58 protein-coding genes and 1 pseudogene (1 of these 59 only partly in view) are annotated in these 54,771 nt (G+C 73.2%); 24 read left to right on the forward strand and 35 right to left on the reverse strand.

The features are described from left to right. Positions 1-293: 293 nt before the first annotated feature. Positions 294-956, reverse strand: a complete 663-nt coding sequence (locus tag AB0C99_RS20605; protein WP_362476836.1) for a DNA-3-methyladenine glycosylase — start codon at positions 954-956, stop codon at positions 294-296. Between the two features lie 87 nt (positions 957-1,043). On the opposite strand from AB0C99_RS20605, the gene AB0C99_RS20610 reads away from it, so the two are divergent. The 3 genes from AB0C99_RS20610 to AB0C99_RS20620 all read left to right on the forward strand — a co-directional run bounded on the left by AB0C99_RS20610 (position 1,044) and on the right by AB0C99_RS20620 (position 3,087). Beyond that, positions 1,044-1,826, forward strand: a complete 783-nt coding sequence (locus AB0C99_RS20610; RefSeq protein ID WP_362476838.1) for a sporulation protein — start codon at positions 1,044-1,046, stop codon at positions 1,824-1,826. 53 nt (positions 1,827-1,879) lie between these two features. Then, complete coding sequence (locus tag AB0C99_RS20615) at positions 1,880-2,416, forward strand: YbhB/YbcL family Raf kinase inhibitor-like protein (RefSeq protein ID WP_362476839.1); 537 nt, start codon at positions 1,880-1,882, stop codon at positions 2,414-2,416. 161 nt (positions 2,417-2,577) lie between these two features. Continuing rightward, positions 2,578-3,087 (forward strand): HNH endonuclease, encoded by a 510-nt coding sequence (locus AB0C99_RS20620; protein WP_362476841.1) that lies wholly within the window; start codon positions 2,578-2,580, stop codon positions 3,085-3,087. Positions 3,088-3,168: 81 nt separating this feature from the next. On the opposite strand, the gene AB0C99_RS20625 is transcribed toward AB0C99_RS20620, so the two are convergent. The 4 genes from AB0C99_RS20625 to AB0C99_RS20640 form a co-directional block, all read right to left on the reverse strand. Then, the gene (locus AB0C99_RS20625) at positions 3,169-3,942 is read right to left on the reverse strand and encodes a sulfite exporter TauE/SafE family protein (protein ID WP_362476843.1); all 774 of its coding nucleotides are present in this window, start codon (positions 3,940-3,942) and stop codon (positions 3,169-3,171) included. Between the two features lie 97 nt (positions 3,943-4,039). After that, positions 4,040-4,990, reverse strand: a complete 951-nt coding sequence (locus AB0C99_RS20630; protein ID WP_362476845.1) for an SPFH domain-containing protein — start codon at positions 4,988-4,990, stop codon at positions 4,040-4,042. A gap of 93 nt (positions 4,991-5,083) precedes the next feature. Next, positions 5,084-5,512 carry an NfeD family protein gene (locus tag AB0C99_RS20635; protein ID WP_362476847.1) on the reverse strand — a complete coding sequence of 143 codons (429 nt, stop codon included), beginning with the start codon at positions 5,510-5,512 and terminating at the stop codon, positions 5,084-5,086. Between the two features lie 98 nt (positions 5,513-5,610). Beyond that, a complete protein-coding gene (locus AB0C99_RS20640; protein WP_362476849.1) occupies positions 5,611-6,402 on the reverse strand; it encodes an ABC transporter ATP-binding protein in 792 nt (263 codons plus the stop codon). A 156-nt stretch (positions 6,403-6,558) separates the two neighbouring features. On the opposite strand from AB0C99_RS20640, the gene AB0C99_RS20645 reads away from it, so the two are divergent. After that, positions 6,559-7,350: a hypothetical protein gene (locus AB0C99_RS20645; protein WP_362476851.1), complete on the forward strand. Its 792-nt coding sequence runs from the start codon at positions 6,559-6,561 to the stop codon at positions 7,348-7,350. Positions 7,351-7,441: 91 nt separating this feature from the next. Here AB0C99_RS20645 and AB0C99_RS20650 read toward each other — a convergent pair whose 3' ends face one another. The 3 genes from AB0C99_RS20650 to AB0C99_RS20660 all read right to left on the reverse strand — a co-directional run bounded on the left by AB0C99_RS20650 (position 7,442) and on the right by AB0C99_RS20660 (position 9,613). After that, entirely contained in the window at positions 7,442-7,681 is a 240-nt protein-coding gene (locus AB0C99_RS20650) for a chaplin (protein WP_345530423.1), read from the reverse strand. A 140-nt stretch (positions 7,682-7,821) separates the two neighbouring features. After that, complete coding sequence (locus AB0C99_RS20655; protein ID WP_362476852.1) at positions 7,822-8,475, reverse strand: response regulator transcription factor; 654 nt, start codon at positions 8,473-8,475, stop codon at positions 7,822-7,824. Beyond that, complete coding sequence (locus AB0C99_RS20660; protein ID WP_362476854.1) at positions 8,468-9,613, reverse strand: GAF domain-containing sensor histidine kinase; 1,146 nt, start codon at positions 9,611-9,613, stop codon at positions 8,468-8,470. The genes AB0C99_RS20655 and AB0C99_RS20660 overlap by 8 nt, the downstream gene beginning before the upstream one ends. A gap of 226 nt (positions 9,614-9,839) precedes the next feature. Between AB0C99_RS20660 and AB0C99_RS20665 the strand changes: the two are divergent. From AB0C99_RS20665 to AB0C99_RS20675, 3 genes and pseudogenes are all read left to right on the forward strand, one after another. Then, a pseudogene (locus tag AB0C99_RS20665) lies at positions 9,840-10,514 on the forward strand (SDR family oxidoreductase); the annotation flags it as partial. 185 nt (positions 10,515-10,699) lie between these two features. Beyond that, positions 10,700-11,968, forward strand: a complete 1,269-nt coding sequence (locus AB0C99_RS20670) for an S-adenosylmethionine:tRNA ribosyltransferase-isomerase (protein ID WP_362476856.1) — start codon at positions 10,700-10,702, stop codon at positions 11,966-11,968. A 301-nt stretch (positions 11,969-12,269) separates the two neighbouring features. After that, complete coding sequence (locus tag AB0C99_RS20675; protein ID WP_362476858.1) at positions 12,270-13,016, forward strand: transglycosylase SLT domain-containing protein; 747 nt, start codon at positions 12,270-12,272, stop codon at positions 13,014-13,016. Between the two features lie 92 nt (positions 13,017-13,108). Here the strand turns inward: AB0C99_RS20675 and AB0C99_RS20680 are convergent, their stop codons facing one another. Then, positions 13,109-15,718 carry an FHA domain-containing protein gene (locus tag AB0C99_RS20680; protein WP_362476860.1) on the reverse strand — a complete coding sequence of 870 codons (2,610 nt, stop codon included), beginning with the start codon at positions 15,716-15,718 and terminating at the stop codon, positions 13,109-13,111. A 222-nt stretch (positions 15,719-15,940) separates the two neighbouring features. Between AB0C99_RS20680 and serB the strand changes: the two genes are divergently transcribed. Then, complete coding sequence (gene serB, locus AB0C99_RS20685; protein WP_362476862.1) at positions 15,941-17,203, forward strand: phosphoserine phosphatase SerB; 1,263 nt, start codon at positions 15,941-15,943, stop codon at positions 17,201-17,203. A gap of 78 nt (positions 17,204-17,281) precedes the next feature. Here the strand turns inward: serB and AB0C99_RS20690 are convergent, their stop codons facing one another. From AB0C99_RS20690 to AB0C99_RS20705, 4 genes are all read right to left on the reverse strand, one after another. Next, positions 17,282-17,800: a histidine phosphatase family protein gene (locus AB0C99_RS20690; protein ID WP_362476864.1), complete on the reverse strand. Its 519-nt coding sequence runs from the start codon at positions 17,798-17,800 to the stop codon at positions 17,282-17,284. 69 nt (positions 17,801-17,869) lie between these two features. Further along, on the reverse strand, positions 17,870-18,085 hold the full coding sequence (locus tag AB0C99_RS20695; protein WP_362476866.1) for a hypothetical protein: 216 nt from the start codon (positions 18,083-18,085) through the stop codon (positions 17,870-17,872). A gap of 168 nt (positions 18,086-18,253) precedes the next feature. After that, a complete protein-coding gene (locus tag AB0C99_RS20700) occupies positions 18,254-18,370 on the reverse strand; it encodes an SGM_5486 family transporter-associated protein (protein WP_362476867.1) in 117 nt (38 codons plus the stop codon). A 17-nt stretch (positions 18,371-18,387) separates the two neighbouring features. Then, positions 18,388-19,707, reverse strand: a complete 1,320-nt coding sequence (locus tag AB0C99_RS20705) for an MFS transporter (protein ID WP_362476868.1) — start codon at positions 19,705-19,707, stop codon at positions 18,388-18,390. A 155-nt stretch (positions 19,708-19,862) separates the two neighbouring features. On the opposite strand from AB0C99_RS20705, the gene AB0C99_RS20710 reads away from it, so the two are divergent. Further along, positions 19,863-20,552 carry a FadR/GntR family transcriptional regulator gene (locus AB0C99_RS20710; protein WP_362476869.1) on the forward strand — a complete coding sequence of 230 codons (690 nt, stop codon included), beginning with the start codon at positions 19,863-19,865 and terminating at the stop codon, positions 20,550-20,552. Here AB0C99_RS20710 and AB0C99_RS20715 read toward each other — a convergent pair. The 3 genes from AB0C99_RS20715 to fabG form a co-directional block, all read right to left on the reverse strand. Then, the gene (locus AB0C99_RS20715) at positions 20,521-20,916 is read right to left on the reverse strand and encodes a hypothetical protein (RefSeq protein ID WP_362476870.1); all 396 of its coding nucleotides are present in this window, start codon (positions 20,914-20,916) and stop codon (positions 20,521-20,523) included. The two genes, AB0C99_RS20710 and AB0C99_RS20715, sit on opposite strands and share 32 nt — an antisense overlap. A 233-nt stretch (positions 20,917-21,149) precedes the next feature. Next, a complete protein-coding gene (gene fabI / locus AB0C99_RS20720; protein ID WP_362476872.1) occupies positions 21,150-21,926 on the reverse strand; it encodes an enoyl-ACP reductase FabI in 777 nt (258 codons plus the stop codon). A 4-nt stretch (positions 21,927-21,930) separates the two neighbouring features. Then, a complete protein-coding gene (gene fabG / locus AB0C99_RS20725; protein ID WP_362476874.1) occupies positions 21,931-22,647 on the reverse strand; it encodes a 3-oxoacyl-[acyl-carrier-protein] reductase in 717 nt (238 codons plus the stop codon). A gap of 186 nt (positions 22,648-22,833) precedes the next feature. Between fabG and AB0C99_RS20730 the strand changes: the two genes are divergently transcribed. The 3 genes from AB0C99_RS20730 to tyrS all read left to right on the forward strand — a co-directional run bounded on the left by AB0C99_RS20730 (position 22,834) and on the right by tyrS (position 27,081). Continuing rightward, positions 22,834-24,366 (forward strand): TldD/PmbA family protein, encoded by a 1,533-nt coding sequence (locus AB0C99_RS20730; RefSeq protein WP_362476876.1) that lies wholly within the window; start codon positions 22,834-22,836, stop codon positions 24,364-24,366. Further along, positions 24,363-25,754, forward strand: a complete 1,392-nt coding sequence (locus tag AB0C99_RS20735) for a TldD/PmbA family protein (protein WP_362476878.1) — start codon at positions 24,363-24,365, stop codon at positions 25,752-25,754. The genes AB0C99_RS20730 and AB0C99_RS20735 overlap by 4 nt, the downstream gene beginning before the upstream one ends. A gap of 61 nt (positions 25,755-25,815) precedes the next feature. Then, entirely contained in the window at positions 25,816-27,081 is a 1,266-nt protein-coding gene (tyrS, locus tag AB0C99_RS20740) for a tyrosine--tRNA ligase (RefSeq protein WP_362476880.1), read from the forward strand. A gap of 80 nt (positions 27,082-27,161) precedes the next feature. Here the strand turns inward: tyrS and AB0C99_RS20745 are convergent, their stop codons facing one another. Further along, positions 27,162-27,437 carry a GlsB/YeaQ/YmgE family stress response membrane protein gene (locus AB0C99_RS20745; protein WP_362476881.1) on the reverse strand — a complete coding sequence of 92 codons (276 nt, stop codon included), beginning with the start codon at positions 27,435-27,437 and terminating at the stop codon, positions 27,162-27,164. 169 nt (positions 27,438-27,606) lie between these two features. Between AB0C99_RS20745 and AB0C99_RS20750 the strand changes: the two genes are divergently transcribed. Next, positions 27,607-27,942 (forward strand): DUF3099 domain-containing protein, encoded by a 336-nt coding sequence (locus AB0C99_RS20750; RefSeq protein WP_362476883.1) that lies wholly within the window; start codon positions 27,607-27,609, stop codon positions 27,940-27,942. Between the two features lie 184 nt (positions 27,943-28,126). Beyond that, positions 28,127-28,366: a hypothetical protein gene (locus AB0C99_RS20755; RefSeq protein ID WP_362476885.1), complete on the forward strand. Its 240-nt coding sequence runs from the start codon at positions 28,127-28,129 to the stop codon at positions 28,364-28,366. Here the strand turns inward: AB0C99_RS20755 and moaA are convergent. The 3 genes from moaA to AB0C99_RS20770 all read right to left on the reverse strand — a co-directional run bounded on the left by moaA (position 28,349) and on the right by AB0C99_RS20770 (position 31,519). Then, positions 28,349-29,338, reverse strand: coding sequence for a GTP 3',8-cyclase MoaA (moaA, locus tag AB0C99_RS20760; RefSeq protein WP_362476886.1), 990 nt, complete (start codon positions 29,336-29,338; stop codon positions 28,349-28,351). The genes AB0C99_RS20755 and moaA overlap by 18 nt on opposite strands. A gap of 163 nt (positions 29,339-29,501) precedes the next feature. After that, the gene (locus AB0C99_RS20765) at positions 29,502-31,151 is read right to left on the reverse strand and encodes a cation acetate symporter (protein ID WP_362476888.1); all 1,650 of its coding nucleotides are present in this window, start codon (positions 31,149-31,151) and stop codon (positions 29,502-29,504) included. Continuing rightward, positions 31,148-31,519, reverse strand: coding sequence for a DUF485 domain-containing protein (locus AB0C99_RS20770; RefSeq protein WP_362476890.1), 372 nt, complete (start codon positions 31,517-31,519; stop codon positions 31,148-31,150). The genes AB0C99_RS20765 and AB0C99_RS20770 overlap by 4 nt, the downstream gene beginning before the upstream one ends. Positions 31,520-31,791: 272 nt before the next feature. Between AB0C99_RS20770 and AB0C99_RS20775 the strand changes: the two genes are divergently transcribed. Next, entirely contained in the window at positions 31,792-33,327 is a 1,536-nt protein-coding gene (locus tag AB0C99_RS20775; RefSeq protein ID WP_362476892.1) for a S8 family serine peptidase, read from the forward strand. Between the two features lie 97 nt (positions 33,328-33,424). After that, positions 33,425-34,762 carry a CoA transferase gene (locus AB0C99_RS20780; protein WP_362476893.1) on the forward strand — a complete coding sequence of 446 codons (1,338 nt, stop codon included), beginning with the start codon at positions 33,425-33,427 and terminating at the stop codon, positions 34,760-34,762. Here the strand turns inward: AB0C99_RS20780 and AB0C99_RS20785 are convergent. The 7 genes from AB0C99_RS20785 to AB0C99_RS20815 form a co-directional block, all read right to left on the reverse strand. Continuing rightward, positions 34,752-35,795, reverse strand: coding sequence for a zinc-dependent alcohol dehydrogenase family protein (locus tag AB0C99_RS20785; protein WP_362476895.1), 1,044 nt, complete (start codon positions 35,793-35,795; stop codon positions 34,752-34,754). The genes AB0C99_RS20780 and AB0C99_RS20785 overlap by 11 nt on opposite strands. A 55-nt stretch (positions 35,796-35,850) precedes the next feature. Then, positions 35,851-36,582 carry a lysoplasmalogenase gene (locus AB0C99_RS20790; RefSeq protein WP_362476897.1) on the reverse strand — a complete coding sequence of 244 codons (732 nt, stop codon included), beginning with the start codon at positions 36,580-36,582 and terminating at the stop codon, positions 35,851-35,853. 62 nt (positions 36,583-36,644) lie between these two features. After that, the gene (locus AB0C99_RS20795) at positions 36,645-37,358 is read right to left on the reverse strand and encodes a VIT family protein (protein ID WP_362476899.1); all 714 of its coding nucleotides are present in this window, start codon (positions 37,356-37,358) and stop codon (positions 36,645-36,647) included. A 24-nt stretch (positions 37,359-37,382) separates the two neighbouring features. Then, positions 37,383-38,609 carry an amidohydrolase family protein gene (locus tag AB0C99_RS20800; protein WP_362476901.1) on the reverse strand — a complete coding sequence of 409 codons (1,227 nt, stop codon included), beginning with the start codon at positions 38,607-38,609 and terminating at the stop codon, positions 37,383-37,385. Further along, the gene (locus AB0C99_RS20805) at positions 38,606-39,898 is read right to left on the reverse strand and encodes an amidohydrolase family protein (RefSeq protein WP_362476903.1); all 1,293 of its coding nucleotides are present in this window, start codon (positions 39,896-39,898) and stop codon (positions 38,606-38,608) included. The genes AB0C99_RS20800 and AB0C99_RS20805 overlap by 4 nt, the downstream gene beginning before the upstream one ends. A 12-nt stretch (positions 39,899-39,910) precedes the next feature. Continuing rightward, on the reverse strand, positions 39,911-40,795 hold the full coding sequence (locus AB0C99_RS20810) for an SDR family NAD(P)-dependent oxidoreductase (RefSeq protein ID WP_362476905.1): 885 nt from the start codon (positions 40,793-40,795) through the stop codon (positions 39,911-39,913). Beyond that, entirely contained in the window at positions 40,795-41,610 is an 816-nt protein-coding gene (locus tag AB0C99_RS20815; RefSeq protein WP_362476907.1) for an acetoacetate decarboxylase family protein, read from the reverse strand. Before AB0C99_RS20815 ends, AB0C99_RS20810 begins: the two co-directional genes overlap by 1 nt. A 100-nt stretch (positions 41,611-41,710) precedes the next feature. Between AB0C99_RS20815 and AB0C99_RS20820 the strand changes: the two genes are divergently transcribed. The 7 genes from AB0C99_RS20820 to AB0C99_RS20850 all read left to right on the forward strand — a co-directional run bounded on the left by AB0C99_RS20820 (position 41,711) and on the right by AB0C99_RS20850 (position 50,073). Then, positions 41,711-42,358: a helix-turn-helix domain-containing protein gene (locus AB0C99_RS20820; protein ID WP_362476909.1), complete on the forward strand. Its 648-nt coding sequence runs from the start codon at positions 41,711-41,713 to the stop codon at positions 42,356-42,358. A gap of 205 nt (positions 42,359-42,563) precedes the next feature. Continuing rightward, positions 42,564-45,206, forward strand: a complete 2,643-nt coding sequence (locus AB0C99_RS20825; RefSeq protein WP_362477006.1) for an MXAN_6230/SCO0854 family RING domain-containing protein — start codon at positions 42,564-42,566, stop codon at positions 45,204-45,206. Positions 45,207-45,325: 119 nt separating this feature from the next. Further along, a complete protein-coding gene (locus tag AB0C99_RS20830; RefSeq protein WP_362476911.1) occupies positions 45,326-46,300 on the forward strand; it encodes a DEDDh family exonuclease in 975 nt (324 codons plus the stop codon). Positions 46,301-46,364: 64 nt separating this feature from the next. Then, complete coding sequence (locus AB0C99_RS20835; protein ID WP_362476913.1) at positions 46,365-46,598, forward strand: hypothetical protein; 234 nt, start codon at positions 46,365-46,367, stop codon at positions 46,596-46,598. 81 nt (positions 46,599-46,679) lie between these two features. Further along, entirely contained in the window at positions 46,680-47,483 is an 804-nt protein-coding gene (locus AB0C99_RS20840; protein ID WP_362476915.1) for an SURF1 family protein, read from the forward strand. A gap of 39 nt (positions 47,484-47,522) precedes the next feature. Next, complete coding sequence (locus AB0C99_RS20845; RefSeq protein ID WP_362476917.1) at positions 47,523-49,313, forward strand: glycoside hydrolase family 15 protein; 1,791 nt, start codon at positions 47,523-47,525, stop codon at positions 49,311-49,313. A 4-nt stretch (positions 49,314-49,317) separates the two neighbouring features. Continuing rightward, a complete protein-coding gene (locus AB0C99_RS20850; protein WP_362476918.1) occupies positions 49,318-50,073 on the forward strand; it encodes an SDR family oxidoreductase in 756 nt (251 codons plus the stop codon). 15 nt (positions 50,074-50,088) lie between these two features. On the opposite strand, the gene amaP is transcribed toward AB0C99_RS20850, so the two are convergent. From amaP to AB0C99_RS20875, 5 genes are read right to left on the reverse strand one after another with little or no spacing between them, the layout of a single operon-like run. Continuing rightward, positions 50,089-50,682 (reverse strand): alkaline shock response membrane anchor protein AmaP, encoded by a 594-nt coding sequence (amaP, locus tag AB0C99_RS20855; protein WP_362476920.1) that lies wholly within the window; start codon positions 50,680-50,682, stop codon positions 50,089-50,091. A 4-nt stretch (positions 50,683-50,686) separates the two neighbouring features. After that, on the reverse strand, positions 50,687-51,361 hold the full coding sequence (locus tag AB0C99_RS20860; protein WP_362476921.1) for a DUF6286 domain-containing protein: 675 nt from the start codon (positions 51,359-51,361) through the stop codon (positions 50,687-50,689). Further along, entirely contained in the window at positions 51,358-51,720 is a 363-nt protein-coding gene (locus tag AB0C99_RS20865) for an Asp23/Gls24 family envelope stress response protein (RefSeq protein ID WP_362476923.1), read from the reverse strand. The genes AB0C99_RS20860 and AB0C99_RS20865 overlap by 4 nt, the downstream gene beginning before the upstream one ends. Before the next feature lie 6 nt (positions 51,721-51,726). Then, positions 51,727-51,918, reverse strand: a complete 192-nt coding sequence (locus tag AB0C99_RS20870; RefSeq protein ID WP_362476925.1) for a hypothetical protein — start codon at positions 51,916-51,918, stop codon at positions 51,727-51,729. Between the two features lie 30 nt (positions 51,919-51,948). Beyond that, positions 51,949-52,404 carry an Asp23/Gls24 family envelope stress response protein gene (locus AB0C99_RS20875; RefSeq protein WP_362476927.1) on the reverse strand — a complete coding sequence of 152 codons (456 nt, stop codon included), beginning with the start codon at positions 52,402-52,404 and terminating at the stop codon, positions 51,949-51,951. Positions 52,405-52,524: 120 nt separating this feature from the next. On the opposite strand from AB0C99_RS20875, the gene AB0C99_RS20880 reads away from it, so the two are divergent. After that, entirely contained in the window at positions 52,525-53,175 is a 651-nt protein-coding gene (locus tag AB0C99_RS20880) for a hypothetical protein (protein ID WP_362476929.1), read from the forward strand. Between the two features lie 75 nt (positions 53,176-53,250). On the opposite strand, the gene AB0C99_RS20885 is transcribed toward AB0C99_RS20880, so the two are convergent. The 3 genes from AB0C99_RS20885 to AB0C99_RS20895 form a co-directional block, all read right to left on the reverse strand. After that, positions 53,251-54,051 (reverse strand): enoyl-CoA hydratase/isomerase family protein, encoded by an 801-nt coding sequence (locus AB0C99_RS20885; protein WP_362476931.1) that lies wholly within the window; start codon positions 54,049-54,051, stop codon positions 53,251-53,253. A 129-nt stretch (positions 54,052-54,180) separates the two neighbouring features. Beyond that, the gene (locus AB0C99_RS20890) at positions 54,181-54,402 is read right to left on the reverse strand and encodes a helix-turn-helix domain-containing protein (RefSeq protein WP_006123601.1); all 222 of its coding nucleotides are present in this window, start codon (positions 54,400-54,402) and stop codon (positions 54,181-54,183) included. 365 nt (positions 54,403-54,767) lie between these two features. Beyond that, positions 54,768-54,771, reverse strand: the final stretch of a protein-coding gene (locus AB0C99_RS20895; RefSeq protein ID WP_362476933.1) for an ABC-F family ATP-binding cassette domain-containing protein. 1,595 nt of this gene lie beyond the right edge of the window; only the last 4 of its 1,599 coding nucleotides appear in the window; its start codon lies off the right edge, out of view — the gene reads right to left on this strand; it ends in the stop codon at positions 54,768-54,770.

The following is a 54,771-nucleotide window of genomic DNA, read 5'->3' on the forward strand; positions in this document are numbered from 1 at the left end:
ACTTACCCTCTCGGGCTTTCCTCCGGGCGCTTCCTTCGTTCTTGCGTTTCCGACTCTATCAGATCTTTCCGATCCGATTTCCTCGGTGCTTTCCGATCCCGAATTTGTTTTCTTCGGGGCCTTCCGGCGTGTCCACTACGTTAGCCGATTTCCCTGGAGACTCATAATCGAGCTCTTATGAAACGAATTTCGGCATGCCGAAATAGGTCCCGTTGGGATTCGTCGTAAGGAGTGGGTGGCCGCTCTCGGGAGGCTTGAGTAAGCACTGCCCGTCTCAAGCGGCTCGGGCCACATTACGCGTCTGTTGCGGCCGAGTCAAGGCGGCGCTTCCGCGGCGTGTGGGCCCGGTAGGGGCTCACGGTCCGGTCGCCGTCGATCCAGAAGCGCCACGGGTGCGGGGCGCCGTCGCCGCCCACGCCGGTGCGCGGGCCCGTGCGGATCAGCGCGGCGGGGGCCGGGGTGCCCGTGAGCAGGGCGAGCGGGGCGTCGGGGCCGGCGCAGGTGTCGGTGCCGTTCAAAGCGAGGGTGATGTCGAGGGCGGTGGCCAGGCGGGCCGGGCCCTTGGCCAGCTCCGTGTCGGAGCGGGCCGAAAGCCGGCGCTTCCTGGCCTGTTCCGTACCGCTCAGGATCTCCCCCGCGCGGAGCAGGACCCCGCTCGCGTGTCCTTCCGGGCCGCACACCAGGTTCAGGCAGTGCCACATGCCGTACGTGAAGTAGACGTACGCGTGTCCGGGCGGGCCGAACATCACGGCGTTGCGGGCGGTGCGGCCGCGGAAGGCGTGGGAGCCCGGGTCGATCGCGCCGGCGTACGCCTCCACCTCCGTGAGGCGGAGCTCGACGGGGCCGTCCGGGGTGTTCCGTACCAGGGTGCGGCCCAGCAGGTCCGGGGCCACCTCCAGGACGGGGCGGTCGAAGAAGGCCCGGGGGATCGGCGTACGGTCGGGGCTCTCGTTCATGGCGTCCGAGCGTAGTGGGGAACCGGCTACGGTCGTCACGCGTATGTAGGGGTCAGGACAGCGCAGGACGGACAAGGAGTCGTAGGTATGGGGTTCAAGAAGCTGCTCGCGAGTCTGGGTGCGGGCGGGGCGTCGGTGGAGACGGTGCTGACCGAGGAGAACGTCGTCCCCGGTGGCGTCGTCCAGGGCGAGGTGCGGATCCAGGGCGGCTCCGTGGCCCAGCAGATCGAGGGGCTGTCCGTCGGGCTCCAGGCGCGGGTCGAGGTCGAGGGCGGCGACCAGGAGCACAAGCAGGACATCGAGTTCGTGAAGGTGCGGCTCGGCGGGGCCTTCGAGGTGCAGGCCGGGGCGGTGCACGTGGTGCCGTTCGGTCTTGAGATCCCGTGGGAGACGCCGGTGACGGCCATCGCGGGGCAGCAGCTGCGCGGCATGAACATCGGGGTGACGACCGAGCTGGAAATCGCCCGCGCGGTGGACTCGGGCGACCTGGACCCGATCAACGTGCACCCGCTGCCGGCGCAGCAGGCGATCCTGGACGCCTTCATCCAGCTGGGCTTCCGCTTCAAGAGCGCGGACATGGAGCGCGGGCACATCCGCGGGACGCGGCAGCGGCTGCCCTTCTACCAGGAGATCGAGTTCTTCGCTCCGCAGCAGTACCGGGGGCTGAACCAGGTCGAGGTCAGCTTCGTCGCGGACGACCGGGAGATGGACGTCGTCCTGGAGATGGACAAGAAGCCGGGCCTGTTCACCGAGGGCAGCGACTCGTTCCGCTCGTTCACGGTGGGGCTGCACGACTTCCACACCACCGACTGGGCGGCGTACCTGAACCAGTGGCTCGCCGAGGTCGGCGGGCGCCGCAACTGGTTCTAGGCTCGGCCGCGCAGGACGTGTTCACAGTGGCCAGCGATACGGAGGTTCCAGACGTGGCCGAGGGCAAGAGGGCGCCGCTCCCCCATGACTTCCACCCGGCGGTGCCGGAGTTCACCGTGGTGAGCGACGACGTCGCGCCGGGCGGGGTACTGAAGGACGCACAGGTGTACGCGGCGGGGAACACCTCCCCGCAGCTGAGCTGGGAGGGCTTCCCCACGGGGACCAAGAGCTTCGCGGTGACCTGCTTCGATCCGGACGCTCCGACGGGCAGCGGTTTCTGGCACTGGGTGCTCTTCGACATCCCGGTGTCGGTGACGGAGCTGCCGGCGGGTGCCGGTTCGGGGGCCTTCGCGGGGCTGCCGGCGGGTGCCGTGCAGGCGCGCAACGACTACGGGTCGCGGGACTTCGGCGGGGCGGCTCCGCCGGCCGGGGAGAACCACCGGTACGTGTTCACCGTGTACGCGGTGGACTCGGAGAGGCTGGGGCCCGACGCGGACGCGTCGCCCGCCGTGGTCGGTTTCCACCTGCGCTTCCACGCGCTGGGGCGGGCGCAGCTGATCGGTGAGTACACGGCTCCCGCGGAGAGCTGAGCGTTCGTTGGTTGTTTGCCCGCTTCTGGTCTTGGAGAGATCAGAAGCGGGCATCTTTTCGTTTGCGGATATTGCGTTGTCCTACCCGGCGTGCCCGGCCAGAGTTGATCCAAGCCCGGAGCCCCGAGCGGGGCTGGGCCGGCACACGGGAGGCGGGCACAATGCGGGACACGCTGGTACTGAACGCGAGCTTCGAGCCGCTTTCTACGGTGACACTCAACCGTGCGGTGGTGCTTGTCCTGCAGGACAAGGCCGTCGTGGAGCAGGAGCATCCCGGTCTGCGCGTGCGGGCCGCCGCGGTGGACATGCCCGTGCCCCGGGTGATCAGGCTCTGCCGTTACGTCCGGGTGCCCTTCCGAAGACAGGCTCCGTGGTCGAGGCGGGGGGTGCTGGTCCGGGACCAGCACCGGTGCGCGTACTGCGGGCGGCGGGCGACGACCGTGGACCACGTGGTGCCGCGGGCGCAGGGCGGCGGGGACCACTGGATGAACACGGTGGCCTCGTGCGCGGAGGACAACCACCGCAAGGCGGACCGGACGCCGGAGCAGGCGGGGATGCCGCTGCTGCGCCAGCCGTTCGTGCCGACGCCGGCGGACGCGATGCTGCTCGCGATGCGGGCGGGCGAGCGGTCGGAGCTGCCGGAGTGGCTGACCTCTGACCAGGCGGCGTGACCCTGCTCGTATCGGCTCGTATCCGCTTGTGGTCGTCGGTGTGTCGGTGGGCCCGCCCCTGGTCGGGGGCGGGCCTTCTCGTCATCTCAGGGTGAGCTGGAGGATGGCGACGGTGCCGACGGCGATGATCACTCCGCGCAGGACGGCGGGTGACAGGCGCTTGCCGACCTTGGCGCCGATCTGGCCGCCGATGGTGGAGCCGACGGCGATGAGGAGGACGGCGGTCCAGTCGAAGTCGGCGACGAAGAGGAAGAAGGCGGCGGCGACGCCGTTGACGACGGCGCCGAGGATGTTCTTGACGGCGTTGACGCGCTGCAGGGTGTCGTGGAGCAGCAGGCCCATGAGGGAGAGGTAGAGGACACCCTGGGCGGCGCCGAAGTAGCCCCCGTAGACGCTGGCGAGGAAGAGGCCGACGAGGAGGACGGGGCCGCCGTCGGGGTGGGCCTCGGTGCCGGTGGCCTCGCGGCGGCGCCGGATGGCGGCGGCGATGCGGGGCTGGAGGAGGACGAGCAGGAGCGCGATGCCGATGAGGACGGGGACGATCGCGTCGAAGGCGTCGGAGGGCAGGGCGAGCAGCAGGATCGCGCCGACGAGTCCGCCGGCGAGGGCGGTGCCGCCGAGGCGGAGGATGCGTCCGCGCTGTCCGGTGAGCTCGCTGCGGTAGCCGATGGCGCCGCTGATGGAGCCGGAGACGAGTCCGAGGGTGTTGGAGACGTTCGCGGTGATGGGCGGCAGGCCGGTGGCGAGGAGGACGGGGAACGTGATCAGCGTGCCCGATCCGACGACGGTGTTGATGGCGCCGGCGGCCGTGCCGGCGCCGAACACCGCGAGTGCTTCCCAGATGGACAAGGCCATCTCCCTTACATGGTCAGTGAGTCGCCTCCCCGCCCCGGTGTGATGGCCCGGGGTCGAGGGGCTCGCACTGATCATGCACGAGGATTACGTGTACGTGTCAGTCAACTCGGGGCTCTTCGCGGCGCTCTCCGCCGTCGGCGGGGGGCGCGCTCTTGGTGTTGAAGCCGGAGGCGCCGGGGGCGACGTTGCCGAGGGCGCCGGAGAGGCCCTTGAGGGCGTCACCGATCTCGCTGGGCACGATCCAGAGCTTGTTGGCGTCGCCCTCGGCGATCTTCGGGAGCATCTGGAGGTACTGGTAGGAGAGCAGCTTCTGGTCGGGGTCGCCGGCGTGGATGGCCTCGAAGACGGTGCGGACGGCCTGCGCCTCGCCCTCGGCGCGGAGCGCGGCGGCCTTGGACTCGCCCTCGGCGCGCAGGATCGCGGACTGCTTCTCGCCCTCGGCGGTGAGGATCTGGGACTGGCGGATGCCCTCGGCGGTGAGGATCGCGGCGCGCTTGTCGCGGTCGGCGCGCATCTGCTTCTCCATCGAGTCCTGGATGGAGGTGGGCGGCTCGATCGCCTTGAGCTCGACGCGGTTGACGCGGATGCCCCACTTGCCGGTGGCCTCGTCGAGGACGCCGCGGAGGGCCGCGTTGATCTCCTCGCGGGAGGTGAGGGTGCGCTCCAGGTCCATGCCGCCGATGATGTTGCGGAGGGTGGTGACGGTGAGCTGCTCGATGGCCTGGATGTAGCTGGCGACCTCGTAGGTCGCGGCGCGGGCGTCGGTCACCTGGTAGTAGATGACGGTGTCGATGTTGACGACGAGGTTGTCCTGGGTGATCACCGGCTGCGGCGGGAACGGCACGACCTGCTCGCGGAGGTCGATGCGGTTGCGGATGCGGTCGATGAAGGGGACGACGATGTTGAGTCCCGCGTTGAGCGTGCGGGTGTAGCGGCCGAAGCGCTCCACGATCGCGGCGCTCGCCTGGGGGATGACCTGGATGGTCTTGATCAGGGCGATGAAGACAAGCACCACCAGAATGATCAGGACGATGATGACTGCTGACATCGTGTTCCCTGTGCCCTTCGCTGCGGGTTGCCGGTTGACTACGAGATGATGATCGAGTTTCCCAGACCGCGGGGCGTCATGGGCGAGGTTCGGTCACATGACGACGGCGGTGGCGCCGTCGATGTCGACGACGTCGACCTGTTCGCCCGGTTCGAAGCTCTGGCCGGTGTCGAAGGTCCGGGCGGACCAGACCTCGCCGTTGAGCTTGATGCGGCCGCCCGAGGAGTCGACGCGCTCCAGGACCAGGGCCTGACGGCCCTTCAGGGCGTCGATGCCGGTGGCGAGCCGGGGGCGGTCGTCGCGGTGGCGGGCCGCTATGGGGCGGACCACCGCGATGAGGGCGACGGAGACCGCGGCGAACGCGATCACCTGGCTGACGACGCCGAAGCCGAGGGCGGCGGTCACCGCGCCCGCGATCGCTCCGACGGACAACATGCCGAACTCGGGCATCGCGGTGAGGACGAGGGGAATGCCGAGCCCCACCGCGCCGATCAGCCACCAGACCCATGCGTCGATGTCCACAAGGTCATGGTAGGGCGGGTGGGGCTCCGGGGACAGGGCGCGGCGGGGGCGTGGCACTGTGCGGGAACCGCGCCTCCTCGCGTCGGGGCTGTCGGGGCTCAGGAGAGCGGCAGGCCCTGCGCGGTGTAGCGGTCGCCGACGTGCTCGACGACGAGGGGCAGGCCGAAGCAGCGGGACAGGTTGCGGGAGGTGAGCTCGGTCTCCATGGGGCCGGCGGCGAGCACCTTGCCCTGACGGATCATCAGGACGTGGGTGAAGCCGGGGGCGATCTCCTCGACATGGTGGGTCACCATGATCATCGAGGGGGCGTACGGGTCGCGGGCGAGCCGGCCGAGGCGGCGGACGAGGTCCTCGCGGCCGCCGAGGTCGAGGCCGGCGGCGGGCTCGTCGAGGAGGAGGAGCTCGGGGTCGGTCATCATCGCGCGGGCGATCAGGGTGCGCTTGCGCTCGCCCTCGGAGAGGGTGCCGAACTTGCGGTCCAGGTAGTCGGTCATGCCGAGGCGGTCGAGGAACGCCTTGGCGCGCTCCTCGTCGACCGGGTCGTAGTCCTCGTGCCAGGTGGCCGTCATGCCGTACGCGGCGGTGAGGACGGTCTGCAGGACGGTCTGGCGCTTGGGGAGCTTCTCCGCCATGGCGATGCCGGCCATGCCGATGCGGGGGCGCAGGTCGAAGACGTCGACGGCGCCGAGGCGCTCGCCGAGGATCGTGGCGGTGCCCTTGGTGGGGTAGAGGTAGCTGGAGGCGAGGTTGAGCAGCGTGGTCTTGCCGGCGCCGTTGGGGCCGAGGATGACCCAGCGCTCACCTTCCTTGACCGACCAGGAGACCTCGTCCACCAGAGCGCGTCCGTCGCGGACCACGGATACGTCCACCAGCTCCAGTACATCGCTCATGAGCGCGGTCTCTCCCCTTGCGGTCGAATCGTCTTCGTCGCCGTGCGCCTGGTGGGCGCGGCGTCCAGGGAAAACCTACGCCACCGGCGGGCCGGGCCGGTCCTTAGGGCTTGCTTTGCGCCGTGGGGCGGCCCGGGAGTCCCTAGGGTGGGGGTCATGCTTTCGGAACCACGCTCAGGTCGTCTGGCCGCTTGGGGCAATGCCCTGCTGGCCGGGGCGGTGTCGCCGGACGACGCGGCGCTCGCCATTGTCGGGGAGGACGCGGTGCACCGCGTGGAGGGGCTGCCGGGCGAGGCGGGGCCGGTGGGCCTGACGCTGGCGCTGGGGCGGCTGCGGCGGCTCGGGGTGACCGGGTGGCGGGTGGCGCTGCCCGCGCCGGGGCATCCGCTGGGGCTCAGCGGGCCGCCGGAGTTCAACGCGCGGGCGCTGGAGGCGGAGGAGGCGGTGGTCGGTTTCGGCGCGCCGTACGGTCTGGTGCCGGAGGTCTCGGAGGCGGGGCCCGCGGGTGATCTGCACGTGGAGGTCGTCTGGCGGTGCCTGGCGGTACGGGAGGCTCCGCCCGCGGACGTGCCGTCCCTGGGCGAGGCGGAGCGGGAGCTGGCGGAGGCCCTGCGGGAGGCGACGTCGGTGCTGACGCGCCTGGACGTGGCGGCCTCGGGCCCGACGGCGGAGGCGGCCCGCGACGCGTACCGCGCCCGCGCGGAGGCCGGCCGCGAGGTGCTGGCCCCGGGCTACCCGCCCCGCGCGGTCCGCGTCCTGGAGCTGGCCCAGCGGATCGGCCTGCTGGTGGACCTGGCGTACGACCACGGGCACGGGGGCGCGGTGAGCGCGGCGGAGATGGCGGCTCGGGGCGCCGCGCTGCGGCCGGTGGAGCGGGTGGCGCGGCGGGCGCAGGTCGCGGCGTACAACGCTTATGTGGAGGAGCGGGAGCGGGAGCGGGGGTTCTAGGGCCGCGGGGCTCTCGCCGCTGTCGGGGGTGCTCCGGGAAAGGGGTCGGCCCCCGGGGGGATCGTCCGGGGGCCGACGGTGGTGCTGGGGGTCAGTGGTTGACGGCCCCGTTGCCGAAGGCCGGGTTGAGCAGGCCGATCACGTTGATCGTGTTGCCGGAGACGTTCACGGGAACGTGGACCGGGACCTGCACCAGGTTGCCGGAGGCGACGCCCGGGGAGTGGAGGGCCTGGCCCTGGGCGTCCGCGTTGGCGGAGGCGACACCCGCACCGGCGGCGACGATGCCACCGGCGACCATGGTGAGGGCGGCGGCCTTCTTGAGGTTCTTCACTTCAGGATCCTTTGGTCATCGCTGCGGCCGGTCCGCCGCAGCACGCCATGGAGAACGCCCCACCGTCCGCGCGGTTGCGCCGAACGGGGGACATACACACGACGGTATGACCGGTGGAACGGGCGTACGCCCCCGCGCACTCAGGTGGTGAGCCCGTGGCGTACCGCCCAGAGCGCGGCCTGGGTGCGATCGGCGAGGTCCAGTTTCATGAGGATGTTCGAGACGTGGGTCTTCACCGTCTTCTCGGACAGGACCAGCGCGCGGGCGATCTCCCGGTTGGAGCGTCCGTCGGCGATCAGGCCCAGCACCTCCCGCTCGCGCTCGGTCAGGGTGGAGCCCCGGCCGGTGCCGTGGCCGTGGTCCTCCTGGCTGAGCAGCGCGCCCGCCACCTCGGGCTGGAGCAGCACGTGTCCGGCGTGGACGGAGCGGATGGCGCCCGCGAGCGCGTCGGGGTCGATGTCCTTGTAGACGTATCCGCTCGCGCCGGCGCGCAGCGCGGGGACGACCGTGCGCTGCTCGGTGAAGCTGGTGACGATCAGGACGCGGGCGGGGTTGGCCAGCTCACGCAGCCGACGCAGGGCCTCGATGCCGTCGGTGCCGGGCATCTTGACGTCCATGAGGACGACGTCGGGCCGCAGCTCCTCGGCGGCGGCCACGCCCTCGGCGCCGTCGGACGCCTCCCCCACGACCTCTATGTCGTCCTGGACCTCCAGGAACGTGCGCAGACCGCGCCGGACGACCTGGTGGTCGTCGACCAGCAGCACGCGGATCGGCTTCCTCTTCTCCTCAGCCACCGGGGACCTCCATCTCGATCGTGGTGCCCCGCCCCGGGGCCGATGTCACGGTCAGGGTGCCGCCGACCCCGGCCGACCGGTCCCGCATGGAGACCAGGCCCAGGTGCCGTCCGGCGCTGCGGACCGTGCGCGGGTCGAAGCCCCGGCCGTCGTCGGCGACGGTGAGCCGGGCGCCCGTACCGCTGCGGGCGAGGGTGACGGTGACGAGCGCGGCGCCGGAGTGGCGCAGCGCGTTGTGCAGGGCCTCCTGGGCGACCCGCAGTACGGCCTCCTCCTGCGCGGCGGGCAGGGCGCGCACCCCGCCGCCGTCGAAGGTGACGCGGGCGGTGTGGGCCCGGTCGAGGACCTGGATCTGGGTGCGCAGGGTGTGCACGAGGCCGTCCTCGTCGAGGGCGGCGGGCCGCAGCTCGACGACGGCGGCGCGCAGCTCGTCGGCGGCCTCGGCGGCCAGCGCGGCGACCTGCTGGAGCTCCTCCTTGGCGCGGGCCGGGTCGCGGTCGACGAGGGCGGCGGCGGCCTGGGCGGTGAGGCGCAGGGAGAACAGCTTCTGGCTGACGGCGTCGTGCAGCTCGTGCGCGAGCCGGGAGCGCTCCTCCGCGATGGTGAGCTCGCGGCTGCGCTCGTACAGGCGCGCGTTGGTCAGGGCGATGGCCGCGTGCTGGGCGAGGAGGGTGAGGAGCTCCTCGTCCTCCGCGGTGAAGCCGCAGCCGCCGGCGGGCTTGGGGCAGCGCTTGTTGGCCAGGAAGAGGGCGCCCAGGATCTCCTCGCCGTCGCGGACCGGCAGCCCGAGGAAGTCGGACATGTCGGGGTGGGCCTCGGGCCAGCCCTCGAAGCGGGGGTCCTCGCGGACGTCGGCGAGGCGCTCGGGCTCGGCCTTGTGGAGCATCGCGGCGAGGATGCCGTGCTGGCGGGGCAGCGGGCCGATGGCCCGCCACTGCTCGTCGCTGACGCCGTCGACGACGAACTGGGCGAAGCCGCCGTGGTCGTCGGGGACGCCGAGCGCCGCGTACTCCGCGTCGAGCAGCTCGCGGGCGGAGGCGACGATCGTCTTGAGGACGTCGTGGACCTCCATCTGGCGGTTCATCGCCAGCAGGGCGCTGCTCACGGCGGCCAGGCCGGAGCTCGGGCGGTGACTCATGTCCTCACCGTACCGGCGGGGTGTGACGGTCCGTATCCGTCCGAGGGCTCCGGTGGCGGGGTCGCTGGGCCTAGGTCGAAGTGCCCTGGGTGGTCAGGGCCCCGGGACGAGGCGGCGGGCGGCGGGGTCGATGAGGCTGGATCTCGTCGGTCCGGGGCGGGTGTCCCGGCCGAGGGCCGGGCGCCGGGTCGGCGGCCGGGACGCGGTGGAGGAAGAGGTGGGACGCATGTCTGTCGCGATCGTCACGGGGGCGTCGAGGGGACTGGGCCGGGCACTGGCCCTCGCGCTGGCCGGCCGGGGCTGGGACCTGGTGCTGGACGCGCGGTCGCCGGCCGTGCTGGCGGGGACGGCGGAGGAGGCGCGGCGGCTGGGCGCGCGGGTGGCGGTGGTGCCGGGCGACGTCACGGACGCCGGGCACCGCGCGGAGCTGGTGGCCGCGGCGGCCGGGCTCGGCGGTCTCGACCTGCTGGTGAACAACGCGGGCGTGCTGGGCGTGGAGCCGCTGGTCCCGCTGGCGGAGCACCCGCTGGACCGGTTCCGGGCCGCCCTGGAGGTCAACCTGGTGGCGCCGCTGGGGCTGGTTCAGGAGGCGCTGCCGCTGCTGCGGGCGGCGCCCTCGGGGGCGGTGCTGGACATCAGCTCGGACGCGGCGGTGACGGCGTACCGCACCTGGGGCGGCTACGGGGCGACGAAGGCGGGCCTGGACCTGCTGTCGGGGGTGCTGGCGGTGGAGGAGCCGGGGCTGCGGGTGTGGTGGGTGGATCCGGGCGGGATGCGGACGCGGATGCTGGCGGCGGCGGAGCCGGACGAGGACCTGGCGGGGACCCCGGCTCCGGAGGAGGTCGCCCCGGTGCTGCTGCGGCTGCTGGACGGGCGGCTGCCGAGCGGGCGTTATACGGCGGAGGGGCTGGCGGGGTCGGCCGCTCGCGTGGGGCAGGAGGGAGTGGCGGGGGCTGCGGGAGCTGCGGGGTCTGCGGGGTCTGCGGGGCAGGCCGACCCGGTCGGGCAGGCGGGAGCGCCCGGGCAGGCTGGGTCGGCTGGGTCTGCCGGGCACGTCGAGCCGGTCGGGCAGGCGGGAGCGGTCCGGTGAGTGGGGCGCTGGGCGGGCCGCTGGGCGGGTGGGTGGTGCCCGCGGAGCTGTCCGCGCGGGTGCCCGCCGAGCAGCGGGGGGCGGGGCGCGGCCGGGACGGCGTACGGCTGATGGTGTCGCGCGGCACGGCGGTGGAGCACCGGGTGTTCCGGGAGCTGCCGGGGCTGCTGCGGGCCGGGGACGTGCTGGTGGTGAACACCTCGGCGACGCTGGCGGCGGCCGTGGACGGGCGGCTGGGGGCGGGGCCGGACGGGGAGCCGGTGGTCGTCCACTTCTCCGCCCCGGACGACGGGGGGCGGCGCTGGGCGGTGGAGCTGCGGACCCCGGACGGCTCGGGGACGACGCTGCCACGCGCGGGCGGGCCCCCGGAGGCGGTGGTGCGGCTGCCGGGCGGGGCGCGGCTGGTCCTGGAGGAGCCGCTGGCGCCGGGGGCGGCGCGGCTGTGGTGGGCGCGGCCCGACGTGCCGGTGCCGGGGCTGCTGGCGCGGTACGGGCGCCCGATCCGGTACGGGTACACGGCGCGGGACCAGGCGCTCTCGGCGTACCAGACGGTGTTCGCGCTGGCCGCGCCGGACGGGTCCGGTTCGGCGGAGATGCCGAGCGCGGGGCGGCCTTTCACGGCGCGGCTGGTGGCGGAGCTGGTGAGCTGGGGCGTGCAGTTCGCGCCGGTGGTGCTGCACACGGGCGTGGCGTCGGCGGAGGCGCACGAGCCGCCGTACCCGGAGCGCTTCGAGGTGCCGGCGGCGACGGCGTGGCTGGTGAACGCGGCGCGGGCCGGCGGGGGCCGGGTGATCGCCGTGGGGACGACGGCGGTACGGGCGCTGGAGTCGGCCGTGGCCGCGCCGGGCGCGGCGGGCGGGCCGGCCGCGCAGACGGCGCAGGCGGCGGCGGGGTGCGCGGGAGGGCGTCCAGGGGCGGTCGGCGGGCGCGGCGGAGGTACGGCGGTAGCGCCGGGCGGCGGAGGTACGGCCGTCGTCGCGCCCGCCGCCGGGCACCGCTCCGCCGGGAACGGTGTCGTGCGGGCCGTCGCCGGGTGGACCGGGCTCGTCGTGACGCCGGAGCGCGGGGTGCGGGTCGTGGACGGGCTGCTGACCGGGCTGCACGAGCCCGAGGCGTCGCATCTGCTGATGCTGGAGGCGGTGGCGGGGCGGGCCGCGCTGCGCCGCGCGTACCAGGAGGCGGTGCGGGAGCGGTACCTCTGGCACGAGTTCGGGGACGTCCACCTCATCCTCCCGGAGGAGAGTCCTCACCGTGCGAATTGCTGACGCAACTCATGGTGAGTTTGTTACACGCCCGATGTGAGCCCGCGCATAGGACCCACATCACTTACGAATCCCCCTAGTGGATGCGTAAAGAGCAGATGAAGGCCACCCGGGCCGGTGCCCGACCCGTTCCGGGCCGGTTTCGGGATGCCCCTTCCCAGCCCCTGATCCACTACCCGGGATCGTACGTCACACCTTTGCCACGGCATTTTGCTGCCGCTAAGAATTGCGTCCGTCGCCGCCGAGCAGGCGCAGCGCCGCCCCGGCCTGAGCGACCCCCTGCGATTCGAAGAGGTAGTGCCGTATGTCTGCGAAGACCCCTGGCCACAGTCGTGGTCTGAACAAGACCCACAAGGCCACGATCGCCGGCGTCGCCGCTCTCAGCGCAGCCGCCATCGGCTTCTCCCTCATCCCGGGCAACGGCGGCAGCACCGAGGTCGAGCCGCAGGCCCTCGCCGGTACCCAGCAGGTCGCCTGGGCCTACGACGCGAACAGCCCGCAGGCGAAGGCGCTGGCCGCCAGCCTCGACTCGCAGCAGTCGACGATCGCGCTGAAGGCCAAGCAGGACGCCGCCAAGGTGAAGGCCGCCGTCGACGCGAAGGCCAAGGCCGACGCCAAGGCGAAGGCGGACGCGAAGGCGAAGGCCGAGGCCAAGGCGAAGGCCGAGGCGAAGAAGCGCGCCGAGGCCAAGTCCGCCGCGAGCCGCGCCGCCGTCCGCAAGCCGGTGTACGCGAACAACCTCGACGGCTGGATCCGCGAGGCGCTGTCCATCATGGACAAGCACAACATCCCGGGCACCTACAACGGCATCCACAAGAACGTGATGCGCGAGTCCAGCGGCAACCCGCTGGCGATCAACAACTGGGACATCAACGCCATCAACGGCGTGCCGTCCAAGGGCCTGCTCCAGGTCATCTACCCGACCTTCAAGGCGTACCACGTCCCCGGTACCAAGTTCGACCAGTACGACCCGGTCGCCAACATCGTCGCCGCCTGCAACTACGCGGCCGACCGTTACGGCACGATCGACAACGTCAACAGCGCGTACTGAGCCTCCGCTCCGCGCCCCCGCACATGCCGAAGGGCGGCACCCCGCACGGGGTGCCGCCCTTCGGGCGTGGCGCAGAGCGCGCGGCCGCGCCGTTACTTGCGCATGACCTCGGGCTCGTGGCGGCGCAGCAGCCGCGCGACGAGCACGCAGCAGAGCGCGGCCATCAGCAGCTGGACGCCGAGGTCGATGCCCCACTGCGCGGCCGAGTGCTCCCAGAGGGCGTCGAGGTTGCCGGGGTTCTTGTGGTCCCACGGCGGCATCAGGTGCGCCAGGTCGAGCGTGGTGCCGGCGCCGGCGATGCCCCAGCGGGACGGCATCAGCCAGGCGAACTGCTCCAGGCCGGGCGAGCCGTACACCTGGAAGAGGATGCCGGTGAACACGACCTGGACGATCGCGAACATGACGAGCAGCGGCATGGTCTTCTCGGCGGTCTTCACCAGGGCGGAGATGACCAGGCCGACCATCATCGAGGTGATGCCGAGCGCGATGACCTGGACGCAGAGCTCCAGCGCCGGGGGCATGAACAGGCCCTCCTCCGGCAGCTCGCGAGTGGAGAAGCCGATGCCGCAGATGATCACGCCCTGGAAGGCGGTGATCACGCCGAGGACGATGACCTTGGACATCAGGTACGCGGAGCGGGACAGGCCGGTGGCGCGCTCCCGCTCGTAGATGACCCGTTCCTTGATCAGTTCTCGTACGGAGTTGGCGGCGCCCGAGAAGCACATGCCGACCGCGAGGATCAGCATGATCGTGCCGGCGTCGCCGTTGAAGCGGGACGGCGCGACGGGCTTGCCGAGGCCGAAGTCGGCCGGGATGACGACCGAGACCGCGCCGAGGACGGCGGGCAGGATCACCATCAGGGCCAGGAAGCCCCGGTCGGAGGCGATCACCGAGACGTAGCGGCGGATCAGGGTCCACAGCTGGGAGCCCCAGCCCTGCGGCTTGGGCGGGCGGGTCATCGCCTGCTGGGCCTGCTGCGGCATCTGGACCGGCTGGGCGGCGACGGCGTCGATCTCGGCCGCGTACATCTGGTAGTGCTGTGAGCCCTTCCAGCGGCCCGCCCAGTCGTAGTCGCGGTAGTTCTCGAAGGCGGAGAAGACGTCGGCCCAGGTGGAGTAGCCGAAGAAGTTCAGCGCCTCCTCCGGCGGGCCGAAGTACGCCACCGAGCCGCCGGGCGCCATCACCAGCAGCTTGTCGCACAGGCCGAGCTCGGCCACCGAGTGGGTGACGACGAGGACGGTGCGGCCGTCGTCGGCGAGGCCGCGCAGCAGCTGCATGACGTCGCGGTCCATGCCCGGGTCGAGGCCGGAGGTCGGCTCGTCCAGGAAGATCAGGGAGGGCTTGGTCAGCAGCTCCAGGGCGACCGAGACGCGCTTGCGCTGGCCGCCGGAGAGGGAGGTGACCTTCTTCTCCTTGTGGATGTCGAGCTTGAGCTCGCGCAGCACCTCGCCGATCCGGGCCTCGCGCTCGGCCTCGGCGGTGTCGCCGGGGAAGCGCAGCTTGGCCGCGTAGCGCAGCGCCTTCTGGACCGTCAGCTCCTTGTGCAGGATGTCGTCCTGCGGGACCAGGCCGATGCGCTGGCGCAGCTCGGCGAACTGCTTGTAGAGGCTGCGGTTGTCGTAGAGGACGTCGCCCTGGTCGGCGGGCCGGTAGCCGGTGAGCGCCTTGAGGAGCGTCGACTTGCCGGAGCCGGAGGGGCCGATGACGCCGATCAGCGACTTCTCCGGGACGCCGAAGGTGACGTCCTTGAGGATCTGCTTGCCGCCGTCGACCGTGACGGTGAGGTGGCGCGCGGAGAAGGAGACGTCGCCGGTGTCGACGAACTCTTCCAGCTGGTTGCCGACGATGCGGAAGGTGGAGTGGCCGACGCCGACGATGTCGTTGGGGCCGATGAGAACGGTGCCGTTCTTCGGGATCGGCTGACCGTTGACGTACGTGCCGTTGTGCGAGCCGAGGTCGGTGATCTCGAACCGGCCGTCGGGCGTCGCCTGGAACTTGGCGTGCTGGCGCGAGACCTGGAGGTCGGAGACGACCAGCTCGTTCTCCAGCCCACGGCCGATGCGCATGACATGGCCGAGATTGAGCTGGTGGAAGGTGGTGGGGCTGCGGTCGCCGTGCACCGGGTACGCGCCCTGGGGGCCGGCCTGCGGGCCGCCCTGCTGGTGCGGGACCTGCGGAGGCTGGCCCTGGGGCTGGCCCTGGTGCGGCTGGCCCTGCTGCGGCGGGACCCCCTGCGGCGCCTGCTGCTGCGGCGGCTGCGGCTGCTGCCAGCCCTGCTGCGGGGCCTGGTGCTGCTGCTGCGGCGGGCCCTGGTGCGTGGCCCAGTCGGCCTGCGCGGCGGCGGGCGCCTGGTGCGCGGGCTGCGCCGGGGCGGCGGCCTGCTGCTGCGCGGGCGCGCCGGCGGCGGCGAGGTTCAGCCGCGGGCCGTCGGTGGCGTTGCCGAGGTGGACGGCCGAGCCGGGGCCGATCTCCACCTGGTGGACCCGCTGCCCCTGTACGAACGTGCCGTTGGTGGAGCCGTGGTCCTCGATGACCCAACTCCGGCCGCCCCAGCTGATGGTGGCGTGCCGCCACGAGACCCTGGCGTCGTCGATGACCAGGTCGCCCTGGGGATCGCGGCCGAGGGTGTACGACCTGGCCGGATCGAGGGTCCAGGTCCTTCCGTTCAATTCCAGTACGAGTTCTGGCACTCCATGCCCCACTACTTGTCCCCCGCGGGTCCCCCGTCATCGGGAGCCCAGGGATGATGAACATCCGGGGGAACTATTTCAGGCCCCGGGGCGTATCCGGAAGTCGGGTTGGTGTGAAGAGGTCGCGCGACCCGCACGGCGCGCGCCTCCGTGACAAGCGGAGGGCCACACGGGTGTCCGGCAGGCGGGACGGGGGCTCGGCGGGCGGGGGGCGCCCGATACGGTGGTCGCACCATGAGCGCATCGCAGACCTCAGACGTTCCCACCTCGGACGATCCCGCCGCGCACCTCGTCGCCGCGGACGTTCCCACGCTTCTCGTCAAGATCTTCGGGAAGGACCGTCCCGGGATCACCGCCGGACTCTTCGACACCCTCGCCGCCTACTCCGTCGACGTCGTGGACATCGAGCAGGTCGTCTCCCGCGGCCGGCTCGTCCTGTGCGCGCTCGTCACCGAGCCGACCGTCGCCACCCAGGGCGAGCTCCGCGCGACCGTGCACAGCTGGGCCGAGTCCATGAAGCTCCAGGCCGAGATCATCTCGGGCACGGGCGACAACCGGCCACGGGGTGAGGGCCGCTCCCACGTCACGGTGCTGGGGCATCCGCTGACCGCCGAGCAGACGGCGGCCATAGCGGCCAGGATCGCGGGGGCCGGCGGCAACATCGACCGGATCTTCCGGCTGGCCAAGTACCCGGTGACGGCGGTCGAGTTCGCCGTCTCGGGCTGTGAGACGGAGCCGCTGCGGACCGCGCTGGCCACCGAGGCGCACTCGGTCGGCGTGGACGTGGCCGTGGTCGCGTCCGGGCTGCACCGGCGGGCCCAGCGGCTCGTCGTCATGGACGTCGACTCGACCCTGATCCAGGACGAGGTCATCGAGCTGTTCGCGGCGCACGCGGGCTGCGAGGACAAGGTCGCCGAGGTGACGGCGGCGGCGATGCGCGGCGAGCTGGACTTCGAGCAGTCGCTGCACGCGCGGGTCGAGCTGCTGGCGGGGCTGGACGCCTCGGTGGTGGACAAGGTGCGCTCCGAGGTGCGGCTGACCCCGGGGGCGCGCACCCTGATCCGTACCCTCAAGCGGCTCGGCTACCAGGTGGGCGTGGTCTCCGGCGGCTTCACGCAGGTCACCGACGACCTGAAGGAGAAGCTGGGGCTCGACTTCGCGCAGGCCAACACCCTGGAGATCGTGGACGGGCGGCTGACCGGCCGGGTCACCGGGGAGATCGTGGACCGGGCGGGCAAGGCGCGGCTGCTGCGCCGCTTCGCGGAGGAGGCCGGGGTGCCGCTGGCGCAGACGGTCGCGATCGGCGACGGCGCCAACGACCTGGACATGCTGAACGCGGCCGGGCTCGGGGTGGCGTTCAACGCCAAGCCGGTGGTGCGGCGGGCGGCGGACACGGCGGTCAACGTGCCGTTCCTGGACACGGTGCTCTATCTGCTGGGCATCACCCGCGAGGAGGTCGAGGCCGCGGACGGCGGCACGGGCGACCTGCTGCACTGAGCGGCGCGCGTACGGGACGGGGCCCGGTCGTCGGTGGACGGCCGGGCCCCTTCGCGTGCCCGTCGGCGGGCGGCACGCTCAGTCGTGCGGGGTCCAGAAGTCGGTGAGGGTGCCGACGCCGTGCTCGACGGACTTCCAGGAGCCGTCGAAGGTGACGACGGCGAAGGCGGAGGTGGGGAAGCCGCTGCGGGTCATCCGGGCGAGGGTGTCGCCCTGGGCGCTGCCGGACAGGGCGTCGGCCATGGCGTGCATCCCGGGGTTGTGGCCGACGAGCAGCAGGCTGCCGACGGAGTCGGGCGTCTCGTTGACCACGGCGATGAGCTCGCCGAGGGACGCCTCGTACAGCCGGTCCTCGTACACCGTCTTGGGGCGCTGGGGGAGCTCCTGGACGGCGAGCTTCCAGGTCTCCCGGGTCCTGGCCGCGGTGGAGCAGAGGGCCAGGTCGAGGGGGATGCCGGTCTCGGCGAGCTGCCGTCCGGCGACGGGGGCGTCCTGCCTGCCGCGGTCGGCGAGCGGCCGGTCGTGGTCGGAGACCTGGGGCCAGTCGGCCTTGGCGTGGCGGAGCAGCACGATCCTGCGGGGTGTGTCGACGCTCATGTCCACCAGCTTCGCACGGATGAGGCCGTGTTGACGTGGAGAGCGGAGCGGTCCACACCTCAGGGGGAATCAGAGGGAGAGGGTCTGCTGGAGCTGTTCGAGGAGGCGGGCGAAGGTGAGGTCGCCGCCGGCCGCCTGGGCCTGCTCCGGGCCGCTGATGAGGAGGAAGAGGGCGAGGAAGGCGAGCACCGGGAGGACCAGGGCCCACCAGGGCAGCCGGGTGTCGACTCCGGCCGGCACATGGACGAGGTCCCTGCGGTCGCTGGTCCGGGTCTGGGCCGACATGGCCGCCTCCGTGGGTCGGGGGGTGCGCCGCGGGGCCGTTCCCCGCGTCGTCTCCACCGTACGGAGCGCGCGGCGTCCGGCCCATCAGGTGATCCACCCACTCGACCCTGACACTGACCCCCTAGGGGACAGGGGGGATAGCACCACCCCTCCCCCGGTCCGGCCGGGTCAGGGCGAGGCGAGGGAGGCGATGACGGCGATGACGACCGTGATGCCCAGCATCGCGCCGAGCACGATGAGGAACTTCTTCTGGCCGTTCGGGGGGTTCGGTTCGAGTACGGGCATGGGACCAGTCTCGCATCTCAGCATTCGTCCTCGACGGTCCGGTCCCGTCCGGCGAGGCTGCCCACGATCATCTGCGGGATCATCAGGCCCGCCATGAGCGCGATGGGCAGGCCCCAGCCGCCGCTGTGCTGGTAGAGGATGCCGACGAGGAGCGGTCCGGGGATGGAGATCAGGTAGCCGACGCTCTGCGCGAAGGCGGACAGCCGGACGACTCCGGCGCCGGTCCGCGAGCGCATTCCGATCATGGTGAGGGCGAGCGGGAAGGCGCAGTTGGAGACGCCGAGGAGCAGCGCCCACAGCCAGGCGCCCGCGGCGGGGGCGAAGGCGAGGCCGCTGTAGCCGGCGAGGCCGCACAGGGCGAGGGTGACGACGATCGGGCCCTGGGTCTTCATCCGGGTCGCGAGCCGGGGTATGACGAAGGCGAGCGGGACGCCCATGACCATGGTGACGGCGAGCAGCACGCCCGCGGTGGAGGCGGGGACGCCGGCGTCGCGGAAGATCTGCGGCATCCAGCCCATGGTGATGTACGCGCCGGTGGCCTGGAGGCCGAAGAAGACGCCGAGGGCCCAGGCGGTGCGGCTGCGGGTGATCCGGGGCGCGGCGGCGGGCTCTGCGGCGGGGGCGGCCGGGGCCGCCTGGGCCGGGACGGCGCCGGTGGCGGCGGCGCGGGGGCGGCCGCGCAGGACCAGGAGGAGCCAGGGCAGCACGGCGACGGCGGCGAGGCCCGCCCAGACGCCGAGGCCGAGGCGCCAACTGCCGCCGAGGGCCTGCGTCATGGGCACGGTCAGCGCGGCGGCCAGGGAGGTGCCGAGGGCCAGGGCCATGGAGTAGAGCCCGGTCATGCTGCCGATGCGCTCGGGGAAGTACGTCTTGACGATGACCGGCATCAGGACGTTGCTGAGCGCGATGCCCATGAGGGCGAGGGCGCTGGCGGCGAGGAAGGCCGGGGTCCCGCCCGCGAGGGGGCGCAGCAGCAGTCCGGTGAAGATGGCGGCCATGCCGGCGCAGACGACGGCGGCGGGTCCGAAGCGGCGGGCGAGGCGGGGGGCGGCGATGCCGAAGACGGCGAAGCAGAGCGGGGGTACGGAGGTGAGGACGCCGGCGACGCTGCCGCTCATGTGGAGCCCGACGCGGACCTCTTCGAGGAGGGCGCCGAGGCTGGTGATGGCGGGGCGCAGGTTGAGCGCCGCGAGGACGAGTCCGACGGCGACGAGTCCGGTGACCCAGCGGGCGGGGCCGGCGGTGGGGGCGGGCGCGGGGGTGGCGCCCGCGCGGGGGCGGGTCCCGGTGGGGGCGGCCTCGGCGGTGGGGGCGAGGGTCTGTGGCTCGTCAGGCATGGGGACATCATAGAATCATGGGATGATTGGTTGTCCAATCTCGAACGAATCGCTTCGACTCCCGAACGAACCGCTCTGACCCTCGGACGAAACGCTCCGGCTCCCGGACGAATCGCTTCGACGACTCCGTGTCCCGATGACGGAAGGTGCACCCCATGGCGCTCGGCCATCCCCGGCGAGCCGGGCTCTCCGATCAGGTGATCGCCCAGCTGCGCAACCAGATCACCTCGGGCGAGTGGCCGGTGGGCAGCCGGATCCCGACCGAGCCCGAGCTCGTCGAGCAGCTCGGCGTCGCCCGTAACACCGTCCGCGAGGCGGTGCGCGCGCTCGCCCACAACGGGCTGCTCGACATCCGGCAGGGCTCCGGCACGTACGTGGTGGCGACGAGCGAGCTGGCCGGGGTGATGCACCGCCGGTTCGCGGACTCGGACCCGCGCCACATCGCGGAGCTGCGCTCGACGCTGGAGTCCTCGGCGGCCCGGCTGGCGGCCCAGCGGCGCACCGATCGGGACGTCAAGCAGCTCGACGCGCTGCTCGCGCGCCGCGAGGAGGTCTGGCGGTCGGGCGACGCGGAGGAGTTCGTGACGGTGGACGCGGCCTTCCACCACGCGGTGGTCGTCGCCTCGCACAACGAGGTGCTGACCGAGCTGTACGCCGACCTCGGGCACGTGCTGCGGGAGTGGCTGCGCGGCGACGTGGGCCGGGAGCTTCGGCCGGAGAACCACATGGACCACGCGCGCCTGGTGGAGGCCATCCGCGCGGGCGACGCCGAGCGGGCGGCGGCGGAGGCGGCGAGCTATCCGTTCCTGTGCCTCAGGAGCCCGGAGCCGCCGGTTCGTGGGTGATCCACGCCGTACGGACCTCCTTCCAGCAGCGGCCGGCGACCTGGGCGTAGTCGGCCGGGGCGACCGCGACCGGCGCGCTGTCGGTGTCCACGTCCCACCAGCGCGCGCACTCGACGTGCAGCCGGACCCGGTCGGTGCGCGGGAAGGGGTTCTGGCAGTACGCGGTGACCGTGGAGCCCCGGACGTCGGTGCGGCAGGAGGCGCCGGCGTCCTCGTCCGGCTCGGCCGCGGGGGCCGAGCGGGGCGCGTCCTCGGCGGCGCCGGGGGCGGGGCGGGTCTCGGCGGCGACGGCGAGGCCGGCCAGGCCCGCGAGGAGAGCGGCGGCCGAGAGCAGGGCCGGGACCTGGGAGTACAGCGCGCGCATGGGCGTACCTCCTCCCCGTCCGTGGGCCCGCCGCGGACCGGTCCGTGGCCGGTGGGCAGCCCGTGGGTAGCCGGAATGTCACGCTCTGAACGTCACGCTTCGACCAGTCTGCGGTGGTTCGCCCGACTTTTCGACTCGAACCCGGATCACCGGGCCCGGGTCGCGGGACGGCGAAGGGGCCGGACCCCCGCGCGGAAGCGGGGGTCCGGCCCCTTCGGGCACGGCGGGGAGCGTCAGGCGCCGATCGCGTGCAGGCCGCCGTCCACGTGGACGATCTCGCCGGTCGTCTTCGGGAACCAGTCGGAGAGCAGCGCGACGATCGCGCGGCCGGCCGGCTCCGGGTCGGTCAGGTCCCACTCCAGCGGGGAGCGCGAGTCCCAGACGCTCGCCAGCTCGCCGAAGCCCGGGATGGACTTGGCGGCCATCGAGCCGAGCGGACCGGCCGAGACCAGGTTGCAGCGGATGTTCTGCTTGCCCAGGTCACGGGCCATGTAGCGGCTGGTGGCCTCCAGGGCGGCCTTGGCCGGGCCCATCCAGTCGTACTGCGGCCAGGCGAACTTCGCGTCGAAGGTGAGGCCGACGACCGAGCCGCCCTCGCTCATCAGCGGCAGCACGGCCATGGTCAGCGACTTCAGCGAGAAGGCCGAGACGTGCATGGCGGTCGAGACCGACTCGAACGGCGTGTTGAGGAAGTTGCCGCCGAGCGCGTCCTGCGGCGCGAAGCCGATGGAGTGCACGACGCCGTCGATGCGGTCGCCCAGGTGCTCGCGGACCTGGCCCTCCAGGCGCGCGAGGTGCTCGTCGTTGGAGACGTCGAGCTCCAGGACCTTCACGTTCTCGGGCTTGGGGAGCTTCTTGGCGATGCGCTCGGTCAGCGTGGGCCGGGGCCAGGCGGTGAGGATGATCTCCGCGCCCTGCTCCTGGGCCAGCTTGGCGGCGTGGAAGGCGATGGAGGACTCCATCAGCACCCCGGTGATCAGGATGCGCTTGCCCTCGAGAATTCCGCTCATGTGATCAGTGACCCATGCCCAATCCGCCGTCAACCGGGATGACGGCTCCAGTGATGTACGAGGCGTCGTCCGAGGCGAGGAACTTCACCGCCGCGGCGATCTCCCCGGGCTGCGCGTAACGGCCCAGGGGAACCTGGGCCACGATGCCGGCGCGCTGCTCGTCGCTGAGGACGGCGGTCATGTCGGTGTCGACGAAACCGGGCGCGACGACGTTGAAGGTGATGTTGCGCGAACCGAGCTCGCGGGCCAGGGAGCGCGCGAACCCGACCAGGCCGGCCTTCGAGGCGGCGTAGTTCGCCTGGCCCGCCGAGCCGAGCAGGCCGACGACCGAGGAGATCAGGACGACGCGGCCCTTCTTGGCGCGCAGCATCGCGCGGTTGGCGCGCTTCACGACCCGGAAGGTGCCGGTGAGGTTGGTGTCGAGGACGGACGTGAAGTCCTCCTCGGACATGCGCATGAGGAGCTGGTCCTTCGTCACGCCGGCGTTGGCCACCAGGACCTCGACCGGACCGTGCTTCTCCTCGATCTCCTTGTACGCCTGGTCCACCTGCTCGGTGTCCGTGATGTCGCAGCGGACGGCCAGGAAACCGGCCTTCTCCAGCTCCGCCGGGTCGCCCGAGCGGTACGTGATCGCGACCTTGTCGCCGGCCTCGGCGAACGCGCGGGCGATGGCGAGGCCGATGCCCCGGTTTCCTCCGGTGACGAGAACCGAGCGGCTCAACGGATCACCCTTTCGATAGCGGTCTGGTATGCCGAAAACCTATCGGTCCGTTCCGCGATACGGAGAATCGGGCCCTGACAGTGGCGTACGGAAGTCACTGTCGGGTCTCTACAGAATGGTCTGGGCATCCCGGCGTAAAGCGCGACATGATCGGGGACGACCGGTCTCACACGACAGGAGACAGCTGTGCCATCTGGCCCCCATTCCCTCGACGCAGCCTTCACGGCGCTGCCCCTGCGGGCGCTCGCCGACGCGGCGCTCGCCCGCGCGCGGGCGCTCGGCGCCGACCACGCCGACTTCCGCCTGGAGCGGGTCCGCAGCGCCTCCTGGCGGCTGCGCGACGCCAAGCCGTCCGGCTCCTCGGACACCACCGACCTCGGCTACGCGGTGCGGGTCGTGCACGGCGGGGCCTGGGGCTTCGCCTCCGGCGTCGACCTCACCATGGACGGCGCCGCGAAGGTCGCCTCGCAGGCGGTCGCCATGGCCAAGCTCTCCGCCAAGGTGATCGCGGCGGCCGGCTCCAGCGAGCGCGTCGAGCTGGCCGACGAGCCCGTGCACGCGGACAAGGTGTGGATCTCCTCGTACGAGATCGACCCCTTCGCCGTCTCCGCCGAGGAGAAGAGCGGGCTGCTCGCCGACTGGAGCGCCCGGCTGCTGCGCGCCGACGGCGTGGCGCACGTGGACGCCTCGCTGCTCACCGTGCACGAGAACAAGTTCTACGCGGACACCGCGGGCACCGTCACCACCCAGCAGCGGGTCCGGCTGCACCCGCAGCTCACCGCCGTCGCCGTGGACGAGTCCACCGGCGAGTTCGACTCGATGCGGACCCTCGCGCCGCCGGCCGGGCGGGGCTGGGAGTACCTGACCGGCACCGGCTGGGACTGGGACAAGGAGCTCGACGAGATCCCCGGGCTGCTCGCCGAGAAGATGCGCGCCCCGAGCGTCGAGGCCGGCCGCTACGACCTGGTCGTGGACCCCTCGAACCTGTGGCTCACCATCCACGAGTCCATCGGACACGCCACCGAGCTCGACCGCGCCCTCGGCTACGAGGCGGCCTACGCGGGCACCTCCTTCGCCACCTTCGACCAGCTCGGCAAGCTGGCCTACGGCTCCTCGATCATGAACGTGACGGGTGACCGCACCGCCGAGCACGGGCTCGCCACCATCGGCTACGACGACGAGGGCGTCCAGGCCCAGTCCTGGGACCTGGTCAAGGACGGCACGCTCGTCGGCTACCAGCTGGACCGCCGGATCGCGAAGCTGACCGGCCTCGGCCGCTCCAACGGCTGCGCCTTCGCCGACTCCCCCGGCCACGTGCCGGTGCAGCGGATGGCCAACGTGTCGCTCCAGCCCGACCCCGGCGGCCTCTCCACCGAGGACCTGATCGGCGGCGTGGAGCGCGGCGTCTACGTGGTCGGCGACCGCTCCTGGTCCATCGACATGCAGCGCTACAACTTCCAGTTCACCGGCCAGCGCTTCTTCCGCATCGAGAACGGGCGGCTCGCCGGGCAGCTCCGGGACGTCGCGTACCAGGCGACGACCACCGACTTCTGGGGCTCCATGGAGCAGGTCGGCGGCCCCCAGACGTACGTGCTCGGCGGCGCCTTCAACTGCGGCAAGGCCCAGCCGGGCCAGGTCGCGGCCGTCTCGCACGGCTGCCCGTCCGCCCTCTTCCGGGGCGTCAACATTCTGAACACGACGCAGGAGGCCGGTCGATGAGCCGCGTCAGCAAGCCGTACGAGATCGTCGAGCAGGCCCTGGAGCTGTCCCGCGCGGACGGCTGCGTCGTCATCGCCGACGAGGAGTCCTCGGCCAACCTGCGCTGGGCCGGGAACGCCCTCACCACCAACGGCGTCACCCGCGGCCGCACCCTCACCGTGATCGCCACCGTGGACGGCGCCCAGGGCACCGCCTCCGGCGTGGTGTCCCGCTCGGCGGTCACCGCCGCCGACCTGGAGCCGCTGGTCCGCGAGGCGGAGGCCGCCGCACGGGCCGCCGGGCCCGCCGAGGACGCCCAGCCGCTGGTGTCCGGGGTGCCCGTCTCGCCCGACTTCACGGACGCGCCGGCCGAGACCACCTCCGCGGTCTTCGACGCCTTCGCGCCCGCCCTCGGCGAGGCGTTCGCGCGGGCCCGCGCAGGCGGCCGGGAACTGTACGGATTCGCCAACCACGAGCTCACCTCCAGCTACCTCGGCACCTCCACCGGGCTGCGGCTGCGGCACGACCAGCCGAACGGCACCCTGGAGCTCAACGCCAAGTCGCCGGACCGCTCGCGCTCCGCCTGGGCCGGGCGCTCGACCCGCGACTTCAAGGACGTCGACCCGGCCGCCCTCGACGCGGAGCTCGCCGTCCGGCTCGGCTGGGCCGAGCGCCGGATCGAGCTGCCCGCCGGGCGCTACGAGACGCTGCTGCCCCCGACCGCCGTCGCCGACCTGCTGATCTACCAGCTGTGGTCGTCCATCGCCCGGGACGCCGTGGAGGGCCGCACGGTCTTCTCCAAGCCCGGCGGCGGCACCCGCCTCGGCGAGACCCTCTCGCCGCTGCCGCTCACCCTGCGCAGCGACCCGCACCAGCCGGGCCTGGAGTCCTCCCCGTTCGTGCTGGCGCACTCCTCGGGCGACGACTCCTCCGTCTTCGACAACGGCCTGCCCATCGAGCCGGTGGACTGGGTACGGGACGGGAAGCTGGCCCATCTGATCACCACCCGGCACACCGCCGGGCTCACCGGCCTGCCGGTGGCCCCGGGCGCCGGGAACCTGATCCTGGACGGCGGCGGCGAGCGCTCTCTGGAGGAGATGGTCGCGGCCACCGAGCGCGGCCTGCTGCTGACCTGCCTCTGGTACATCCGCGAGGTGGACCCGGCGACGCTGCTGCTCACCGGCCTGACCCGGGACGGCGTCTACCTGGTCGAGAACGGCGAGGTGGTCGGCGAGGTCAACAACTTCCGGTTCAACGAGTCGCCGGTGGACCTGCTGTCGCGGGCCACCGAGGCGGGCCGGACGGAGCAGACCCTGCCGCGCGAGTGGAGCGACTGGTTCACCCGGGCCGCGATGCCCGCCCTGCGGGTGCCCGACTTCAACATGAGCTCGGTCAGCAAGGGCGTCTGACCCGCCTAGACTGGCCGGGACACCCCTGACCGCATTCCATCCCCTGAAGGAGACGGACGACGTGACCGACATCGTCGACGAGCTGAAGTGGCGCGGGCTCTTCGCCCAGTCCACCGACGAAGAGGCCCTGCGCAAGGCCCTCGCGGACGGTCCCGTCACGTTCTATTGCGGCTTCGACCCGACCGCGGCCAGCCTGCACGTCGGCCACCTGGTCCAGGTGCTCACCGTCCGCCGGCTCCAGCGGGCCGGGCACCGGCCGCTGGCGCTGGTCGGCGGGGCCACCGGCCAGATCGGCGACCCCCGGCCGACCGCCGAGCGCACCCTGAACGACCCGGAGACGGTCGCGAACTGGGTGAACCGGCTGCGCACGCAGATCGAGCCGTTCCTCTCCTTCGAGGGGGAGAACGCCGCGGTCATGGTGAACAACCTGGACTGGACCGCCGGCCTGTCGGCGATCGAGTTCCTGCGGGACATCGGCAAGCACTTCCGGGTCAACAAGATGCTGACCAAGGACTCCGTCGCCCGGCGCCTGGAGTCCGAGCAGGGCATCAGCTACACCGAGTTCAGCTACCAGCTCCTGCAGGGCATGGACTTCCTGGAGCTCTACCGGCGGCACGGCTGCACCCTCCAGCAGGGCGGCTCCGACCAGTGGGGCAACCTGGTGGCCGGCCTCGACCTGATCCACCGGCTGGAGCCGGAGGCCAAGGTCCACGCGCTGGCGACCCCGCTGATGGTCAAGGCCGACGGCACCAAGTTCGGCAAGACCGAGAGCGGCGCCGTCTGGCTGGACCCGGAGATGACCACGCCGTACGCGTTCTACCAGTTCTGGCTGAACGTCGACGACCGTGACATCTCCACGTACCTGCGGATCCTGTCCTTCAAGTCCCGCGAGGAGCTGGAGGAGCTGGAGAAGCTGACGGCGGAGCGGCCGCAGGCCCGTACCGCCCAGCGGGCGCTCGCCGAGGAGCTCACCACCCTCGTCCACGGCGCCGACCAGTGCCGGGCCGTCATCGACGCCTCCAAGGCGCTGTTCGGCCAGGGCGAGCTGGCGGAGCTGGACCCGGCGACCCTCGCCGCGGCCCTCTCCGAGCTGCCGCACGCGCGGGTGTCGGAGCTCGGGCAGGTCGTGGACCTGTTCACCGAGGTCGGCCTCGCGCCGAGCCGCTCGGGCGCCCGCCGCACGGTGAAGGAGGGCGGCGCCTACGTGAACAACGTCAAGGTGGCCGCCGAGGACGCCGAGGTGTCGGCGGACGAGCTGCTGCACGGGCGCTGGCTGGTGCTGCGGCGCGGCAAGAAGAACCTGGCCGCGATCGAGTTCACCGGCTAGCCCGGAGCGGAACCGAAGCCGGAGGCCCGGTGCGCGCGAGGTGCGCCCACCGGGCCTCCGGCGTGTTCCGGGGTCCCCGGCTAGGTCCGCTGTTTGTTGCCCTTGATCGAGGCCCACAGCATGTCGCCCACGCCCACCACGGCGACGGCGCCGATGAGCTGGAGGAGATGGCGGGTCCAGTCGATGCCCTTGGTGTCGTTGACCCCGATCCAGGTCGCGACCGCGTTGCCGAGCACGCTGCCGATGATGCCGAACACCGTCGTCAGCCACAGCGGGATCTGCTGCTTGCCCGGGAGGATCGCCTTCGCGATCAGGCCCAGGACGAAGCCCACAATGATCGCCCACAACCAACCCATCGTCGCCTCCTCGTGCGCGTGTGTGCCCAGTCTCCGGCCGTGGGCCATACGGCGCATGTCGGGCGCCGCCATCCGTGCCCCGGTCTCCTCCGCCGGGAACCGTCGGCGTACCGTGGGGTGCAGGACGGACCGGGGAGAGTCCGGCACGGCTGGTGGGTGGTGGAATGTGATGCGGAAGCATGGCGGAACCGAGGTCTTCCGGATCACCGGCGCCCGGCAGGGGCTCGCCGAGGACGTCCGGGGGCGGCAGCGGCGGTACGTGATCTCGATGTCGATCCGCACGCTCTCGGTGATCGCCGCCGCCTCGCTGTGGAACGTGGAGCGGTACGTGGCCGTCGTGGCGCTCGTCGTCGGGGCGCTGCTCCCCTATGTCGCCGTGGTGATCGCCAACGCCGGACGCGAGACTCCGAAGTCCCTTCCGTCCACGTTCATGGCCCCGCCCGTACGCCCCGCGCTGGAATCCGATGCGGAACGCCGGGGCGGCGCGGACGGTCACACAGCGTGAGATCGAGCTCAAGAAAAGCTCAGATCAATCATGAAGTTCCGGTGCACCGCACCCCATGCGCCGTGACATACTGCCTACGCGCTCCGCATCCCCCGTCGGAGCGACGGACCGATGCCGGGCAGCTCCCCCCGTGGCTGCCCGGCATCGCCCTTTCCTGGACAATGGATCCGTGATCATTGGTCCCGTGAGCGAAGAGAAGCCGATCTGTTCCGCCAAGGGCTGCCGGGCGGACGCCGTCTGGGTGCTGGCCTGGAACAACCCCAAGCTGCACACGCCGGAGCGGCGCAAGACCTGGCTGGCGTGCGAGGAGCACCGCGAGCACCTGTCCCAGTTCCTGGGTGTACGGGGTTTCCTGAAGGACGTGGTCCCGTTCGCCGAGTGGGACGGGGAGCCCGCCGCCGGGGAGTCAGCCGCCGATCGCTGACATCGGGCGGTCGGGCTGGAGGAAGCTCGGGTCGTCGAGGCCCGAGCCGGCCTTCTTGCCCCACATCGCCTTGCGCCAGATCTCGCCGACCACCTCGTCCGGCGCGTCCGAGCGGAGCGCGGCCCGCAGGTCGGTCTCCTCGGTGGCGAACAGGCAGGTCCGCACCTGCCCGTCGGCGGTGAGCCGGGTCCGGTCGCAGGCCCGGCAGAACGGGCGGGTGACGGAGGCGATGACGCCGACCGTGTGCGGGCCGCCGTCGACGGTCCAGCGCTCGGCGGGGGCCGAGCCGCGCTCGTCCGCGCCCTCGGCGGTCAGCGTGAAGCGGGTGCGCAGCGAGTCCAGGATGTCCCCGGCGGTGATCATGCCGTCGCGCTTCCAGCCGTGCTGGGCGTCGAGCGGCATCTGCTCGATGAAGCGGAGCTCGTAGCCCTCGGCGATGGCCCAGGCGAGCAGGTCGGGGGCCTCGTCGTCGTTGAGTCCGGGCATCAGGACCGCGTTCACCTTCACCGGGGTGAGGCCCGCGTCACGGGCGGCGGCCATGCCGTCGAGGACGTCGTGGTGCCGGTCGCGGCGGGTGAGGGTCTTGAAGACCTCGGGGCGCAGGGTGTCGAGCGAGACGTTGACCCGGTCGAGGCCGGCGGCCTTGAGGGCGGCGGCGGTGCGCTTGAGGCCGATGCCGTTGGTGGTGAGCGACATCCGGGGGCGGGGCTCCAGGGCGGCGCAGCGCTCGACGATGCCGACGAGGCCGGGGCGGAGCAGCGGCTCGCCGCCGGTGAAGCGGACCTCGGTGACGCCGAGGTCGGTGACGGCGATCCGGACCAGCCGGACGATCTCGTCGTCGGTGAGCAGGTCCGGCTTGGCCAGCCACTGCAGGCCCTCTTCGGGCATGCAGTACGTGCAGCGCAGGTTGCACCGGTCAGTCAGGGAGACGCGCAGGTCGGTGGCGACCCGCCCGTAGGTGTCGATGAGCACTGGGCCCCCTCCCCTTCTTCCGCCGGATGGTCCGGTCTCTTCTTCGTTCGAGCCTACGTGACGGCTCGGACACCGGGCACGGCCCGATTGTCACGAGGACGGCACCGGCCGCGTCGTAGAACTCTACGACGCGGCCGGTGGAGGGTGGCGGAGCGTATCCGGATCAGTGCGCTCCGACGCCGGTGAGGGACTTGACCTCCAGTTCCGCGTACTTGCCCTTGTCCGCCTTCTCCTTGGAGAGGACGGAGCCGAGCCAGCCGAGCAGGAAGCCGAGCGGGATGGAGACGAGGCCGGGGTTCTCCAGCGGGAACCAGTAGAAGTCGGCGTTCTTGAACATCGAGGTGGGCTTGCCGGAGACGACCGGGGAGAACAGCACGAGGACGACGGCGGAGACCAGGCCGCCGTAGATCGACCAGAGCGCTCCGGTGGTGGTGAAGCGCTTCCAGAAGAGGCTGTAGAGGATCGTCGGCAGGTTGGCGGAGGCGGCGACGGCGAAGGCGAGGGCGACCAGGCCGGCGACGTTGAGGTCGCGGGCGAGGGCGCCGAGGGCGATGGAGACGACGCCGATGAGGACGGTGGCCCAGCGGGCGGCCCGCATCTCCTCCTTCTCGGTGGCCTGGCCGCGGCGGATGACGTTGGCGTAGATGTCGTGCGCGAAGGAGGACGAGGAGGCCAGGGTGAGGCCGGCGACGACGGCGAGGATGGTGGCGAAGGCGACGGCGGAGATGACGGCGAGCAGGATGGCGCCGCCGGTCGAGCCGGCGCCGCCGCCGATCTCCAGGGCGGCGAGCGGGGCCGCGGTGTTGCCCGCCTTGTTGGAGGCGATGATGTCGCTGTTCTTGAGCAGGGCGGCGGCGCCGAAGCCGAGCACGATCGTCATCAGGTAGAAGGCGCCGATGATGCCGATGGCCCAGTTGACGGACTTCCGGGCGGCCTTGGCGGTGGGCACCGTGTAGAAGCGGATGAGGATGTGCGGCAGGCCGGCGGTGCCGAGCACGAGGGCGATGCCGAGCGAGAGGAAGTCCAGCTTGGAGACGGCGGTGGCGCCGTACTTGAGGCCGGGCTCCAGGAAGGCGTCGCCCTTGCCGCTGTTGGTGGCGGCGGCGCCGAGCAGCTCGGAGATGTTGAAGTGGAACTTGAGGAGGATGAGGAAGGTGATCAGGAGCGTGCCCGCGATGAGGAGCACGGCCTTGACCATCTGCACCCAGGTGGTGCCCTTCATGCCGCCGATGGTCACGTACACGATCATCAGGACGCCGACCAGGGCGACGATGGCGATCTTGCCGCCGTCGCTGGTGATGCCGAGCAGCAGCGAGACGAGGACGCCGGCGCCGGCCATCTGGGCGAGCAGGTAGAAGATCGAGACGACGATGGTGGAGGTGCCGGCGGCGGTGCGGACCGGGCGCTGGCGCATCCGGTAGGCGAGGACGTCGCCCATGGTGAAGCGGCCGGAGTTGCGCAGCGGTTCGGCGACCAGGAGGAGGGCGACCAGCCAGGCGACGAGGAAGCCGATGGAGTAGAGGAAGCCGTCGTAGCCGAAGAGGGCGATGGCGCCGGCGATGCCGAGGAAGGACGCGGCGGACATGTAGTCGCCGGAGATCGCGAGGCCGTTCTGGAAGCCGGTGAACTGGCCGCCGCCCGCGTAGAAGTCGGCGGCGCTGCGGGTCTGCCGGCCGGCCCAGACGGTGATGATCAGGGTGGCGACGACGAAGGCGGCGAAGAGCCCGATGATCAGCGGGCGGTGCTCGCTCGCGCCGCCGCCGGCAGCGAGCAGGGCGGTGGTGTCGGCGGCCAGGGGGGCGGGGGTTCTCATGCGTCGGCCTCCATACGGGCCTTGATGGCCTCGGCCTTGGGGTCGAGGCGGCCGGCCGCGTGGCGGGAGTAGAGCCAGGCGATGAGGAAGGTGGTGGCGAACTGGCCGAGGCCGAGGACGAGGGCCACGTTGATGTTGCCGAAGAGCTTGGTGCCCATGAAGCCGCCCGCGTAGTTGGAGAGCAGCACGTACAGCAGGTACCAGGCGATGAAGGCGATCGTCAGCGGGAAGGCGAAGGAGCGGTAGGTGCGGCGCAGTTCGCCGAACTCCTCGCCCGCCTGGACCTCGATGAACTGCTCCGTGGTGGGCTGCACGGGACCGGTGGTCTCCGTGCCGTTTCTCGGCGGCGGCGGTGCTTCGGTGGCCACGGACTCTCCTCGGGACGCGGGGGCGGACGGCTTGGACAAGGGGGCCTCACCAGAGTGCGGAGCGGGGGCTTCCGGGACGGAGCCCCTCCCCTGCTCAACGGCACGGAGGGCGTCGCGAAGCGGTTCACGGCGTGGATTTCTTTTGCCTGATCTTCATGAAGTCTTCTCAACTCATTGAATCGCGGGGAAGATCGGCGATAGCTTCACTCGTCATGCACCTGTTCACGCGCAATCGGCGCGCGGACAGTACAGACGGATGATGTGGAGAACCCATGGCTCATCTGGGATCGAGGCGCGGCCGAGTACTCGCTCTGCCGGTTGGTCTCGCGCTCACGGCCTCGCTCGGCTTCCTGCCCTCCGGCGCCGCCTCCGCCGCGGAGCTGAGCGGCGTCACGTCGGCCGTGTCGGCCGACGGCCCGCAGCTCTCGTACGTCGTCAACGTCGAGGGGGGCCGCTGGACGGCCGCTTCGGTGAAGAAGGCGATCGCCGCCGCCGGTGGTGAAGTGGTCGTCGCGTACGACCAGATAGGCGTCATCGTCGTCCACTCGAAGAACCCGGACTTCGGGACGACGATCCGCAAGGCCCGCGGTGTGGTCTCCGCCGGCGCCACCCGCACGGCCCCGCTGAGGGCCGCGCAGGACGACGCCGTCGACGAGGGTGCCCAGGCCCTCACCCCGGCCGAGGTCAAGGCCGCCGCGGCCGCCGCCACGGACGAGCAGGACCCGCTGGAGCCGCTGCAGTGGGACCTCCCGGCCATCAAGGCGGACAAGGCGCACCAGAAGACGCTCGGCAGCAAGCGCGTCACCGTCGGCATCATCGACACCGGTGTGGACGACACCCACCCGGACCTGGCGCCGAACTTCAACGCCAAGGCGTCCGCCAACTGCGTGAGCGGCAAGCCCGACACGACCCCCGGTTCGTGGCGTCCCAACGCGGGCGAGTCGGACCACGGCACGCACGTCGCGGGCACGATCGGCGCCGCCAAGAACGGCGTCGGCGTCACCGGTGTCGCGCCGGGTGTCAAGCTGGCCGGCATCAAGGTGTCGACCCCCGACGGCTTCTTCTACACCGAGGCCGTGGTCTGCGGCTTCGTGTGGGCCGCCGAGAACGGCGTCGACATCACGAACAACAGCTACTACACCGACCCGTGGATGTTCGCCTGCAAGAACGACGAGGACCAGAAGGCCCTCATCGAGGCGGTCACCCGCGCGACCCGCTACGCGGAGCGCAGGGGCACGGTCAACGTGGCGGCGGCCGGCAACTCGAAGTTCGACCTCGCGGCCGACTCGATCGTCGACAACAGCAGCCCGAACGACACCGTCCCCGGCGACCGGGTGATCAACCCGAAGGAGTGCTTCGACTACCCGGCCCAGCTGCCGGGCGTCGTGACGGTCTCCGCGACCGGCGCGAAGGGCCTGAAGGCGTCGTACTCCAACTACGGGCTCGGCGTCATCGACGTGGCGGCGCCCGGCGGCGACCGCACCGAGTACCAGACCCCGGACGCCCCGGCGGTCAACGGCCGCATCCTGTCGACCACGGTCAACGGCGGCTACAACTACAAGGCCGGCACCTCGATGGCCTCGCCGCACGTGGCGGGCGTCCTGGCGCTGCTGAAGTCGACCCACCCGTACGCCTCCCCGGCGGCCCTGAAGGCGCTGCTGTACGCGCAGGCCGACGAGCACGCGTGCACCAACCCGTACGACATCGAGGGCGACGGCAAGATCGACGCGGTGTGCGAGGGCGGCAAGAACAAGAACGGCTTCTACGGCGCGGGCATCGTCGACGCGCTGGCGGCGGTCCGCCGCTAGGCACGTGACCGCTGATCGGTGATCAGGCCCTGGTGCGGTGAGCCGCGCCAGGGCCTCTTCATGTGGCCCTGATGACACCGGGTGCCATCATGCGGGCATGGACGACGAGACGGTGCGCGCGGGTACGGAATCGCTGTGGGCGGCGCTGGGCGGTGATCCCGCGGCGCCCGGCCGGGTCGTGTACGGCGGGCCGCCGGGGCTGCTGGCCGCCCGCCTGCCCGTGATGGACCTGGCACGGGCGGCCGTCGCGGTCTGCGCGCTGGCCGCCGCCGAGCACGCCGGGGCCGCGGGGCCGGTCCGGGTGGACGACGGGGCGGTGGCCACCGCCTTCGTGAGCGAGCGGCACCTGCGGGTGGACGGCCGGGCTCCGGTCTCCTTCGCACCGCTGTCCCGGTTCTGGCGGGCCGCCGACGGCTGGGTGCGCACCCACGCCAACTACCCGCACCACAAGGCCGCGTTGCTCGGCGCGCTCGGTGCCGCCGACTCGGTGGAGGCGGTGGCGGCGGCGATCGGCGGGCGGCCCGCGCGGGAGGTCGAGTCGCTGGTGTACGGGGCCGGGGGCCTCGCCGTCGCGCTGCGCACGCCCGAGGAGTGGGCGGCGAGCGAGCAGGGGCGGGCGGTGGCGGCCCGGCCGCCGCTGACCCGGGAGCGGCTGGACGGGGCGGCGCCCCGGGCGCGCGCGGGGCGTCCGCCGCGGGTGCTGGACCTGACCCGGGTGATCGCGGGCCCGGTCGCGACCCGGACGCTCGCGCTGCTCGGCGCGGACGTGCTGCGGATCGACCCGCCGGGCAGCCCGGAGCTGCCGGACCAGCACGCCGACACGGACGTCGGGAAGCGGACGGCGGCGCTGGACCTGGACCGGCCCTCGGACCGGCGCACCTTCGACGAGCTGCTGGACGCGGCGGACGTGCTGGTGACCGGCTACCGGCCGGGCGCCCTGGACCGCTTCGGCCTGGACCGGCCCGGTCTGGTGACGGCGCGCCTGTCGGCGTGGGGCGACTACGGGCCGTGGGCCGGGCGGCGCGGCTTCGACAGCCTGGTGCAGGCGGCGACGGGCATCGCGGCGCTGGAGGGTTCGGCGGCGGAGCCGGGGGCGCTGCCGGCGCAGGCGCTGGACCACGGGACGGGCTATCTGCTGGCGGCGGCGGTGCTGCGCTCGCTGACGGAGCAGGAGCGCGAGGGCGGCACGCGCCTGGTCCGCGTGGCACTCGCCCAGACGGGCCACTGGCTGACGGGGACGCTCCCCCGCAGCCCCGCGGCCTCGGCGGACGGGAGCTACGACCCCGGGCGGTACCTGACGGAGACCGAGGGCCCGCTCGGACGGCTGCGGCACGCGCGGTCGCCGGTGGCCTACGCGTACGAGGGCGGCCCGGCGGGCTGGTCGCGCCCGCCGGGGGTGGCGGGCGCGGACGCGCCCGCCTGGGTCACGGCTTGACGAGGACCTTGAGCGCGGTGCGCTCGTCCATGGCGCGGTAGCCGTCGGGGACTCCGTCCAGGCCGACGGTCAGGTCGAAGACCGGGGAGGGGTCGACGGTGCCGTCGAGGATGTCGGGGAGCAGCTCGGGGATGTAGGCGCGGACGGGGGCGACGCCGCCACGCAGGGCGATGTTGCGGTCGAACATGTCGGAGAGGTCGAGCCCGGTGGCGCTGCCGTGCGGGACGCCGACGTAGCCGACGGAGCCGCCGTCGCGGGTGACGGCGACGGCGGTGCGCATGGACTGCTCGGTGCCGACGGCCTCGATGACGGCGTGGGCGCCCTGGCCGCCGGTGAGCTCGCGGACGGCGGCCACGGCGGCGTCGCCGCGCTCGGCGACGACGTCGGTGGCGCCGAAGAGACGGGCGATGTCGGTGCGGGCGGTGTGGCGGCCCAGCGCGATGATCCGCTCGGCGCCCAGGCGGCGGGCGGCGAGGACGCCGCAGAGGCCGACGGCGCCGTCGCCGACGACGGCGACCGTGGAGCCCTTGGCGACACCCGCGCCGAGGGCGGCGTGGTGGCCGGTGCCGAGGACGTCGGAGAGCGCGAGGAGGGCGGTGAGCAGGTGGTCGTCGGAGGCGGCGTCGGCGGGCAGCGCGACGAGGGTGCCGTCGGCGAAGGGCACGCGGACGGCCTCGCCCTGGCCGCCGTCGGAGCCGACGGTGCCCCAGAAGCCGCCGTTGGGGCAGGAGGTCTGGAGGCCCTCGGCGCAGTAGTCGCAGCTTCCGTCGGACCAGACGAAGGGGGCGACGACGAGGTCGCCCTTGCGGAAGCCGCGGACCTCGGCGCCGGTCTCCTCGACGACGCCGAGGAACTCGTGGCCGATGCGCTGGCCGGGCTGCCGGGCGGACTCGCCGCGGTAGGCCCACAGGTCGCTGCCGCAGATGCAGGCGCGGACCACGCGGACGACGACGTCCGTGGCGTCCTGGATCACCGGGTCGGGCACGTCCCGCACGCGCATGTCGAAGGGGGCGTGGATGGTGGTGGCGCGCATGACGGACGTTCCCTGCTGTGCTCGGAGCGGTGCCGCTCAGACTCTTGTACGACGTTCACCGTACATTGATCGCGACGGCTTTTGTACGACGGTCACCGTACGTCGCCCGGAGCGCCCCCTCGGTGAGCAGGCACTGGGCGGCGATGTAGGTCGCCATGACCCAGAAGCCGGGCGCCGGCAGCTGCGGCCAGCCGGCCACGCCGGTGGCGATGAGCAGGTCGGACAGCAGGAACAGCGCGCCCCCGGCCGCCGCGGGCGGCCCGAGCGAGCCGGCCCGGTACGCCATGGCGGTGAGCAGCAGCGAGTACCCGGCGACGGGCACCCGCAGCTCGGCGGGGAGCCCCGGCCACAGCGCCAGGACGGCCCCGAGCAGCACGACGCCGTAGACCGCCGCGCGCACCCCGCTCGTCCGCCGTCGCCCGAACAGCACCAGGTAGCAGACGTGCCCGACGGCGAAGCACCCCATGCCGACGAGGAACGCCCAGTCCGCACCGGACAGCAGGAACACGTCCCCGCCCCACCCGAACAGCAACGCGGCGACCAGCACCCCCGGCCCCCGCCGGCTCACCACGTACCCGGCGAGCACCACCATGAGCACCGGCTTCGCCCCCAGATGCCCGGCCTCCACCCCGAACAGCAGCGACCCGAGATCCACCACGACGGCCAGCAGGAACACCCCCAGCAGCACCCGGCTCAGGCGGGAGGCGGGCGCGGGGGCCGGAGGGGTGGCGGGGTGGTCGGCGGGCCGGTCGCCAGGGTCGGCGAGGGGGCGGTACGGGTGCGGCATGCGGACGACGGTACGGGCGGGGGCGGGGGGCGAACAGGGGGGTTACCGACAAGTAGGCGAGGTCACACCCCCGCCGCCCCCAGCACCGACCCCGCCCCGTACGTCACCGCCATCGCCAGCGCGCCCCCGCCCACGTTGCGCAGGATCGCGCGGCCCGGTGGGGCGGCGCCCAGGCGGGCGCTCCACCAGCCGGTGAGGGTGAGGGCGGCGAGGACCGAGAGGACGGTGATCCACAGGCGGGTCGGGGCGGGGGGCAGGACGATCGCCAGGAGCGGGAGGAGGGCGCCGACCGTGAAGGCGAGGAAGCTGGCGCCCGCCGCGTGCCAGGGGTTGGTGAGGGCGTCGGGGTCGATGCCGAGTTCGACGCGGGCGTGGGCCTTCAGGGCGTCGCGGGCGGTGAGCTGTTCGGCGGCCTCGCGGGCGACGGACGGGGAGAGGCCGTGGTCCGTCAGGAGGCCGGTGAGCTCCGCGAGTTCGGCCTCCGGCCGCTCCTGGAGTTCGCGGCGTTCCTGGGCGAGGGCGGCCACCTCGGAGTCGCGCTGGGTGGAGACCGAGACGTACTCCCCCGCCGCCATCGACATCGAGCCGGCCAGGAGGCCGGAGAGGCCCGCGGTGAGGAGGGCGGACTGGGAGCCGGTCGCGCCCGCCACGCCGACGACGAGGCCCGCGGTGGAGACGACTCCGTCGTTGGCTCCGAGCACGGCGGCCCGGAGCCAGTTGAGACGGGAGCCGAGGCCGCCGCCGTGGGCCTCGTCGTGCGCGGGGGTTTCGGTCACCTCAGGAGGGTCGCACCCGGCGGCTCACCAGACGCGGACCGACCCGCCCAGCGCGAACGCGGGGCTGGTGGCGCCCGCCGGGACCTCCTTCAGCGGCTCGGCGATCTCCTCGACGGTCGGGCCGTGGACGGCGGCCAGCGCGTCGAGGAGGCGCAGGTCGAAGCCGTAGACGCGGGCCGCGTTGCCGCCGACCATGGCGGCGACCTCCTCCCGGGGCAGGCCCGCGTACGCGATGCGGAGCCCTTCGCGGGAGTACGGGGTGGTGCCCTCGTCGTGCGGGTAGTCGCTGCCCCACATGATCTTGTCGAGGCCGATCCGCTCGCGCAGCGGCACCTCGTGCGGGCGCATGAAGCTGGCGCCGACGAAGCAGTTGTCCCGCCAGACCGCGCTCGGGCCCTTGCCCATGGACTCCGCGAGGCCCGCGCCGAACTTCGACTCGGCCGTGGACGCCTTCGTCGAGGCCGCGACCAGGCGGTCGTGGTAGTAGTCCAGCATCCGCAGCACACCCGGGATCCAGCCCGAGCCCTGCTCGGTGAGGACCAGCTTCAGGTCCGGGTGGCGGCGGAAGGCGCCGCCGAAGATCAGGTGCCACAGGGCCCGGTGGGAGAACCAGGTGGTCTCCACCATGAAGACCGCGCGGGCGGCCGGTTCGTCGCCCAGCGGCGGGGAGGCGGAGCCGCCGTGGTGGTTGACCGGCACGTCCAGCTCCGCGCAGACCGCCCAGATCGGGTCGTACGCCGCCGCGTACAGCTCCGGGACGGGCGAGCCGGGCGGGACGCCGGGGAGCAGGATGCCGCCGGTCAGGCCCGCCTCGCGGGTGCGGCGGATCTCGGCGACCGCCGCGTCCACGTCGTTGAGCAGGATCTGCGCCACCCCCGCCCGCCGCCCCGGCGCGTCCGCGCAGAAGTCGGCGAGCCAGCGGTTGTGCGCCTGGAGTCCGGCCCAGCGCCGCTCGTACTCGTCGCGGGTGGGCGGCTGCGCCATCAGGGACGCCTTGGGGAAGAACGGCGGGATGGTGTTGGGGAAGACGACCTCGGCGACGATGCCGTCCGCCTCCAGCTCGCGCAGCCGCCGCTGCGAGTTCCAGTTGCGGTCGGCGGTGTCGGCGAGCAGGTCCTCGTACGGGTTGACGTAGGCCGCCGCCCAGGAGTCGAAGTCGTCGTGGTGCTTCTTCTCCAGGTACGGCTTGTAGTCGAGGAGGTCCGCGCCGGCGTGGCAGTCGGCGGAGATCACCGTGTAGCGGTCGGTCACGGCGCGCCCCCCGTCGTGCCGAGGACCGGGAAGTCGTGGTCGGTCAGCCAGTGCCGGCCGACCTCGCGCGAGCGGGCCCAGGACGCCTCCACCGCCGCCTGGTCGGGGGACTGGCCGAGGTCGGCGGGGGTGGGGCCGACGCGCCGGGCGATCGGCGCCAGTTTCGCCACGTCGAAGCCGAAGACCTCCGCCGCCGCCAGGCCCAGCATCCGCCGGGTCTCCTCGACCGGGATGTCGTGGAAGGTCCGCCGCAGCCAGTTCCGGGTGTCGGGCCAGGTGCCCTCCGGGTGGGGGAAGTCGGAGCCCCAGAGGATGTTGTCGACGCCGATCTCGTACCGCTGGGCGAGTTCGCGGCGCTTGGTGTTGGTGGCGCAGACGAACATCTGGCGGTCCAGGTACTCGCTGGGCGGGCGCTTCATCTCCGCGAACGGCGAGAGCTTCTTGCCGCCGTGCGCGCCGAGGTAGAGGCGGTCCATGAACCACAGCAGGTTCGGCAGCCACCAGCAGCCGGACTCGGCGACGCCGAAGCGCAGCCCCGGGTGCCGCTCGAACGCCCCGGACCAGAGCAGGAACCACAGCGGGCGGGCGGGCCAGAACGTCACCTCGGAGACGTAGATGCCGAGGTGGTCGCCGTACTCCTCGCGCGGCGCGGCGCCCGAGTGGGTCACCACCGGCATCGCGGTCTCCGCTGCGGCGGCCCACACCGGGTCGTAACGCCGGTCGTGGTAGGGCGCCTTGTCGACCCACATGGAGGGGATCATCAGCGCGCCGAGCCCGGACTCCTTGGCGCGGTGGATCTCGGCGACGACCTCGGCGGGGTCGGCGGTGACGGGCAGCAGGGCGACGCCGCAGTGGCGTTCGGGGTTGCGGGAGACGAAGTCGGCGAGCCAGCGGTTGTGCGCCTTGGCGCCCGCCATGCCGAGCTCGGGGTCCTGGTCGCCGGAGAGCCCGAGGCCGACGCCGAAGGGCGCGGCGGTCTGGCTGTCGACGGCGTCCGCGTCGGGGAAGACGACCTCGGCGGCCACCCCGTCGCCGTCGAGCTCCTTGAGCCGCTGGGCGGTGTCCCAGCCGCCCCGCAGCCCCTCCTCGTTCTCGCGGAACCACTTGTCGGCGAACGCCTCGTTGCGCACCCCGAGCCGGGTCATGGCCTCGCGGCGGGCCTGGCGCCCGGCGAGGAACTCGTCGAAGGCGCGGTGGAAGCGGGATTCGAGATAGGGCCGGTACTCCTCGGTCGGGAGCCCGGCGTGACAGTCGGACGAGATGATCAGATACGGGTCCTCGTGACTCATGGCCAGGCCCTCTCAGTCGAGGATGAAGCTCTCCAGGTACGACGGGTTGGCGCGGTCGAGCATCGACTGCGAGCGCGCCCTGATCTGCCGGTCGCTGTGCTCGCTGGCCGGCAGCATCCAGAAGCGGTCGGCCCGGATGCCGTCCACGACGTGCTCGGCGACCTCCTCGACCGGGGTGAAGGCGATCTCGTGCCCGGCCTCCTTCATGGCCGACTCCCACTGGTCGAGGCTGCGGTACGGGGTCCGGCGCGGGCGCTCCTTGGCGAAGCGGTCGGGCCGGTTGCGGTGCGACTCCCACAGGCCGGTGCGGAGCATGTGCGGGCCGGGGAAGAGGACGGAGGCGCCGACGGCGGCGCCCTCCGCCTTGAGGTGGGCGTAGAGCGACTCGGTCATGGTGACGACGGCGGACTTCGTCACGGCGTAGACGGAGGCGGTGGGCAGCGGGGCGATGCCGCCGTCGCCGGAGGAGGTGTTGACGACGTGGCCGGGCGCGCCGCCCGCGATCATCCGGGGGACGAACGCCTGGACGCCGTGGAAGACGCCCCACACGTTGACCGCGAAGGCCCACTTCCAGTCGTTGGGTTCGTGCTCCCACATGCGGCCCTCGGCGCCGGAGCCGACACCCGCGTTGTTGCAGAGCACGTGGACGGCGCCGAAGGTGTCGAACGCGGCGTCGGCGAAGGCCCGTACGGAGTCGGCGTCGCCGACGTCGACGGTACGGGCGAGGATCTGCGCCCCGTCGGCCATCAGCTCCTCGGCGGCCTTGGCCAGCGCGGCCTCCTCGACGTCGCCGAGGACGACGGCGAGGCCCTCGGCGGCGAAGCGGCGGGCCATGGCGAGCCCGATGCCGCTGGCGGCGCCGGTGACGACGGCGACCTGTCCCTCTCGCAGCTCCATCAGGCCCGCCCTCCCTCGGCGCCCTCGGGCGGCGCGTCGAGGATCTGCCGGGGGTCGTCGTAGCGCTGGTGGACGTAGGGCAACAGGGCCTGGGCGCTGACCCGTTCGACGACGCGGCCCTTCTGGTCGGTGGTCTTCTCGCCGATGGTGATCTCGACGAGGCGGCGCACCGGGAGGTCGGCGACCGGGTCGTACATCGACTCGCGCAGCACGATGTCGCCGGTGATCCGCTCCAGGCGGCGGACCTTCTCGTTGCGGACGCAGTGGACGAGGACGGGGTCGGTGTCGAAGCCGGTGCCCGCGCCGTCCACGGAGGGCAGGAACTTGAAGTAGAAGTCGGTCTTCTCGGCCGGCTCGGGCAGCGGCAGGGCGCCGGAGACGGCGCCGCGCACCTCGACGAAGGCGATGCCGTGCCGGGCGAGCGAGGCGCGGACGGTGAGCCCGTCGCGCTCGACGAGGACCTCGCCCAGCTTCTTGGGCTCGCCGAAGACCTCGCGCCCGCCGGTCAGGGCGCGCTCGTGGGTCATCGGCATGACCAGCGGGTACCAGCCCTCGACATCGCCGTGGGCGGCGGAGACGGCGACGGAGCCGGCGCCGAGCGGATAGCCGGGCAGGTCGACCTTGCTGATGTTGACGCGCACCAGCGGGCGCGCGGTGGGCTTGAGCGGGGGCGGCAGGACGGCCGCCACGACGTCGGGGTCCGTCTCCCAGACGGCGACCACTCCGGTGGACCAGATGTCGGGGAGCCCCGCGCTCTTCTCGCGGGTCGCGGCGATCTCCGCCTCGGTGCGCGCCCCGTACCGTACTCGTGCCATGACGTACCGCCTTTCGGGAACGTATCGGCCTGTAACACAGTTACACCGACGGCCCGGAAGGGTAAAGAGCCGTGCACGCAAAGGAGTTGGGGGACCCGAGATGGCACGCACCGCACTGAGCCGCGACGAGGTACTGGCCGCCGCGGCGGCCCTGGTGAAGGAGCACGGCCCCGCCGCGCTCACCATGCGCCGCCTAGCCGCCGAGCTCGGCACCGCCGTGACCTCGATCTACTGGCACGTCGGCAACCGGGAGTCGCTGCTCGACGCGCTCGTCGAACGCACCGTCGCCGACCTCGGCACCCTGCGCCCGCGCGGCGCGGACCCGGCCGCGCGGATCGTCTCGGTCGCCCTGCTGCTGCGCCGCGCCCTGCGGGACCGGCCGCACCTGGTGGCGATGGTCCACGAACGGGGCCTGACGGAACGCATGTTCCTGCCCGCCCAGCGCGCCCTGATCCACGAGGCCCACGCGGCGGGCCTGCGCGGCGCCCGCGCGGCGGAGCTGGTGCGGGCGGTCCAGTTCCAGGTCGTCGGCCACGTCCTGGTGGAACGCAACCGCGAACGCTCACCGGCCCAGTCGCCGGGGGAGCCGGAGCTGTGGGCGGCGGGCGAGGGCGCCGCGACCGCGGAGTCGGACCCCGAGCTCGCGCGCGCACTCACGGCCCCGGTCGACGCGGAAGCCCTGTTCAGGAGCATGGTGCGGGCGCTGGTGGCGGGGCTGCTGGGCGGGGCGGACGGGCCCGCGCGTTGACGCCCGCGCGTGGCTGCCCGGGCGTCGGCACGGGCCCCGCGCGTTAATTCGGTGGCCCCCGGCCGCCGTTCCGTCCTACGGTGACGTCATGCGGGGGCGGCTCCGCAAGCGTGCTTCCTTCTCACTCTTTCTATGACACCCGTAGCGCGCTCACTCCCCGCCCCCGCTTCTCCTTTCCCCCTCCCCCAGGAGCCCCTTTTTGTCGGTGGTCCCGTCGCCGGTCCCGTCCGTCGTGTCGTCCGTCCTGCTGCGCCGTCTGCGCACGGTCTACGTCGACCAGCCCGGGCCCCGCCCCGGCGACCCGCCCACCACCGAGGGCCTCGCCGCCCTGGAGGCCGAACTCCTCGACCGCGGCTACGCCCCCGGCGCCGAACTGCGCGCCACGCTCGGCTGGCTGGGGCCCACCGGACTCGGCGACGCGGGCCGCCGCCTGCTCGGCGCCCTCGACGCCGAACTCGGCGTGGACCGGCCCCACATGCCGCTGTTCCGCTCGTTCCCGGCCTCCGTCCCCGACGACACCTTCGGGCTGTACGTCGACCGGGTCCTCGCCCTGCTGCTCCAGTGGCCCGAGCAGCCGTGCGTGCGCTGCGGCGAGACCGGCACGGTCCACCCGGTCGCCCCCTGCGCCCATCTGGTCTGCCGGACCTGCTGGGACGGCGCCGACTACAGCGCCTGCCCGCTCTGCCACCGCAGAATCGACCCCGCCGACCCCTTCCTGACACCCCGGACCGCCGCGCCCGCGCCCGCGGAGCCCGCCGGGGAACCCGAGACCGCCGCCGGTCCGCTCCGGCTGCTCGCCCTCGGCCGCGACCTGCCCGCCGACGTCGTACGGGTGCTCCTCACCCTGCTCGCCCGGCGCACCCCGCTGCCGCCCGACGACCGCGACGACGTCACCCTGCTCCTCGCCCACGCGCCCGCCGGCCTGGACTGGCTGCCCGCCGACATCCCCGTACGGGAGACCAAGGCCCTGGTGCTCGGCACCCTGCTGCGCGAGCCCGCCACCCGGGACGCGGCCACCGCCCTGCTCGGACAGCGGCTCACCACCGCCACCGACGTGCTCCGGCTGCTCGCCGTCCGGTCCGGCGGCGGGGCCGACCTCCTCGAACCGCGCCGCTTCCGCTCGATGCCCCGCTCCCTGCGCCGGCTGCTGCTCGGCGTCCTCGACGGCTTCGCCGTCACCTCGCTCGTCGAGGACCTGCGCCGCCACCCCGGCCTGTGGAAGAAGGCCGCCGAGGTGCTCCACCCCTTCGAGGCGCACGAACGGCACCCCCGGGCGGCGCTCGCCTTCGCCGTGCTGCGCGGCACCCCCCTGCGCGACCCGGACACCGGCGCGGACGGCCCGCTCGGCGCGGCGCTGCGCCGGACCGCCGCCGCGCACCCCGAGGCCGTGCGCGTCGACGGCGACCGGATCAAGCCCGACACCTGGACCGGCCGGGTGGAGGCCGCGCTCGCCGCCCGGGACGCCGACACCGCGCTCGGGCTGCTCGCCGGGCGCCCCGGCGAACTGCTGCGCCGCCTCGACCACCTGCTGCGGCTGCGGCCCGCCGAGGAGCCGTGGCCCCGGCTCGCCGAGGTCCTCGGCGGCGCCCTCGCGGGCGCGGGCCCGGGACCGCTGCTCGCCGCGCTGGGCCGGCTGCGGATCCGGGACCTTCCGGGCGACCGGCGGGTGTTCTTCCCGCGCGGCCGGGTCACGCACGCCTACTCCCTGGACGACACCCGCCCGCCCCTGCCGCCCGCGCTGGTCTCCGGGGTGTGCGCGCTCCTGGAGGCGGAGGTGCTGCGCCGGCTCGCCGGGGCGCCGCGCTTCGAGACGGCCGTGCTCGACGCGGACCTCTCGGGGCTCGCCGTGCCGTCCGCCGAGGGCGCCGCGGCGCAGGCGCTGGTGTCGGTGCCGCGCGGGTCGACGCAGCCGCTGCCGCGCGGCGAGGTGCTGCGGATGTTCCTGCACTGGACGGAGCCCCCGCGGATCCGGGTCGACCTGGACCTGTCGGTGGCGCTGTTCACGGCGGACTGGTCGTTCGCGGGACTGTGCGACTACACCAACCTGGTCTTCGGGAAGCGGGCGGTGGTCCACTCCGGCGACCTGACCTCGGCGCCCGCGCCGGACGGCGCGACCGAGTACGCCGACCTGGACCTCGCGGAACTGTCGGCCGCCGGGGTGCGGTTCGCCATGCCGATCGTCCTCAGCTACAACAACGTGGCGTTCGAGCAGCTCCTCGACGCCTTCGCCGGCTTCATGGCCCTGCCGTCCCGGGAGGGCCGGGACGCGACGTACGACCCGCGGACGGTGCGTCAGCGGTACGACCTGGCCGGTGACGCTCGCATCCATGTGCCCATGCTGGTCGACCTGGAGCACCGCACCTTCCTCTGGACGGACCTGCACCTGCCGCCCGCCGAGGGCTTCCAGAGCGTGCGCGCGCACAGCGAGGACCTCGGCCGGGTGGGCCGGGACCTGCACGATTACTTCGCGACCGGGCGCACGACCCTGTGGGACCTGGCGGTGTGGCACGCGGCCGCCCGCACGGACGCGGTGCACGTGCTCCGGCGCGGCCGGGGCCCGCTGGGCGACGAGGTCGCGGAGTACCGGCGGGGCGCGGACGAACCGGTGGTGTGCTTCGCGGACCGGATCCGGCGCGGCGGGCCGCCGGAGCTGCGGCACCCGACGGACGACGGCCCGGCCCTCGCCGCGCGGGCAGCGGCCGGCCGGCACGCCTTCCTGGCCCTCCTCGACGGCGACGTCGCCCCGGCCGGGGCGACCGGGACGGTGTACCGGCTGCTGCCCGGCCCGGTGGACGGCGGCGGCCTCGCCCCGGCGGCGGCCGGCGACCTCGTGGCCGAGCTGGGCTGAGGCGCGGGCGGGGCGGGCGGGCGCCGCGCGGGACGGGCGCCAACTCCCCCGGAAGCGGCGCCTTCCGGCCGGGAAACGGACACCGGGGCCCGCACTGTCGGCGGCGGCCCGTATTCTCAGTGACCATGCTCGACGACCGTACGACAGCAGCGACGTGGCCGGCCGCCTACCCACAGGGGTACGCGGTCGTCGACGTGGAGACCACCGGACTCGCCCGCGACGACCGGATAGTGTCGGCTGCCGTCTACCGGCTGGACGTCCAGGGCAACGTCGAGGACCACTGGTACACGCTCGTCAATCCCGAGCGGGACCCCGGTCCGGTGTGGATCCACGGGCTGACCAGCGACGTGCTCGCGGGGGCGCCGCTGTTCCCGGAGATCGCCGAGGAGTTCTCGGCGCGGCTCGACGGGCGGGTGCTCGTCGCGCACAACGCGATGTTCGACTGGCAGATGATCGCCCGCGAGTACGCGCGCGCCGACCGCGCCGCGCCGGTGCGGCAGCGGCTGTGCACCATCGCGCTCTCCAAGGAGCTGGCCCTGCCGCTGCCCAACCACAAGCTGGAGTCGCTCGCCGCGCACTTCGGCGTGGTGCAGCAGCGGGCGCACAACGCGCTGGACGACGCGCGGGTGCTCGCCGAGGCGTTCCGGCCGAGCCTGCACGCCGCCGCCGAGCGGAACGTACGCCTCCCGCTCCTGGAGTGCCGCCCGCTGACCGAGTGGGCCTCGGCCCCGGCGCAGCCGCGGATCGGCTATCAGGGCGGGTACCGGCAGACGAGCTGGCGGCCCTCCCGCAAGCGGCCGGCCTGCCCGTATCCGAACCCGGGGCGCTACGAGACGGACAAGCCGCTCAAGCAGGGGATGCGGGTGGCGTTCTCCGGCGACACCTCCGTCGACCGCGAGCTCCTGGAGGACCGCACGGTCGAGGCCGGGCTGCACGTCGCGACCAGCGTGTCCCGCGTCACCAGCCTGCTGGTGACCAACGACCCGGACTCGGCGACCTCCAAGACCGTGAAGGCGAAGTCCTTCGGCACCCCGGTCGTCGACGAGGCCGCGTACACCCAGTTGCTGCGGGACGTGGCCCCGGCAGACGAGTGACGGGCCGCGGCGGGCCGGGCGCGCCGCCCGCCCGCCGCCCGCCCCCGGCCGCACCCTGTGGCGCATGGCACGTTGCGAGGTCTGCGGAAACGATTACGGGATGTCCTTCGAGGTGCACGCGCAGGGCGCGGTGCACGTCTTCGACTGCTTCTCCTGCGCCATCCACCGCATGGCGCCCATCTGTGAGCACTGCCGGGTCCAGATCATCGGCCAGGGGGTCGAGGTCGAGGGCAACTGGTACTGCGGGGCGCACTGCGCCCGCGCGGAGGGGAGGGCGGGGATCGTCGACCGGGTGTGACGCGGCCGGACCCTCCCCCTGAGGAAACGATCTGGCAACCCCCCTGCGGGCACCCCATGGCACGAGTTGTACCGTCATGGGGTGTACCGCTTCCTGTTGTCCCGGCAGTGGGTGATCCTCACCCTCGTCGCCCTCGTCCTCATCCCCACGATGATCGAGCTGGGCTTCTGGCAGTTCCACCGGCACGAACGCCGGGTCGCCCAGAACGCGCTGATCGAGGACAACCTGAGGGCCCGGGCCGTCCCCGTCGAGGAGCTGACCTCCCCGGGCCACACCGTCCCGCGCGCCGACTACTGGCGCCAGGTGACCGCCACCGGCACCTTCGACACGGCCCACGAGGTCGTCGTCCGCCGCCGCACCTCCGCCGACGACCGGGTCGGCGTGCACGTGCTCACCCCGCTCGTCCTCCAGGACGGCAGGATCGTCCTGGTCAACCGGGGCTGGGTGCCCAACGCCGACGACCAGCGCTCCTTCCCCCAGGTGCCGCCCGCCCCGCGCGGGCAGGTCACCGTCAGCGGGCGGCTCAAGGCCGACGAGACGACCGGCGCCAGCGGCATCAAGGACCTCAAGGGGCTGCCCGACCGGCAGGTCATGCTGATCAGCAGCGAGCAGCAGGCGGCGCTCATCGGGAAGACCGTGCTCGGCGGCTACATCGAGCAGACCGCGCCCGAGCCCGCCGGGGACTCCCCCGAGCTGATCCCCGAGCCCGACCACGACTCGATCGGCGCGCACATGGCGTACGCCGTCCAGTGGTGGCTCTTCACCGCCGGGGTGCCGGTCGGCTGGGTGATCCTGGTGCGCCGCGAGGTGCGCGACCGCAGGGCCGCCGCGGCGCGGGCCGAGACGGCGGACGGGGCTCCCGAGCCCGCCGGGGCGCCCGCCTGAGCTGATTGACCTTCGCCGCTTCCGGGAACAGCCCAGAGCGTGACGCAAGGTATCGACGCCTACGCCCTCATCGGTGACCTCCAGACCGCCGCGCTCGTCGGCCGGGACGGCTCGGTCGACTGGCTGTGCCTGCCCCGCTTCGACTCGGCCGCCTGTTTCGCCGCGCTCCTCGGCGACGAGGACAACGGCCACTGGCGGATCGCGCCCAAGGGCGCCGGGACCTGCACCGGCCGCCGCTACGCGGAGGACAGCCTGGTCCTGGAGACCCGCTGGGAGACCCGTACCGGCACCGTCGAGGTCGTCGACTTCATGCCGCAGCGGGACAGGGCCCCCGACCTCATCCGGATCGTCCGGGGGGTCAGCGGCAGCGTCGAGATGAGCGGCGTGCTGCGGCTGCGCTTCGACTACGGCTCGATCGTGCCGTGGATGCGCCGCTCCCAGGGCCACCGGGTCGCCGTCGCCGGGCCCGACGCGGTGTGGCTGCGCAGCGAGCCGCCGGTGAAGACCTGGGGGCAGCAGTTCTCGACCTGCTCCTCCTTCACCGTGGCCGCGGGCGAGGAGGTCGCCTTCGTCCTCACCTGGCATCCCTCGCACGAGCGGCGCCCCCCGCTGGTGGACCCCTTCACGGCGCTGGAACAGACCCTCGCCGACTGGCGGGACTGGACATCGCGCTGCACCTACGAGGGGCCCTACCGGGACGCGGTGGTGCGCTCGCTGATCACCCTGAAGGCCCTCACCTACGCCCCGACCGGCGGCATCGTCGCCGCCCCGACCACCTCGCTGCCCGAGGAGCTGGGCGGGGTGCGGAACTGGGACTACCGGGCCTGCTGGCTGCGCGACTCCTCGCTCACCCTCGGCGCGCTGCTGTCCGCCGGGTACGTGGAGGAGGCGGCGGCCTGGCGGGACTGGCTGCTGCGCGCGGTGGCCGGCGACCCGGCCGACCTCCAGATCATGTACGGGCCGGCCGGCGAGCGGCGGCTGCCCGAGACGACGCTGCCCTGGCTGCGCGGCTACGCCGAGTCGGCGCCGGTGCGGGTGGGGAACGCGGCCGTCGAGCAGTTCCAGCTCGACGTGTACGGCGAGGTGATGGACTCGCTGAGCCGTGCCCGGGAGGCCGGGATCCCCGCCGAGCGGCACGCCTGGAACCTCCAGCTGAGCCTGCTCGGCTTCCTGGAGTCGCACTGGCGCGAGCCCGACGAGGGGCTGTGGGAGGTGCGCGGCCCGCGCCGCCACTTCGTCCACTCCAAGGTGATGGCCTGGGTGGCGGCCGACCGGGCGGTGCGCACCCTGGAGGCCGAGCCGGGGCTGCCGGGCGACGTGGCGCGCTGGCGGGCGCTGCGGGACGAGATCCACGCGGAGGTCTGCGAGAAGGGCTACGACCCGGTGCGCAACACCTTCACGCAGGCGTACGGCTCGCGCGAGCTGGACGCGGCGACGCTGCTGATCCCGCAGGTCGGCTTCCTGCCGCCGGACGATCCCCGGGTGGTCGGGACGGTGGACGCGGTACGGGCGGAGCTGACGCAGGACGGTTTCGTGCGCCGCTATTCGGCGGAGGGCGCCGCGGTGGACGGGCTGCCGGGCGACGAGGGCACGTTCCTGGTCTGCTCGTTCTGGCTGGCGGACGCGCTGCGGCTGACCGGGCGGACCGAGGAGGCGCGGGCGCTGTTCGAGCGGCTGCTCGGGCTGTGCAGCGACGTGGGGCTGCTGGCGGAGGAGTACGACCCGGGGGCCGGGCGGCAGCTCGGGAACTTCCCGCAGGCGTTCAGCCACATCGGTCTGGTGGGCACGGCGCTCGCGCTGGCCGCGGCGGAGCCGGAGGCGGCAGGATAGGCCCATGGATCTTGGACTGAGGGACCGGGTGTACGTGGTGACCGGCGCGACGCGGGGGCTCGGCCGGGCCTCCGCCGAGGCGCTGCTCGCGGAGGGCGCGAAGGTGCTGGTCACCGGGCGCGAGCAGGCCGCGGTCGACGCGGCGGTGAAGGAGCTCGGCGCGGGCGCGGCGGGGCTCGCCGCCGACAACGCCGACCCGGGGACGCCCGAGCGGCTGTTCGCGGAGGCGCGGGCAAGGTTCGGCGGCCTGGACGGGGTGCTGATCAGCGTCGGCGGTCCCGCGCCGGGCTTCGCCGCGGAGAACACGGACGCGCAGTGGGCGACCGCCTTCGACACGGTGTTCCTGGGCGCGGTGCGGCTGGCCCGCGCGGCGGCGGACGTGCTGCCGGCGGGCGGGGTGATCGGCTTCGTGCTGTCGGCGTCGGTGCACGAGCCGATCGCGGGGCTGACCATCTCCAACGGGCTGCGCCCGGGGCTCGCCGGGTTCGCGAAGTCGCTCGCCAACGACCTGGGCCCGCGCGGCATCCGGGTGGTCGGGCTGCTGCCGAACCGGATCGACACCGACCGGGTGCGTTCGCTGGACGCGCTGTCCGGGGACGCCGAGGCGTCGCGCGCGGCGAACGAGGGGCGGATCCCGCTGCGCCGCTACGGCACGCCGGAGGAGTTCGGGCGGACGGCTGCGTTCCTGCTCTCCCCCGCCGCCTCGTATCTGACGGGCGTGATGCTGCCGGTGGACGGCGGGGCGCGCGGCGGTTTCTGAGCCGCGGAGCGGCGGTCAGTTGACCCGGCGGGCGCGGTGCTTGACGGCGCGCAGCCGGGCCTCGGCCGGCAGCGCGGCGAGGCCGGCCGAGGTACGGGCGTTGCCCAGCGCCTCGGCCGAGAGGGCGGTGAGCGCGTCGGCGGGGGCGGCGTAGGGCTCCAGGAGGAGCGCGACGCGGGTACGGGGCGCGGTGCGGCGGCCGGTGAGGGCGACCTTGGCCCGGGCGACGCCCTCCTGGGCCGTCGCGTCGGCCTCCAGGACGGCCTCCAGGGCCCGGCCGCGCAGCACGGCCGCCTCGCCGTCGCCGGTGTCGACGAGGACCTCGGCGAGGCGGGCGCGGCGGAACTGGGCGATCAGCCACCACAGGGCGAGCAGCACGAGGACCCCGAGGGCGGCGATGACCACGGGCCACCACCAGCCGTCGGCGCGCCAGTGCTGCCGCTGGGCGCGGGTGAGCAGGACGTCGTCGGGGCCCGACCAGGGCCACCAGGACGGGACGGACAGGCCGAGGCCGGCCGCGAGCACGGCGCCGCCGCCCGCGAGGAGCAGCAGTCCGGCGAGGGCGAGCACGGTCCGGTTGACGCGGCGGAGTACGGGCACGACGGTCACGCCGTCACCCCTTCCTGGGCGGCCGGGCCACCCGTACCGTCAGGGCCGGCGGGCGGGCGAGGCCGAGCTCGCCGATGCCGGTGGTGAGGACCTGCTCCAGGTCGGCGCGGACCTCGTCGAGTTCGCGGAAGTGCGAGACCGCGCGTACGGCGGCCTTGGCGCGGCCCATCCTGACCCGTACGGACTGCACGCCGGACACCTCCATGGCCCGGTCGCGCAGGGCGAGCGCGGCTGCCTCGCGGTCGAGCCCGGCGCGCACGTCGGGGTGGTCGCGGCGCATCGGCAGGACGGCGCGCAGGCCCGGGGTGAGGGCGAGCAGCAGCAGCCAGAGGCCGAGGGCGGCGGCGATCCCGGCGCCGGCGAGGACGGCGGTGTCGTCGAGCGGGCGGGTGGCGAGGCCGTCGGCGAGGGAGCGGCGCCAGGCCATCGCGGTGTGCCCGGCGCGGACGGCCGCGATGTCGTAGAGGAACAGTCCGGCGGCGCCGAGCAGCACGGCGGCGACGAGGGCGGCGGGGATCCGCCGCACCGCCCAGAACCGCCGCGCGGCGGCCCGGCCGTCGCCCGAGCCCGGGTCGCCGGGTCCGGTGCCGGCGTCGTCCGCGGTGAGCACGGGCACGGCGCCGGGGGCGGCCGTCGGGTCCGGGTCCGGGTCGGGGCCGCGGTCCGTCGGGGAGGTCATCGCAGGCGCTCCCGGGTCTTGTCCTGGGCGGTGTGCGCGGAGTGCAGCTTCTCCACGTGGACGGCGACCTCGTGGACCTCCAGACCCGCCAGCTCCTCGACCCGTCGGCGGACCCGGCCGCGTACCGCGCCGCACTGGCGGCCGAGGTCGGAGGGGTAGCCGAGTTCGAGGCTGACCGACACCCGGGCGCTGTCCCGGTGGACGACCACCGAGGCGTGCGGCCGGGTCGCGCCCTTGGGGACGGTGTCCAGGGCCTCACGCGCCGCCTGCGCGGCGATCTTGGCCACGACGCGGTCGGCGATCGTGGTGGCGCCGCGCCGGGCCGCCCCCACCCGGTCCCGGGCCAGGTCCGCTGCCACCCCGGGTCACCTCCGCCGGTCGTCGCGCTCGCGGCCCCGGAACAGGTCCCCGAACTCCAGGTCCCCGTCGAGGAAGCGCCCGGCCACGAAGCCGATCGCCCCCAGCGCGGCGACCAGGAGGAACGCTCCGAAGCCGCCGAAGTACCCGGCGAAGCCGAGCGCCATGCCGGCCACCAGGCCGACCCCAGCCATGCTCATGCTGAGCCCTTTCCCTCGTCGTGCCGTCGGCTACTGGAGCCGCGACTCCGGCTCCTCGTCCTCGTCGTCCGGCAGCTTCACGTCGCTGACGGCGATGTTGACCTCGACGACCTCCAGGCCGGTCATCCGCTCCACGGCGGCAATGACGTTCTCCCGGACGGCGCCGGCGACGTCGGCGATGGAGACGCCGTAGTCGACGACGATCTCCAGGTCGAGGGCGGTCTGCACCTCGCCGACCTCGGCCTTCACCCCGCGCGTGACGCCGGACTTGCCGCCGCCCCCGCCGGGGACGCGGTCGCGGACCGCGCCGAGGGTGCGGGAGAGTCCGCTGCCCATGGCGTGGACGCCGACGACATCGCGCGCGGCCAGCCCGGCGATCTTCTCGACGACCCCGTCGGCGATCGTGGTCCGTCCCCGGGTGGCGGGATCGCCGCCGCCGCGCTTGGTCACCGAGGTCTGCTGGTCGGAATGCGTGCTGTCGGCCATCACCGTCCGCCCTTCCGTGGAGGCCCGTCACCCGCGTGAGGACCATGAGGCTTTTGCCTTATTTGCCCACACTAAGGGCGCTTGCCCGGTCTCGCGCCGGGGATGCGGCAGGCTGGGGCGATGACGACGGTGGAGATGGGACGCGCGACGGACCGGCTGCTGCCGCTCGGCGCCCCGGCGGACGGGGCGTGGATCGCGGAGCGCACGGTGCGGGAGGTGCTCGCCGGGGCGGCGCGGGCGGTACGGGGCACGGTGCCGGAGCCGCCGAGGTTCCGGCTCGCGGTGGCGGCGGCGGAGGCGCCGTTCCCGGTGCCCCCGGGCGGGCTGCCGCCCGGGGAGCTGGGCGTCTCCGTGGCGTTCGCGGCGGTCGCGGGGCGCCCGCTGCCGCAGCTCGCGGCCCGGCTGCGGGCGGCGCTGCTGCGGGCGGCCGAGGAGACGTTCGGCCTGGTGGTGGCGGGGGTGGACCTGCGGGTGACGGAGCTGCTGGACACTCCGCCGGATCCGGTGGACCCCGCTCCGCCGGCCGGGGGAACCTCGCCCCCGGCGCCCGTGGACCCGGCGGCCCTCGCCGCGCTCGCCGTCGAGGGCGTGGCGGCCCTCACGGATGTCTACGGGGACCCGGTCCTGCGCGTCGCCGGGGACCTGCGGGTCGAGGTCGCGGTGACGGCGGGGCGGCGGGCGCTGGACGTGGCCCGCGCCGTCCGCACGGCCGTGACCGCCGCCGCCCCTGAGGCGGAGACGGTCACGGTGGTGGTGTCGGAGCTGCGCTGAGCGGGCGGGACCCTGCCGGTCCAGCCGGGCCGGACGGTCCGGCCGGGACTGCCGAGCTGCCCGGGCCCGCCGGGATCAGTCGCCGAGGCCCGCGAGGTCGCGCAGTCGGCGGGCCTGGGCGGCGCGCTCGGCGGTGCGCTGCTCCTCGTACGAGCGCCCCGAGGCGCCCTGGAGCAGCGCCTTGGTCTCGATGAGGGCGGAGCGCGGCGCGGCGAGCAGCGCGGCGCCGAGGTCCCGTACCGTCGCGTCGAGCTCGGCGGCGGGCACGGCGATGTTGGCCAGGCCGATGCGCTCGGCCTCCTCGGCGTGGACGAACCGGCCGGTGGCGCAGATCTCCAGCGCGCGGGCGTAGCCCACGAGGGAGACCAGGGGATGCGTGCCGGTGAGGTCCGGGACCAGGCCCAGGCTGGTCTCGCGCATGGCGAACCGCACGTCGTCGGCGACGACCCGCAGGTCGCAGGCGAGCGCGAGCTGGAAGCCCGCGCCGATGGCGTGGCCCTGGACGGCCGCGATCGACACGAGGTCGCTGCGGCGCCACCAGGTGAACGCCTCCTGGTACTCGGCGATGAGCGCGTCGAGGTCCGCGTCGGACCCGCGCGCCATCTCCAGGAAGGACGGCTCTCCGTCGAAGCCCTCGGGCGTGAACGCCTGCCGGTCGAGCCCCGCGGAGAAGGACACGCCCTCACCGCGCAGCACCACGACCCGCACGCTGCCCGGAAGTGACCGGCCGGCCTCCGTCAACGCCCGCCACAGAGCGGGAGACTGGGCGTTGCGCTTCGCCGGGTTGGTCAGGGTCACCGTGGCAACGGCGTCCTCGACGGTGAGCCGTACACCGTCCTTGTCGAAAACGAGCTCAGAGTCGTCGAGCGTTGTCATGGGGGCGCCTCCGGTTCCGGTGCAGCACGTCAGCCGATGCTAAGTGACTGCACAGTAACCACCCGGCCGGTCAGACGTCCGACCGGGTGGTCACCGGAGACCCGGTGGACCGGTGGGGCCGCCCCGATGTCAGGCCGAGGCGGCTTTCTTGCCCCGTGTCGCTCCGCCGCGTCCCCGCAGCGTGACTCCGGACTCGCTGAGCATCCGGTGGACGAATCCGTAGGAGCGGCCGGTTTCCTCGGCCAGCGCCCGGATGCTCGCACCGGAGTCGTACTTCTTCTTCAGGTCTGCCGCGAGCTTGTCGCGCGCGGCGCCGGTCACCCGGCTGCCCTTCTTCAGAGTCTCGGCCACCCGTGCCTCCTCATGGGAAGTGCGCTCTGGACTTCTCATGATCACCCCTCTCGGACTTCCTGGCCACCCATTCGACAAGGTCCGTGCCATCGGCTTGGCGCGTACGGCGGCGGACGGCGGGAGCGGAAGGGGCTCATCCGCTGCGCCTCGGGACGCCCACCGGCCCCTCTCGCCCGGGAAGTACCAGGTCAGCGACGCGACGGGAACACCAGTACGGCGCGAGCCCAGACGGAAGGATTCCGCAGGGCCCGCGCCGGAAGGTACGAGACGCACTCACTCAGATGAAGGATCACCCATGAGCCGAATGATCCAGCCCGGCATGATCACCGGGCGGCCGGGGGCGGGGCCGCGCCCGACCGGGCCGGTCAG

The sequence above is a fragment of the Streptomyces sp. NPDC048659 genome (genome assembly GCF_040650575.1).
Classification (GTDB): Bacteria; Actinomycetota; Actinomycetes; order Streptomycetales; family Streptomycetaceae; genus Streptomyces.

Excerpts from the sequence above, each read along its gene's own strand:
- AB0C99_RS20605 (WP_362476836.1), bottom strand. The coding sequence starts at position 956 with ATGAACGAGAGCCCCGACCGTACGCCGATCCCCCGGGCCTTCTTCGAC.
- AB0C99_RS20610 (WP_362476838.1), top strand. The coding sequence starts at position 1,044 with ATGGGGTTCAAGAAGCTGCTCGCGAGTCTGGGTGCGGGCGGGGCGTCG.
- AB0C99_RS20620 (WP_362476841.1), top strand. The coding sequence starts at position 2,578 with ATGCGGGACACGCTGGTACTGAACGCGAGCTTCGAGCCGCTTTCTACG.
- AB0C99_RS20625 (WP_362476843.1), bottom strand. The coding sequence starts at position 3,942 with ATGGCCTTGTCCATCTGGGAAGCACTCGCGGTGTTCGGCGCCGGCACG.
- AB0C99_RS20630 (WP_362476845.1), bottom strand. The coding sequence starts at position 4,990 with ATGTCAGCAGTCATCATCGTCCTGATCATTCTGGTGGTGCTTGTCTTC.
- AB0C99_RS20640 (WP_362476849.1), bottom strand. The coding sequence starts at position 6,402 with ATGAGCGATGTACTGGAGCTGGTGGACGTATCCGTGGTCCGCGACGGA.
- AB0C99_RS20645 (WP_362476851.1), top strand. The coding sequence starts at position 6,559 with ATGCTTTCGGAACCACGCTCAGGTCGTCTGGCCGCTTGGGGCAATGCC.
- AB0C99_RS20660 (WP_362476854.1), bottom strand. The coding sequence starts at position 9,613 with ATGAGTCACCGCCCGAGCTCCGGCCTGGCCGCCGTGAGCAGCGCCCTG.
- AB0C99_RS20675 (WP_362476858.1), top strand. The coding sequence starts at position 12,270 with ATGTCTGCGAAGACCCCTGGCCACAGTCGTGGTCTGAACAAGACCCAC.
- serB (WP_362476862.1), top strand. The coding sequence starts at position 15,941 with ATGAGCGCATCGCAGACCTCAGACGTTCCCACCTCGGACGATCCCGCC.
- AB0C99_RS20690 (WP_362476864.1), bottom strand. The coding sequence starts at position 17,800 with ATGAGCGTCGACACACCCCGCAGGATCGTGCTGCTCCGCCACGCCAAG.
- AB0C99_RS20695 (WP_362476866.1), bottom strand. The coding sequence starts at position 18,085 with ATGTCGGCCCAGACCCGGACCAGCGACCGCAGGGACCTCGTCCATGTG.
- AB0C99_RS20700 (WP_362476867.1), bottom strand. The coding sequence starts at position 18,370 with ATGCCCGTACTCGAACCGAACCCCCCGAACGGCCAGAAGAAGTTCCTC.
- AB0C99_RS20705 (WP_362476868.1), bottom strand. The coding sequence starts at position 19,707 with ATGCCTGACGAGCCACAGACCCTCGCCCCCACCGCCGAGGCCGCCCCC.
- AB0C99_RS20710 (WP_362476869.1), top strand. The coding sequence starts at position 19,863 with ATGGCGCTCGGCCATCCCCGGCGAGCCGGGCTCTCCGATCAGGTGATC.
- AB0C99_RS20715 (WP_362476870.1), bottom strand. The coding sequence starts at position 20,916 with ATGCGCGCGCTGTACTCCCAGGTCCCGGCCCTGCTCTCGGCCGCCGCT.
- fabI (WP_362476872.1), bottom strand. The coding sequence starts at position 21,926 with ATGAGCGGAATTCTCGAGGGCAAGCGCATCCTGATCACCGGGGTGCTG.
- AB0C99_RS20735 (WP_362476878.1), top strand. The coding sequence starts at position 24,363 with ATGAGCCGCGTCAGCAAGCCGTACGAGATCGTCGAGCAGGCCCTGGAG.
- AB0C99_RS20745 (WP_362476881.1), bottom strand. The coding sequence starts at position 27,437 with ATGGGTTGGTTGTGGGCGATCATTGTGGGCTTCGTCCTGGGCCTGATC.
- AB0C99_RS20750 (WP_362476883.1), top strand. The coding sequence starts at position 27,607 with ATGCGGAAGCATGGCGGAACCGAGGTCTTCCGGATCACCGGCGCCCGG.
- AB0C99_RS20765 (WP_362476888.1), bottom strand. The coding sequence starts at position 31,151 with ATGAGAACCCCCGCCCCCCTGGCCGCCGACACCACCGCCCTGCTCGCT.
- AB0C99_RS20775 (WP_362476892.1), top strand. The coding sequence starts at position 31,792 with ATGGCTCATCTGGGATCGAGGCGCGGCCGAGTACTCGCTCTGCCGGTT.
- AB0C99_RS20780 (WP_362476893.1), top strand. The coding sequence starts at position 33,425 with ATGGACGACGAGACGGTGCGCGCGGGTACGGAATCGCTGTGGGCGGCG.
- AB0C99_RS20785 (WP_362476895.1), bottom strand. The coding sequence starts at position 35,795 with ATGCGCGCCACCACCATCCACGCCCCCTTCGACATGCGCGTGCGGGAC.
- AB0C99_RS20790 (WP_362476897.1), bottom strand. The coding sequence starts at position 36,582 with ATGCCGCACCCGTACCGCCCCCTCGCCGACCCTGGCGACCGGCCCGCC.
- AB0C99_RS20805 (WP_362476903.1), bottom strand. The coding sequence starts at position 39,898 with ATGAGTCACGAGGACCCGTATCTGATCATCTCGTCCGACTGTCACGCC.
- AB0C99_RS20810 (WP_362476905.1), bottom strand. The coding sequence starts at position 40,795 with ATGGAGCTGCGAGAGGGACAGGTCGCCGTCGTCACCGGCGCCGCCAGC.
- AB0C99_RS20815 (WP_362476907.1), bottom strand. The coding sequence starts at position 41,610 with ATGGCACGAGTACGGTACGGGGCGCGCACCGAGGCGGAGATCGCCGCG.
- AB0C99_RS20820 (WP_362476909.1), top strand. The coding sequence starts at position 41,711 with ATGGCACGCACCGCACTGAGCCGCGACGAGGTACTGGCCGCCGCGGCG.
- AB0C99_RS20835 (WP_362476913.1), top strand. The coding sequence starts at position 46,365 with ATGGCACGTTGCGAGGTCTGCGGAAACGATTACGGGATGTCCTTCGAG.
- AB0C99_RS20850 (WP_362476918.1), top strand. The coding sequence starts at position 49,318 with ATGGATCTTGGACTGAGGGACCGGGTGTACGTGGTGACCGGCGCGACG.
- AB0C99_RS20860 (WP_362476921.1), bottom strand. The coding sequence starts at position 51,361 with ATGACCTCCCCGACGGACCGCGGCCCCGACCCGGACCCGGACCCGACG.
- AB0C99_RS20870 (WP_362476925.1), bottom strand. The coding sequence starts at position 51,918 with ATGAGCATGGCTGGGGTCGGCCTGGTGGCCGGCATGGCGCTCGGCTTC.
- AB0C99_RS20875 (WP_362476927.1), bottom strand. The coding sequence starts at position 52,404 with ATGGCCGACAGCACGCATTCCGACCAGCAGACCTCGGTGACCAAGCGC.
- AB0C99_RS20880 (WP_362476929.1), top strand. The coding sequence starts at position 52,525 with ATGACGACGGTGGAGATGGGACGCGCGACGGACCGGCTGCTGCCGCTC.
- AB0C99_RS20885 (WP_362476931.1), bottom strand. The coding sequence starts at position 54,051 with ATGACAACGCTCGACGACTCTGAGCTCGTTTTCGACAAGGACGGTGTA.